Origin of the sequence: Arthrobacter sp. 2MCAF14 (genome assembly GCF_052115645.1) — a bacterium.
GTDB lineage: Bacteria > Actinomycetota > Actinomycetes > Actinomycetales > Micrococcaceae > Arthrobacter.
Window position 1 is genome coordinate 1 of sequence record NZ_JBFRHB010000025.1, and the last position, 57,671, is coordinate 57,671.

The window sequence follows — 57,671 nt, forward strand, 5'->3', positions numbered from 1 at the left end:
GGAGCGGCAATGCCGTGGCCGGAAGGTCCCACGGGAATCGCGACCATGGTCCTGTGGTCCGTTTTCACCATCCTGATGGTGTGGCTGATCCTGCATCCAACGTGGGCGGGCTCGACCGTACTGTCGTTGCACCGCCGGCTGGTGCTCCTTATAGCCGCCGGGGAATTGACTGTCCGTCGCCGCTGGACCGATGGCCATTCCGCCGGCTCGCCTCCGCCAGGTATGCGGGTCGCGGGGTTGAGGAACACCGCCCGGGACGCTGCACGTGGGAGACTGGGACCAAAGCAAAACCCTTCTGGAAGGAAGCAACATTGGCTGCTGGCCAGGTCTCCAAGGCCAAAACCTCCGCGGCGAACACCGCCAGCTGGCGGGACGTTACCCCGTCCGCGGTAGTGCTCATCACCGGCCCTGAGGAGTACCTCGGAATCCGGGCCATGGATCGGATCCGCTCGCAGGTGCGGGCAGCGGCACCGGAAGTGGAAATCAGCAGACTCAATGCCGGCAGCTACGAGTCCGGTTCGCTCGCAATGGCGGTCACGCCGTCACTATTCGATGAGGCAAAACTCATCGAGATCGAGGGGCTCGAATCGATGACCGATGCTTTCCTCGCCGATGCCTTGAAATACGTAGCCCAACCGGAGAGCGACGTCGTGTTGGTCCTTCGCCACGGTGGCGGGGTGCGCGGAAAGAAGCTCCTGGACGCCATCAAGTCCTCGGGATGGCCGGTGGTTGACTGCCAGCCCTTGAAAAAGGACGCCGAGAAAACAGCTTTCGTCATCTCGGAATTCAAGGCAGGCGGGCGCCGCATCGAAGCGGAAGCTGTCCAGGCCCTCGTCAATGCCGTCGGCGCCAGCCTCTCCGAGCTCGCTGCGGCATGCAACCAGCTCATCGCGGACGCCACCACGGCCGTAGACGCAGCGACAGTGGAGCGCTACTATGGCGGCCGCGTGGAAGCCACGGCATTCAAGGTTGCGGACGCCGCCATGGCCGGCAACGGGCCCCAAGCCCTGTCCAGCCTCCGTCATGCCCTCGCCACCGGGGTTGACCCTGTGCCCCTGGTGGCCGCCCTCGCCGCGAAGCTCCGCACCCTGGCCAAGGTAGCTGGAGCCCAGGGATCTTCAGCCCAGATCGCCAAACAGCTTGGCATGCAGCCATGGCTCGTGGAACAGGCCCAACGTGACGTACGGCGTTGGACTCCCGAAGGCCTGGTCCGTTCCATCCAGGTCACGGCTGAAGCGGATGCCCAGGTAAAGGGCCTCTCGCGGGATCCCGTGTACGCGGTAGAGCACGCCGTCACGGTCATCGCCAACGCGGCCCGCGGCCGTTAGAGGGCTGGTGCCCGGCCGCTAGCCAACTCAGCCCGGCGCCGCGAGTTTCGTCCCCACGTACATCCCGCCAGTCCACAAGAAAGTCAACGGCGTGCCGCGACGCGCTCTGCGTGTCACCAGTGCACAAAGAGGCGGCAGGCTGGTACTCAATTTCGGGGCAATCACCACTCAATTTCGGGCAATGACCACTCAAATTCAAGCCAACGGCCGCCCAGACGGCCCTTTTGACCGTAGATTTCGCGGTGAGGGAATCCTTCCTCCGGATGCCGCGCCCGGCGTGTCTGCCCTCTGAGATGCCGGACGTGTGACTTTGCTTTGGGGACAAGGCCGAGTCTGTGGCCGACCAAGCCATCTTCGTCGGCCATGCCATCAGTCACTTTCCATGTGTGACTACGAAAGTCACCTAATGAAAGGAACATTCATGTCAACTCCCGTTGAGAGTCGAAACCGAAGCAACGCCTCATTCCCAGGGAAGATGGCGAAAATTGGAGGCGTCGGCTTTGCACTCTTCGTCACAGTGTCGGTAGCTTTTCAGGCCGCCGCTACCCTCGGCATCTCTTCCGCCCTTGCGACGAACATTTACTTTGCACTCAATGCTCTTTCTTGGGCAGCGGCAGCTGCAGCAGTCGTGGCGTCTTTCGGTATTGGAGCGGCAGTAGCGGGGCTGGTTTTTGGTCTGGCCAAGAAGTGGGCGCTGAAGCAGTTCGTTGCGTGGTAAGCCGCTGACACTTACGTGCTAACCCCTGAGAGGGCCACAATGAACTCACCTAACGTCAACCATGGGCGTCCTCGTGTATACGCTGTGGTCCTCTCCGGGTGCAAGGCCACCTTCACTAACGATTTTCGGCGAAGATCCCATCGACTCCAGGACCTTCTGACGAGTTTAGGCTTTTCATCGCACATCAGCGCAATTAACAATGCACTAATATTTGGGCATTTGTTGACACTACTAATCGTCGGTGTCGGAATAGTGTGGACGCCTCAACCGACTGGGTTAACCACATTGGGAATTCCGCTCCGCACTCCTGACGCAGTGAGCATCGTGACGGTGCTGTTGGCAATGGCACTTTTACAAACCAGGCGCCGCTACAGGAAAACCCATCGTTGTTGGAACACCGTGTCAGCACCCTTAGCTGTAGGGATGCGCGCAGGTTTGGTCCTTACGGATCTTGGTCTCGCCGGCATGCTCATCCTTCAGAACCTGCGGTGGCACAATGTCAATAACCTATTAGCTGCCGGGGCCCTCGTAATCTCATCATTTCTTGTCGTGGCACCCCTGAAGAGAGCGGCGATCCGGGTGCTCGTAGTTTTGATTGTTTCCTTGTCGGCGTGCAGCCTAATTCTTCTATTTACGAATGCACCGTCATTTGATCGCGTTGAAGGCTTCGGCTCCGGATCAGCTTACAAGTTGTTGTTGATCCTGGCTGGTACAGTTCTCACGGCCGCGTCCACCCCGGCTCTCTATAGGGCCACCGCTCATCCTCGTGCCCGACGTAGCCGAGGGTTGATGGCTGATTTATCAAATATGTCAGCATGCATTTTTCTCTTGTCAAGCTTGGCCTTGTCGGTCATGGAAATGACACCGTGGCCGTGGACGGCGCCGTTTATTGCTCTTGCTGTCTTTTTCTCGGGTTTAGTACTGTATCGATCATCTTTCGTACGGATCTCTTCACCTGAAACCTTGGGCTTTGCCCTATTCCTAGTAAGGCTAAGACCATCCTGGGTAAGGCCGCTCATTATCCGCAGCCTGGTAACTGCGATCGTAGTGACTGCGCCATTGACCTTTGTGCTATCTGTATTCTTCCTTTTAGGAAAGCACACCCAGGCGGCGGTCTTGCTTGTTGCTCTTGTCGCTCTCGAGATAAGCATCGACGCCTTGATCGTCCAGCGTCGGACAGCCGTCATGCCAGGCTCGCAAATCTCGAAATTGGCGCAGAAATCCCAGGCAGGCTTAGGCGCAGCGCTTTGCGCTGGCCTCGCAGTTGTGTTCTCAGGCATTCTCGGCACCGCTGCACCGCAAGCAACACAAGGTCCCGGGCTTGGCGTCACGTCTGGCGCACTGACTCTCGTGGCTGTTCTCTTGACCTCCTTGGTTCTCAACGACGCACCTGCGTGGGTCCGTGAACTATCAGTCACCGAAATGGAGGACACATGAAATCTCTAGCGCGCGTCGATCATGCCTTTGGATCCCACGTCATCTTTGACCGTGCCTCTGTAGACCTTCCGGACCGAGGCGTTGTTGCGCTTCGAGGGCCGAATGGATCTGGCAAAACGACCCTACTCAAGCTCCTTGGTGGCATGATCTCAACGTCGTGCACTGAAATCGGGCGGTGGAGAAAGGACTTCACGGCGGTCTATCTGGACACGGACTTTCTTACCCTCGACTACCTCACGGTAGAAGAACACTTGGACATGGTCAGGCCCCTGATCGGCCCGTCGGAGATGCCGGAAGATGACGGGCATCATCTTCTGACTGAACATATGATGCCAACCAAGGTTGTGGACCTATCCCTCGGACAGCGCCAGCGACTTGTTCTGACAGTAGCTTTGGCACTCAAGAACGTCGATGTCCTACTTCTCGACGAGCCTCTTAACGGAATGGACCAGCAAGGCTCTTTAGTTGCACGCCAGTCAATGCTCGCCGTAGGAAAAAGCCGACTGGTCCTCGTGGCTACCCACGAGGATGACCACTGGACCGACTACGATCTCGCGGTCCGCCAGAAGGATACGATCGAACTGCGCCCAACAGGAACGCGAAAATGAGCAGTCGTCTCACCAATAGCGTTCGCACTCCTTTCAAAGCCTTGCGTTCCCACTTCCCTTATCTGGGCACCGACTTCTTGAAAATTCAGATCGCCATAGCCTGCAGGATTGGTCTTGCTTCTCTCTTCACGTGGGGCAGTAGCAGTGACGTGACCTCGATCAGCGCCCCGGGAATACTTCTGCACAACGCTTCCTTGGCCGTTCTCGCACTTTTTCTGACCCACTACGGTGCGATCGTCATGATGATCCTCAACGGCATTTGGCTAGGGATGGGGCTGGTTGCAAGTACCGCGGCTATTGGCCTCCACCAGACCTTTGCGCTCACCGTAGTCCACATTCCATTCGAGATCGTAGCGTGGGCACTCACAATCCAAGGGGCACGCCTATTTTGGCCAACACTTCTCGGAATGATCAGAGGAGGACACACTTGGCGTCATGTGGCTCAAAAGACGCGCGAAGTCCTCATCACCGCAGCTACCTTCTACTTCCTGGCGGCCCTCGCCGAGTGGGCCGAACACGCACTACTCGAAAGGTAAGTCATGACCTCCGCGAGCCCAAAAACCTCCGACCCTCCCGCACCGCAGAGCCCGAAGAAAATCAACCCAGTCTGGATCATCTGCCTACTGCTCGCATACACTGCTGCTGCCCAATTCGCGGTGGGATCGAGCATTGAACGGCTGGCCACAGAAAATGCCGAACACAACCAATTTTCGAGCCAAGAGGTGCTCGTGACTTTCCTTCGCGTTGGCGTCATTATCTGGAGTACTCTGGCATCCTTTCTGCAGGGCCTCGTACTGAGGCTTATATACAAGGTCATCGTTAAAGGACATGGCCCCACCCTCGGAGCCAGCTGGTTTTGCGTTCTTCTAGGTCAAATCCCGTTCATGGCCACTGTGCTCGTCATGGGACTATTTTTGGAGCCCGAAGCGCAAGATCTCCTCGGTCAGGCCTGGGTGCGTATTCTGTTCGGCACCATCGCAGGGGCCATCTACATTGCGGCTGCGAAGACGGTGTTTGTTGCCCCGAAAGGGCGCCTTGCGATTCTCTTCGTCATCGTCGCCACCGTAAACTCGGTCCTGCTCGTCTCAGGTAGCTCCGCCTTAAATACCTGAGGCCGGCACCCAGGGGTGCCGGCCTCACGTTCAGCTCAGTCGAACTGGATAAACCTTAGAGTGCGCTGACCTTTTTGGAGATCGCCGACTTGCGGTTTGCAGCGTTGTTCTTGTGAATAACGCCCTTGCTGACAGCCTTATCCAGCTTACGGCTAGCAGCAACAAGAGCCTTTGCAGCGGCATCCTTGTCCGTGGACTCAACGGCGGTGGCGACGGCGCGGATGGCCGTCTTCAGCTCAGACTTGACGGCGTTGTTACGCAGGCGAGCCTTCTCGTTGGTGAGGATGCGCTTCTTCTGGGACTTGATATTAGCCACGTGTGTGAACTCTCTTTTTAATGCGGAAAATGGTCTAGAGGGTTTTCAGGTTGGCCATCGACTGAGCGGCGTGGGGATGCCTATGGCAGCCAACCATGAGTGGCCGTCGACCTGCACGGACACACAGCCATAAATATTATCAGACTCGGCGCTTTTCCGGGGATTTCGCGTCTATGCCGAGTCGTGTTGCCCGTTGAGCCGGCGCGCCACAAGTTGGAAAGTGCGTTTGTCGAGGACGGCACCCTCCCGCCGGACGTCCGCCGGATTGACGCGGACCACCCGGTCTACCTTGACCTCGCTCGGCCGGCCTTGGGGGTCCCAGGAACCGGTGCCGATGTCGACGTAGTCATCTGAACGGCGGCCGTTGTCGTGGTCTTTGCTGGTCAGCATCAGCCCCAGCAGCCACGCGCCGTCGTGCCCTATCAAAAGGACCGGCCGGTCCTTGCCCTGGGAATAATCCTCTTCGTACGGAACCCAGGACCACACGATCTCTCCCGGGTCCGGTTTGCCGTCGGGATTGGGGGAGTACCGCGGCGACACCGCGCCCCTGAAGTCGCCCGGATACGGGCGGGAAAGCTGCCCGACGTCGGTGCTTGCGTTCTGTGTCCGGTTCGCGTTCGCCGCGGCCCCGCCCTTCGGGGATCGGCGAGGGGGTGTGCCGGCCGGGGGTCCGATGATCCGTCGAAGGTAGCCCAGGGAGCCTTTGAGGAGTCTGCCAAGCAAGTGTGTGTCCGATGCCATGGAACCACCGTACTTTCCCTTGCCGTGCCAGTGCACAAGCGGCGCCGGGTTCATGGGAGACTATTAGTTCAGATATGCGGCATCGGCCGGAATGGTCCAGACCAGTCCGGAGTCCGGCCGTGTGAGTATCGACAGTAAGGACCCTGCGTGTCTCCCATGGCCCGCACCGCACCGGTGCCCGCCGCGACAGATCCGGCCATCATCCGGAACTTCTGCATCATTGCCCACATCGACCACGGTAAATCCACCTTGGCCGACCGCATGTTGCAGTACACCGGCGTCGTTAAGTCCCGCGACATGAAGGCCCAGTATCTGGACCGCATGGATATCGAACGCGAACGTGGCATCACCATCAAGTCCCAGGCTGTCCGCATGCCCTGGGAACTTGACGGCACCAGCTACGCCCTGAACATGATCGATACACCCGGCCACGTTGACTTCACCTATGAGGTTTCCCGTTCCCTCGCGGCCTGTGAAGGCGCAGTCCTCTTGGTGGATGCCGCGCAAGGCATCGAGGCCCAAACCTTGGCCAACCTCTACCTGGCGATGGAAAACAACCTCACCATCATTCCGGTGCTCAACAAGATCGACCTCCCGGCCGCCCAGCCCGAAAAGTACGCCGCGGAACTCGCCAACCTGATTGGCGGCGACCCCGAGGACGTGCTGCGCGTATCCGGCAAGACCGGTGTTGGCGTGGAGGCCCTGCTGGACAAAATCGTCCGCGATCTTCCGGCTCCTGTAGGCGACCCCAACGCACCGGCCCGCGCCATGATCTTCGACTCCGTGTACGACACCTACCGCGGCGTGGTCACCTACGTCCGCGTCGTGGACGGCATGCTGCACCCGCGCGAGCGGATCCAGATGATGTCCACCCGCGCCACCCACGAGCTCCTGGAAATCGGTGTCAGCTCTCCGGAGCCCACGCCCTCCAAGGGCCTGGGCGTCGGCGAAGTAGGCTACTTGATCACCGGCGTGAAGGACGTCCGCCAGTCAAAGGTCGGCGACACCGTGACCAACCTGGCCAAGCCCGCTTCGCAATCCCTCGCCGGTTACGCCGATGCCAAGCCTATGGTCTTCTCCGGCTTGTATCCCTTGGACGGTACGGACTATCCCGTGCTCCGGGATGCCCTCGAGAAGCTCATGCTCAACGACGCAGCACTCGTCTACGAACCTGAGACGTCTGCCGCCCTGGGCTTCGGTTTCCGCGTGGGCTTCCTTGGCCTGCTGCACTTGGAAATCACCCGTGAACGCCTCGAGCGCGAGTACAACCTCGACCTCATCTCCACCGCTCCCAACGTTGAGTACGAGGTCACGCTGGAGGACAAGCGGGTCCTGCACGTCACCAACCCGAGCGAATACCCCACCGGCAAGATCTCGGAGGTGCGCGAACCCATGGTGTCCGCCACCATCCTGGCGCCGAATGAGTTCGTGGGCGCCATCATGGAGCTGTGCCAGAGCCGCCGCGGCGTCATGGGCGGCATGGACTACCTCTCCGAAGACCGGGTGGAAATCCGGTACCGCCTTCCGCTGGCCGAAATCGTCTTCGATTTCTTCGACATCCTCAAGTCCAAGACCCGCGGCTACGGTTCGCTGGACTGGAAGGCCGACGGCGAGCAGGTCGCCGACCTGGTCAAGGTGGACATCATGCTCCAGGGCGAGCAGGTTGACGCTTTCAGTGCCATCACCCACCGCGACAAGGCCTACGCCTACGGCGTCATGATGACAGGCAAGCTGCGCGAGCTCATTCCCCGCCAGCAGTTCGAGGTGCCTATCCAGGCCGCCATCGGCTCGCGGATCATTGCCCGTGAGAGCATCCGCGCCATCCGCAAGGACGTCCTTGCCAAGTGCTATGGCGGTGACATCACCCGTAAGCGCAAACTTCTGGAAAAGCAGAAGGAAGGCAAGAAGCGCATGAAGATGGTGGGCCGCGTGGAAGTTCCACAGGAAGCGTTCATCGCAGCCCTGACCACCGACGAATCCAAGGACAAGGCCAAGAAGTAATGCGGCTTTTCGCCCGGGACACCACGGGACAGGCGCGCACTGTAATGGCGCGCGCAGGACGGGCACGAGGGGAAATCCGTGCCTAGCGTTCTTCCCCTCGGGGATCCGGCACCTGCGGACGGACTCTTGCCGCCGCAGGTGCTCGACGGCGTCGATTCACGCAAGTTTGGACTGTACGTCCACATACCTTTCTGTGCCGTCCGTTGCGGATACTGCGATTTCAACACCTACACCGCCACCGAGCTTGGCGGCGGTGCCTCCCAGGACGCCTACGCGTCTACTGCCATTTCGGAAGTGGAGTTCGCCGTCCGGGCCATGGAAGCCTCCGGGCTGCCGCAACGGCACCTGAGCACGGTGTTCTTCGGCGGCGGGACGCCGACCCTGCTGCCTGCCGAAGATCTCGCACGCATCCTGACGGCCGCCGTCGGGCACTGGGGCCTGGAAGCGGGAGCGGAAGTCACCACTGAGGCGAACCCGGACTCTGTGACGCCGGAGTCCCTCCAGCTGCTCGCAGACGCCGGCTTTACGCGGATTTCCTTCGGCATGCAGTCGGCGGTCCCTCACGTGCTCAAGGTCCTGGACCGTACACACACTCCCAGCCGGGTCCCCTTGGTGGTCCAATGGGCGCGCGACGCCGGCCTTGCTGTAAGCCTCGACCTCATCTATGGGACTCCCGGCGAGTCCATGGCTGATTGGCGGACCTCCCTCGAGACAGCGCTGTCCTACGGTCCGGACCACATCAGTGCCTATGCGCTGATCGTGGAAGAAGGCACCAAGCTGGCGGCGCAGATCCGGCGCGGAGAAGTTCCCGGCATCGACGACGACGACCACGCCGCCAAATACGAACTCGCCGATCAGCTGATCAGCGCCGCCGGTCTGGACTGGTACGAGGTCAGCAATTGGTCCCGCACTCCCGAACAGGCGTGCAAACACAACCTAGCCTATTGGCGGGGAGACGATTGGTGGGGCATCGGACCCGGTGCGCATTCCCACATGGGCGGCGTCCGCTGGTGGAACGTCAAACACCCCACAGCCTATGCCAACAGGCTCGGCAGCGGGGTGTCTCCGGCCGCTGGACGTGAAACGCTCGACGCCGGAACCCGGGAAGTGGAACGCATCATGCTGGAGGCCCGGCTCGGCACCGGGCTTCAAGTCGACGCGCTCGGCAAGGTGGGCCGCCACGCCGTCGCAGGCCTCATTGCAGACGGCCTGGTTGAGCCTGGAGCGGCCTTCCAAGGACGGCTGGTCCTGAAACTCAAGGGCCGGCTACTCGCGGACGCCGTGGTCCGCCGGATCCTTCCGGACTAGCGGCAGGCGCTAGCGCCCGGCGCGGGAGCCGGCATCGGAACCCGCGAAGACCGGCTACTTGATCCAGCGCAGGTTGAAGCGGTAGCGGTGCGGTTGTCCGTGGTTGACGCGGATTCCGGCTGACACCGAGAAGCAGGTCACGGCGACCCAGATCGCCGTGGCAAGGACAGCGAACAGGTTTCCCACCACCGGGAGCAAGACAAGGACGTTGGCGAGCACTGCGGCAATCGTCGGAGGCAAAGTGAAGTTGAGCGCTTCCTTGGATTCCTGTGCCGTAAAGGGGCCACGTTCGCGGAAGATCAGGTAGATCAGAAGCGAAGGAACGCAGCCAAGGATCCCGCCGAAGTGCGCCAGTGTTGCCCACTGCCGGTCTTCCGAGGCGGTCAAGGGCAGCGCGTTGGCAGGAACGCCGTGGTACTGGGACTGGCCCGAGGTGCCATCCCGATCGTCAGGAGCGTTGTCTGCCACAGTATCTTCCTTCGAGTATCAATCGGTGCAGTGTTGCTGTCCCAGAATACTTGCTCGGCACGCGATCAGCCGACCAACTCCTCTGCCCGGGGCACGCAATCGTCACGGAACAGTCAGGAAATCGATCACTTCTTCCACGCGGCCCAGCAAAGAGGGCTCCAAGTCGGCGTAGCTGTGGACGGCGCCAAGAAGCCTTTGCCAACCCAGCCCGACGTCCTCGGCCGTCTCATGCGGCCAGCCGAACGACCTCAGGATGCCGGTCTTCCAATCCGTGCCACGCGCGATGGTTGGCCATTGCTCGATCCCCAACACGTTGGGCCGGATTGCCTGCCAGACGTCCACGTAGGGATGTCCTACGATCAGGACGTTTCCCGCGGCGCCCGGCAGTGTCATGGCGTCGGCAGCAATCCGCGACTCCTTCGAATCCGGTACCAAGTGGTCCACGAGGATTCCGAGCCGGCGGCCCGGGCCGGGGGAGAACCCGGCAATGGCCGCCTTGAGATCGTCCACGCCGTGCAAGGGCTCGACGACGATGCCCTCCACCCGGAGATCATCTCCCCACACTTTTTCCACCAGTTCAGCGTCGTGCTTGCCTTCCACCCAAATCCGGCTCGCCTTGGCGACTTGGGCCCGCTGGCCGGCGACGCGGACGGATCCCGATGCCGTCCTGCCTGCTTGCGCCGCGGCCTTGGCGGCCGCGGCGCGTGGAGCCGGCGGCACGAGCTTCACTGCTTGTCCCTCCAGGAGGAATCCGAAGCCGAGCCGGAACGATTTGGCCTTTCCCCGCCGATCCTCAAGCACCACAATGTGCATGCCTCCGGACTTTTCCACCCTGGTCACGGCCCCGACCCAACCGGACTGCACGTCCTCGAGAACCATCCCGCGTTCAACGGGCACCTCAGGCAGTTGCCGTTTGGCAGGCGAGGAGAGGTCTTGCGGGCCCCAATTGTCGTAAGACACGGTCTTCACACCACTTTGCGCTAGGGGGATCGTTGATGGTCCGTGGCATTACCCACGGCCGCGCGGGAATCATGTTCGCCGCGAGCGGTACCAATGCTAACAACGAGGTGGCTCATACTAGACTTGTTAGCACTTGGGCATGTTGAGTGCTAATTGTTGAAATGTTGATTGGAGGTGGGCAGTGAGCGAACCACGCAAGCTTGAAGTGCTACGCGCCATCGTGGAGGACTACGTTCACTCCCGCGAGCCCGTCGGCTCCAAAGCCTTGGTTGAACGGCACCATTTGGGAGTGTCGAGCGCCACCATCCGCAATGACATGGCACTTCTGGAAGAAGAAGGCCTCATAGCCGCACCGCACACGAGTGCCGGCCGCATTCCCACGGACAAGGGCTACCGCCTGTTCGTCGACCGCATCTCCGAGGTCAAGCCGCTTTCGGCTGCCGAGCGCCGGGCTATCCATTCCTTGCTTGAGGGACCCGACGACGTTGAGGACATCCTTGAGCGCACCGTCCGGCTCCTCTCCCAACTGACCAACCAGGTCGCCGTCGTCCAGTACCCGCACCTGAGCCGCGCGCGCGTCCGGCACATTGAGTTTGTCCTTTTGGCACCGCGCCAGGTCTTGGTGGTATTGATCGCCGATTCTGGCAAGGTGGAACAGGGCGTTGTGCACGCAGCGACGGACGCCACCGACGAAGAGCTCATGGCCTTGCGCGCGCGGTTCCTTGGAAGCATTGCCGGCTCCCAGCTCGACCTCATGCCGCAAGTCCTGCCCTCGGTGGTTGCCTTGTGCCCGCCGACCCTTCGCAACCTTGCAGGCGCCCTTGCCCACGGCCTGGAAAGGCTTGCCGAGCGGAGCCGCGACGAGCGCATGGTCATGGCAGGCACGGCAAACCTGGCCCGCTCCAACGTGGACTTCCCGCTGAGCATCGGTCCGGTCCTCGAAGCGCTCGAGGAGCAGGTCGTCATGTTGCGGCTGCTGTCGGATATGGCGGAAGACCCTCGCGGCGTCACGGTGAGCATCGGCCGCGAAAACCCTTATGACAGCCTCTCGGAGGCTTCGGTGGTTGCCACGGGCTACGGTCCGGGCAGCAGCGCCAAGATCGGCATTCTTGGACCCACCCGCATGGACTACCCCAACACCATGGCGGCCGTCCGTGCCGTCGCACGCTACCTTTCCCGCATTCTGGGCGGCTGACAGCCTCGGCTGGAAGGCGCCTCGCAAGAAACGCAGTGGAACCGTAAACAAGGAAGAGATACCGACTTTGAGCAGTCACTATGACGTTCTGGGCGTCTCGCCGGAAGCAACCGGCGAGGAGATCAAAAAGGCCTACCGCAAACTCGCACGTAAGCTGCACCCCGATGTGAACCCCGGGGCCGGTGCAGCCGAGGAATTCAAGGCGGTGACCCACGCTTACGAGGTCCTCTCCGACCCCCAGAAGCGCCGCGTCTACGACGCCACCGGCAACGAGAACGGGACCGACAACGGTTTCGGCGGAGGATACGCGGGCCAGGGATTCGCCTTCCAGGACATCTTCGATACCTTCTTCGGCGGAGGAGGCGGCGGCATGCAGGGCCCCGCATCACGTATGCGCCGCGGGCAGGACGCCCTGATCAGCGTTCGCATCGACTTGCGTGAGGCCGTGTTTGGTGTCAATAAGAAGCTTGAGGTGGACACCGCTGTCATCTGTCCCACGTGCGAAGGCTCATGCTGCCGTCCGGGCACCCACCCGGAGCGCTGCGACATCTGTGGCGGCTCGGGCCAGGTCCAGCGGGCTGTGCGCTCGATCCTCGGCCAGGTCATGACAGCCGCACCGTGTGGATCGTGCGAAGGTTTCGGCTCGATCATCAAGGATCCTTGCAATGAGTGCAACGGTCAGGGCCGCATCCGCAGCCGCCGTTCACTGACCGTCAAGGTGCCTGGCGGCGTCGCTACGGGGACCCGCATCCAGCTGTCGTCGCAAGGCGAAGCAGGTCCCGCGGGCGGTCCTCCCGGTGACCTCTACGTGGAGATCCGGGTCAACAGTGACTCCACCTACATCCGCGAAGGCGACGACCTTCACGCCACGCTGAGCGTTCCCATGACTGCCGCGGCACTGGGTACTGAGCTGCAGCTTGAGACTTTCGACGGTCCCCAGGAGATTGACGTCAAGTCCGGCACGCAGTCCGGCGAAGTCATCACCCTGCGTGGACTTGGCGTCACCCATCTCCGCGGCTACGGCAGGGGAGACCTCAAGGTGCACCTGCACGTTGAGACGCCCGGCAAGCTCGACGCCGCACAGGAAGACCTGCTTCGCCAACTGGCAAAATTGCGCGGAGAGCAGTTCACCGAAGGCAAGCTTGTGGCCAGCGGCGGTATGTTCGCGAAGCTGCGGGACAAGCTCGGTAACCTATAGCGGTGAGCAACCCCGTATTTTTCACAGCAGCCGGAACGCTTGACGGGCTCGGCCCTGGAGACACTTTCGTGCTCGACGGCGCCGAAGCCAGGCATGCTGTCACCGTCAAGCGCCTGGAAATCGGCGAAGCCGTCGATATTGCCGACGGTGCCGGAAAACGGCTCACGGGCACCGTGACCGAATCCGGGCAGGGAACCCTGACAGTCCTTGCCACCGCTGTCCAGGAGGAGCACCAACCAACCGTGCGGCTCGTGTTGGTCCAGGCCCTCGCGAAGGGCGACCGTGACGAACTTGCCGTCGAGACGGCAACGGAACTCGGGATCGACGCCGTCGTGCCCTGGCAGGCGGAGCGTTCCATCGTCCGTTGGAAGGGTGACAGGGCGGCCAAAGCCCACGCGAAGTGGCAGTCCGTCGCCACGGCAGCCGCCAAGCAGGCGCGGCGCGCGTGGATTCCCGAGGTGCGTGCCGCCGTCGACGGCTCTGGCCTGGCTGCAGCGGTTGCCGCGGCTGACTTGGCGATCATCCTGCATGAGGACGCGAAACGTCCGCTGCGGGATGTCTTGGAGAAGTGGCAGGCCGAGGTTTTCGACGCGGATACCGGAGCGGGTCGGGAAGTCCTGCTCATCGTCGGCCCGGAGGGTGGCATTTCACCGCGCGAAGTGACGAAGCTCAGCGACGTCGGCGCCGTCACCGCGCTCTTGGGCCACCACGTGCTTCGGTCGTCGACGGCGGGACCCGCCGCCGTCGTGCTGGCCAGTGACATTCTGGGGCGTTGGTAGCCCGCGGCGCACGTCCTGGATCAGCGCACGGCCTCAGCGAACGCTGAAAGTACGGGTATCCGTCGCGACGTCGGCGTCGTTGGGTCCTACCAAGGAAACCCGCAATTCATAGCGGCCCGCTCCGAGCCCCACTGTGAGGCTGAAGGCTCCACCTTGTCCGGGAACGGTAGAAGCAGTGGTCTGCCCGGCGAGGTAGGAGGACTTGTCGCCGTTTGAGTTCTCGCGAAGGATTTGCCAATGCAGTTTCTTCGAGGGGTCCGTGCTCCGGCCGTTGAACTTGACCGGACCGGCAGGCAAGGTCAGATCCTCTTGCGGGTCGATGATCCACACCGGTGCCACCATGGACGCGTCGCGGACCATCGGATCGCCTAGTTTGACCTGCCCGAATGCCATGTAGTCCGTGTGCCCGTCCACCAGGATGGTCACCTTGATCTGCTGTCCTGAATCGATCAGTCCTGAACTTGCGGCCGCTGCGGTGGCGGTATAGACGAGTTCCTGGACCGCCCGCTGTGCCATCCCGGCGTCGAGATTGGAATTGAACGCGTCGCGGGAAACATCGACAGTGACGACGTTCTTACCGGAAATCGAGGTCGCCAGGCTGCCTGGGCTCTGCCACGGCGTGAAGAAATCGTGATCCAACGGCTTCTGGGACATCATGATCCGCAGGGCCGTGGTGATGGGGTTCTCGTTGCCAGGGTTGTCACGGAATTCGCGGTACAGGAAGGTGTCCGTGTCGCTACGCCCGATCCAATACACGGGGATCTTGTTTGAGGCCTGGGTTGTTTCGAGCGGAGCATTGCTGTCCGGCACCGTCTGCAGTGCAACTGTCGGTGTGGGGATCGGAGTCGTGGATCCCTGTCCCGTGCGATCGGCAATGCAGCCCGACAGGAACAAGGCAGCCGTCAAAGCGGTCACAAGCATCGCGGAGCGTTTCCGGATGCGTGTGCCGTGTGGAGTGACGGCTGGCCTGGTGATGGTGGATTCCTGCTCGTGTTCGGCCGCGGTGTTGCGGGGGAGTCATGCGCCCGGTGGCCGGGCACAGGGGCATTTTGCCCATGAATCAGCTTGTCACAGTCTCCAGGGCCCCGGCTGGCGTTTCGATACCCCGGCGGCCAACTGCAATCCGATTGATACGAGGTCGATGCCGAGTTGATACCAAAGCGGCATGGATCGGCCGTCCGCGGCCCCGCCGGGCACGGTCTGGAACCACCCCGGAGACTGGCTGGCGTAGGATTGAAAGCAATCCGAGGCCCGCGATCGTGCGCCCATCCAGCAGACGGACATCGGAGAAAATCGATGGACATCACCAAGCCGGAGGAGCAGAGGCCGCAAGGCCAGCACTATGACAGAATCATTGAACGGGCGGCCCAAGGCCGGCAGCGTTGACACAGGTCCGGCCGAGTTCCCACACTCTGTCCCGGGCGCCCGGACGGAAGTTGTCATCTTTGACAACTCGGATCAGATGGTTCAGACCCTTGGCAGCCATGACGAGGCGTTGCGCTACATCGAAGCCCAGTTCCCCGGCGTCGACTTTCATGTGCGCGGCAACGAGCTCTCCTTCAGCGGACCGTCGAGCGATGTTCCCCGGATCATGCGGCTTCTGGAGGAAGTCCGCGGCCTGGTCGGCAAGGGGACGGTCATCACCCCGGACGTGCTCCAGCAACTCGTGTCCTTGTTGCGCAGCCAGTCCCTCCAAAACCCCGTCGAAGTCCTGACCCACAACATCCTTTCGAGCCGCGGGCGCACCATCCGCCCCAAGACGCTGAACCAGAAAAACTATGTCGACGCGATTGACGACAACACCGTCATCTTCGGGATCGGCCCTGCGGGCACGGGCAAAACTTATCTGGCCGTCGCCAAGGCTGTTCAGGCACTGCAGCTCAAGGAAGTCAGCCGCATCATCCTCACGAGGCCGGCCGTCGAAGCCGGAGAGCGCCTCGGCTTCCTGCCGGGGACGCTGAGCGACAAGATCGATCCGTATCTGCGCCCTTTGTACGACGCATTGCACGACATGATGGACCCGGAATCGATCCCGCGGCTCATGGCCGCCGGGACCATTGAGGTAGCACCGCTCGCTTACATGCGCGGCCGCACGCTCAACGACGCGTTCATCATTCTTGACGAGGCGCAGAACACCACCGCGGAACAGATGAAGATGTTCCTGACACGGCTCGGCTTCGGTTCCAAGATGGTTGTCACGGGGGATATCACCCAAGTGGACCTGCCCTTCGGTGCCACCTCCGGGCTGCGCATCGTCCAGGAAATCCTCAGCGGGATCGACGACGTGAACTTTACGATGCTGGACGCGTCCGACGTCGTCAGGCACCGATTGGTCGCCGACATCGTGATCGCGTACAGCAAATGGGATGAAAAGCACCGGGCGCGTGCACAGCACACGCCGATCCACGACAAACGGGGAGAACACCGATGAGCATCGAGGTCAACAACGAGTCCGGCGTCCAGGTGGACGAGGCACAATTGGTGACGCTCTCACGCTTCATCTTCGAGCGGCTCTACATTCACCCCCAGGCCGAACTTTCCATCCTCCTGGTGGATGAAGCTGCGATGGAAAAGCTCCACATTGAACTCATGGACGAACCCGGCGCCACCGATGTCCTGTCTGTTCCTATGGATGAGTTGACGCCGGGGACGCCGGGGAAGCCGACTCCGCAGGGCATGCTGGGCGACATCGCCATCTGCCCGCAGGTAGCCGAAGTACAAGCGCGCAACGCAGGTCATTCAACGCAGGATGAAATGCTCCTGCTCTGCACCCACGGAATCCTCCACCTGCTCGGTTTCGACCACGCCGAACCGGAGGAAAAGGAAGAAATGTTCGGCCTGCAGCGTGAGCTGCTGTCCGCGTTCCTTGGCAAGGACGCCCCCATGGAGACCATGCTGTGACCTCGCTCATCCTGGTCGGGATGGCGTTGGTGTTCCTCAGTTTCGTCGCCCTGCTGACCGCGGCTGAGGCTGCCTTCACCTTCCTGCCGCGGCACGACGCGGAGCAAGCCATCGTCAAGAGCCGGGGGAATGCGCTTCGCAGCATCCTCGCGCAGCCTATTGCGCACATCCGGGCGCTGCGTTTCTGGCGGGTCTGGTTCGAGATGGCGGCAGCGGTGGCCGTCGCCGTCGTCATGCATAGCCTCCTCGAGAACGTCTGGCTTGCCGGTTTGGCAGCGACGGGCATCATGGCCGTCATTGGTTTCGTTCTGGTGGGCGTTTCGCCCCGTCAACTCGGACGCGCCCACTCTGGCGGCGTGGTTCGCTACTCTGCCCCGCTCATCAGGTTCCTGTGCTGGATCCTGGGTCCCATTCCCGGCTGGCTCGTGAGGATCGGCAGCGTGGTGGCACCCGGTGCGCCCAGCGGCGATGAAGCTTTCTTCAGCGAGGAAGAATTCCGTGAACTTGTCGACAGGGCCACGGAATCCGACATGATCGAGGACAGCGAGGCCGAACTCATCCAGTCGGTCTTCGACTTCGGCGACACGCTAGTGCGCTCGGTGATGGTCCCTCGAACGGACATTGTGAGCATCGAGTCCGGATCCAGCCTGGAGCAGGCCATGGCCCTGTTCCTGCGCTCCGGATACTCAAGGATCCCCGTTATCGGCGAGAATGCGGACCAGATCCGCGGCATTCTCTATTTGAAGGACGTCGCTGCCGCGTTGCACCGCCCGGAACAGCCATCAGTGCGCCAGGACGTTGATGCCATAGCCCGCGAGGCCCGTTTCGTTCCCGAATCAAAGCCTGTCAGCGACCTCCTCAGCGAGCTCCAGCAAGAGTCCACGCATGTGGCCGTAGTGATTGACGAATACGGCGGCACGGCCGGGCTGGTGACCCTCGAGGACCTCATCGAGGAAATCGTGGGGGAGATCGTGGATGAGTACGACTCCAACGATGCGGAAGTCGCTGACTTGGGTGATGGCACGTACCGCGTCAGTTCACGGATGAGCATCGACGACCTCGGCGAGCTTTTCCACATTGACCTCGACGACGACGAAGTGGACACAGTGGGCGGCCTCCTGGCCAAAACCCTGGGCAAGGTGCCGATCGTAGGCAGCGCAGTGAGGGTGGATGGGATCTCCTTGAAAGCCGATAGGCTGGAAGGCCGGCGAAACCGGGTCAGCCATATCATTGCGGCAGCCATTCCAAAAGAAGACACTGACCTTGAAGACCTTCTCGACGAGGCCGACACAACGCAACAGGGAGTTCCACGTGAGCAAGCACAATAAGAAGTTCGACGCCGATCAGGACTTCGGCGGCTTCCACGCGGGTTTCTCGGTTCTTGTGGGCCGTCCGAATGCCGGCAAGTCCACCCTCACCAATGCTTTGGTTGGCCAGAAGGTGGCCATCACCTCGGCAAAGCCGCAGACCACGAGGCACACGATCCGCGGCATTGTCCATCGGGAGAACGCACAACTTATCCTCGTGGACACTCCTGGCCTGCACCGCCCGCGCACCCTCCTTGGCAAGCGGCTCAACGATCTCGTCGCGGACACCCTCTCCGAAGTGGACGCCATTGGTTTCTGCCTGCCCGCCAACGAGAAGATCGGACCGGGCGACAAATACATTGCAGCCCAGCTCGCCGCCGTCGGGCGCAAGCCGATCATCGCACTTGTCACCAAGACCGACCTGGTGGACCGCCAGGCCTTGACCGAACAACTCCTGGCTGTAGCCGCGTTGGGCCGCGAAGTCCTCGGCGAACAAGGCTGGGCTGATATCGTTCCGGTTTCCGCGACCGACGGCTTCCAGGTCAGTACGGTCGCCGACGTCTTCATCGGCCACATGCCTCCTTCTCCGCCCCTCTACCCGGACGGCGAACTCACCGATGAACCGGAGGCCGTCATGGTCGCCGAACTTATCCGGGAAGCAGCCCTGGAAGGCGTCCGGGACGAGCTTCCCCACTCGTTGGCTGTGGTGGTGGAGGAAATCCTGCCCCGCGAAGGCCGCTCCGAAGACAACCCGCTCCTCGACGTGCGGGTCAATTTGTACGTTGAACGCCCGTCCCAGAAGGCCATCATCATCGGCAAGGCCGGAAGCCGGCTGCGCGAGGTCGGAACGAACGCCCGCAAGGGCATTGAGGCCCTTTTGGGAACCAAGATCTACCTCGACTTGCACGTCAAAGTGGCCAAGGACTGGCAGCGCGACCCGAAGCAACTCGTGAAGTTGGGATTCTAGCCGCTGGGGAACTTCCCAGTTTGGGCCCGTAAAATGGTCCGAATCCCATTTTCCGAGGAAAGGTCGAGCGAGTCGTGCGACGTCGCGATGCACGCGTTCAGGAGCCCGGCACCATAGGTGCCCGCGGCGCTGCACGCCACGGGGAAGCTCCCGGCACCCCCCGCCACATGAATGCTCCGAAGGGCCTCCCGCTCTGGCTTAAGGTCACCGCCGTGACGGTGTCGGTGCTGTTGGTCGCAGGTATCGCTTTCGCCGCCTACTGGGTCATCCGCTTGCAGTCCAACATCAGCAAAGCACCTTTGTCGGCAGGCGCTCCGAGGACCGAGGCCGCTGCAAACGACGCCACGGACCGCCAGCAGATCCTCATCCTCGGGTCCGACACGAGGGACGGAAAGAACTCGCAATACGGTTCAACGCAGGACTCCACGGGCTATGGCCAGTCGGATGTCATGATGCTGCTGGACATTTCGGCGGACAACAAGAGGGTGAGCCTCACCAGCATTCCCCGTGATCTCCTGGTGGATGTTCCGAAGTGCACCGATCCCAAAACCAATACCGTCTATAAAGCCCATTCCAACGTCATGATCAACTCGGCGATGGCAGAAGCCGGGATCGGTTGCGCCGTGGACACTGTGAACAAGCTCATGGGAATGCAAATCGATCACTTCATGATGGCCGACTTCAACGCCGTCAAGGAGCTGTCCAACGCCGTCGGCGGGGTCAACGTGTGCGTGAGCGACGCCGTCTACGACCCTGATTCCGGACTCCGACTCCCCAAGGGAACATCGAGTGTCCAAGGGGAGCAGGCCCTGGCCTTCCTCCGGACCCGCCACGGTTTTGGCGACGGAAGTGACCTCGGCCGCATCCAGGCGCAGCAGGGTTTCCTCTCTTCGCTGACCCGGAAGATCAAGTCCGACGGAACGCTAAGCAATCCGCAGAGCCTACTGTCCATCGCGGATGCCGTGACAAAGAACCTGACCGTGGATGAAGGCCTGGCATCGGTCCAGTCGCTCCTGACCATCGGGAGCCGCCTCAAAGACGTTGACTTGTCCAAGGTCGCGTTCGTCTCGGTTCCCACCCAGCCCGCCGCCGTCGATCCCAACAGGCTGGAATTGGTTGAACCGCAGGCCACGCAGCTGTTCGCCGCCATGCGCGCGAACCTGGACCTGACCACGCCGGGGGCCACGGCCAGTCCCTCGCCGGCGGCGTCCGGCACCCCGTCCAGCAGCGCGGTACCGGCGCCAAGCACTCCCGCCGTTCCGGCCTATGACAAGGCCCTTCAGCCAGTGACCGTGGCAGACGGAACGGGCGTCGCGTCCCGCGGACAGGAGATCGCCGCTGCCCTGGTTGGCGGCGGATTCACGAAAGCCGCTCACTTCCTTGCAGCCGCCGTTCCCAAGACGGTTGTCTATTACGGGACCGGCTATGCCGACGTCGCGCCGGATGTCGCGAATCTCCTAGGGATCCCGGCCTCGCAGGTCGAACTATCCAAGGGTGTCGTCGGAGTCCAGGTCTATATCGGCAGTGACTTCAATTCCGGGACCAAGTACGGAGTTGCCTCCGTACCGTCCGACGTCGTCAAGCAGACCGCAGGCGACGTGAAATGCCAGGCGGTCAACCCGGCACTCATCGCGAAGTAGTTGTTGCTGCCTACCAGATGCTGACGCGGTCCTCAGGCGACAACCACATTCCATCCCCGGCTTCCACCGCGAACGCCTCATGGAACGAGTCCAGGTTCTTGGCGATGGCATTGGTCCGGAACTCGTTGGGGGAGTGCGGGTCCGTAGCTACGCGCCGGATGGCTTCCTCGGGACGAATGACCTGGCGCCAGCCGACAGCCCAGGACATGAAGAAGCGCTGCTGGCCGGTCAGGCCTTCGAGGACGGGAGGTTCCGCACCCTCAAGGCTCAGGAGATAAGCCTTGTAGGCGATGGTCAGGCCGCCCAGATCGCCGATGTTTTCGCCGAGCGTGAGCTTCCCGTTGACCTTGTGCTCGGGAGCGGCATAGGGGGCAAGGGCATCGAACTGGGCAACAAGTTTCGCCGCCAATGCTTCGAAGGCCTTGCGGTCTTCCTCGCTCCACCAATTCCGCAGCGCTCCACTCCCATCGAACTGGGAGCCTTGGTCGTCGAAGCCATGGCCGATTTCATGGCCGATGATGGCGCCGATGCCTCCGTAGTTGACCGCGTCGTCGGCTTCCGCCGTGAAGAATGGCGGTTGCAGGATGGCAGCGGGGAAGACAATCTCGTTCAGCATCGGGTGGTAATACGCGTTGACCGTCTGCGGGGTCATAAGCCACTTGTCGAGATCGACCGGCTTGCCGACCTCATCGAGGTGACGGTCGACGTCGGCGTTGTGTGCCCGCTCGACGTTCCCCAGAAGATCACTCGGATCAATGTCGACGGCGGAATAGTCAATCCACTTGTCAGGGAAACCAATCTTGGGCCGGAAGGCCTCAAGCTTTTTCAGCGCTTCAGCCTTGGTGTCGTCTCCCATCCAGTCGAGCGCCGTGATGCTCTCGCGGTAAGCCTCGATCAGTTTGGCAACCAGCGTCTGCATCCTGGCCTTGTAGCCTTCGGGGAAGTGGCGCTCAACGTAGATCTGGCCGACCGCCTCACCAAGGGCGGCTTCGACGACGGCGACTCCGCGCTTCCAGCGGTCCTTGTTCTGCGGAGTGCCACTCAGGGTGGTGCCGTAGAAATCGAAGTTTGCGTCCACGAACGCCGACGAGAGATAGGGGGCGGCGGCATTGAGCACACGCAGGGCCAGCCACTCCTGCCACGTGGCAAGGGACTCGGTCTCGACGAGGGAGGACGCACCGGCGAAGAAATCAGGAGTGCTTACCACCAGCTCGGTGAATTTGTCTCCTTCAATCCGGGCAGAATCGAACCACGAGTCAAGGTAGGGGAATAGTTCACGGCCCTCCTCCGCGGTCTTGAGGTTGTAGGTCTTCTGCGGATCGCGAAGGGTGACGTTGTCCCAGTGGTGCGAGGCAAGGGCTTTTTCAAGGGCGACAACGCGCGCGGCGGCATCCTCGGCGTCGGGAATGCCTGCCAGGCCGAAGAGTTTGGCGACATATTTCGCATAGGCGCTGACAATGCCTTCGAACTTCTCGTCCCGATAGTAGGACTCGTCGGGAAGGCCCAGGCCGCCCTGGCCGATGTACAACAGGACCCGGTCCGGGTTCCCGGCGTCGGGAGCAGGATAGATGGAAAACAGGCCGGACACATCCGAGCGGAACAGCCGCCCGGTCAGGGCAACCACTTCGGCCGGCGAAGCCGTGGCAAAGACCTCCGCAAGCCTGGCGCGGATAGGCTCCATACCCTTGGCTTCGGTGGCCTCTTCGTCCATGAAGCTGTTGTAGAGCCCGCCTACTTTGCGTTCGATGCCGCTGGCGTCCTCGCCCTTTGCGGCAGCTTCCTCGATGATCGCTTTGACTGCCAGTTCAGCGCCATCCCGCAGCGCGGTGAACGTTCCCTCAAGCGGGCGGTCGTCGGGGATGACCGTCGACTTCAGCCACGCCCCGTTGACGTGCTGGTAAAGGTCGTCCTGCGGCCTGACGCTTTCATCGATGTTGGACAGTGTGATCCCCGACTGTGGCACAAGAACTCCTTCGGACGACGAGCGGAACCGGCTCACCGCCGTTACCGCGTCTGCATAGTGGACGTTGCTTCTGGTATTGCATTGTCATCATACGCACCCGTGTTACTGTGAAATGGTGCGTGCAGGAATGCTTCTCCTTAGCTGCCGCGGCGGGGCCTCGTAGGCGATCATTCGCTAGGCCAACCCTCGCTGCGGAGTTAGCTATGCCCGGCCAATCTTCCATCAAAGATTAAGAGAAAAGGCCCCTAAGTCATGCGCAACGCACAAAAGCCCTCCGGAATGCCCGTTCATCGGTACCTGCCTTTCCAGGACCAGATCAGTGTCGAGCTGCCGGACCGCACTTGGCCGGACAAGGTCATCACCAAGGCTCCGCGCTGGTGCGCTGTGGACCTCCGTGACGGCAACCAAGCCCTGATCGACCCCATGAGCCCCGCCCGCAAGCTGAAAATGTTCCAGCTGCTGGTCAAGATGGGCTACAAGGAAATCGAGGTCGGCTTCCCCTCCGCTTCGCAGACAGACTTCGACTTCGTACGGCAGCTCATCGAAGGCGGCCACATTCCGGATGACGTCTCCATCCAGGTCCTGACCCAGGCGCGGGAACACCTGATCGAGCGCACCTACGAATCACTCGTCGGCGCCAAGCAGGCCATCGTCCACCTGTACAACTCGACGTCGGTCCTGCAGCGCCGCGTCGTGTTCAACCAGGACGAGGACGGGATCCTGGACATCGCCCTCCAGGGTGCCCGTTTGTGCAAGAAGTACGAGGAAACCCTCACGGACACCCACATCACGTACGAGTACTCGCCGGAGTCCTTCACCGGGACCGAACTTGAGTATGCAGCACGCGTTTGCAACGCGATCGCCGACGTCTTCGAAGCATCCGCGGACAAGCAGGTCATCATCAACCTGCCCGCCACCGTGGAAATGGCTACCCCCAATGTCTACGCCGACTCCATCGAATGGATGCACCGGAACCTGCACCCCCGTGACGGCATCATCATCTCCCTCCACCCGCACAACGATCGCGGCACAGGCGTTGCCGCCGCTGAGTTGGGTTACCTGGCCGGCGCCGACCGCATCGAAGGCTGCTTGTTCGGAAACGGCGAGCGTACCGGCAACGTGGACCTGGTCACCCTGGGCCTGAACATGTTCGTCCAAGGCGTCGATCCGATGATCGACTTCTCGGACATCGACGAGGTACGCAGGACCGTAGAGTACTGCAACCAGTTGCCCGTTCCCGAGCGTTCCCCGTATGGCGGCGACCTCGTGTTCACGGCATTCTCCGGTTCGCACCAGGACGCCATCAAGAAGGGTTTCGAAGCCCTCGAGAAGGACGCTGCCGAGGCCGGCAAGGCCGTCGACGACTTCACGTGGCAGGTTCCCTACCTGCCGATCGATCCGAAGGACCTGGGCCGCAGCTACGAGGCCGTCATCCGCGTCAACTCCCAGTCCGGCAAGGGCGGTGTGGCGTACTTGCTCAAGAACGAGCACAGCCTGGATCTGCCGCGCCGGGCACAAATCGAGTTCTCCGGCGTCATCCAGCACCGCACCGACACCGTGGGCGGCGAAGTCAGCGGAGCCCAGCTGTGGGCGATGTTCCAGGATGAGTACCTGCCGGCCAGCACCGCCGATGGCCAGTGGGGACGTTATTCGCTGGGTTCCATCCGTACCGAGACCGATGAGTCCGGCGAGCTTTCCCTGCATGCAGCCCTGCGCATTGACGGCACGGTGGTCCAGCGAACCGGCACGGGCAACGGCCCGATCGCGGCCATGCTGGACATCCTGCGTCAAGACGGCGTGGACGTCCGCGTCCTGGACTACTCGGAACATGCCCTGTCCGAAGGTGGCAGCGCCACTGCCGCAGCATATGTTGAATGCGCCGTTGGCGAGCGGGTCCTCTGGGGAGTCGGTATCGATCCCAACACGAGCACCGCTGCGCTCAAGGCAGTCATCTCCGCCGTCAACCGAGCCATCCGGGCCGTCCGGGCATAGCCATTTGCCGTGCGGTGCCGCCAACACGGCGCCGCACGGCTTCGCCGGACCCGATAAGGCCCGGTGTGGTGCGAAGATTAACTGTGGCCAATCCTTCGTCGTTTGCAGCGCGGTCCTATCGGGACGATGCCGTAGTGCTGCGCACCCACAAACTGGGCGAAGCGGACCGCATCATCACTTTGCTGACAAAGCACCACGGACAAGTAAGGGCGGTTGCCAAGGGCGTACGGCGTACCAGTAGCCGGTTCGGTGCCCGCTTGGAGCCGTTCATGGTGGCTGACCTGCAACTCGTTTCCGGCCGCACCTTGGACATCGTCACCCAGGCTGTCGCCAAAGGAGCCTATGGGAGCTCGATCGCCGCCGATTACTCCCGGTACACCGCCGCTGCCGCCATGACGGAAACGGCGGAGAAACTGACGGACGCCGACGCCGATTCGGGAACGGCCCAATACAACCTCCTTGTCGGGGCCCTTGCCGCCTTGAGCCGTTCCGACCACCCGCCGGAACTCATTCTTGACTCCTACCTGCTCCGCGCTTTGGCAACCGGCGGTTGGGCGCCCAGTTTCACGGATTGCGCCCGCTGCGGGGCGCGAGGTCCGCACACAGCCTTCTCCGCTCCCTTGGGCGGAATGATCTGCAACGACTGCCGCCCGCCCGGCTCGCCGGCACCCGCTCCCGAGACCGTCGTCTTGCTGGGTGCGCTGCTGACGGGAGACTGGGCTACTGCGGATGTGTCCGAATCCTTGCATCGCCGGGAGGCCGCCGGATTGGTGGCGAGTTACCTGCAATGGCATCTTGAACGAGCATTGAAGTCCCTCAAACATGTGGAGCGAAGCTGAAAGTGGCACTGGGAAAAAAGAAGACGGCAACTGCGCGGACCACCCCGGTGAGGGCCCCCTACCACCATCCCTCGGGCGCCCAGCCGCCGGCAATCCCTGCCGAACTGGTACCGCGGCACGTGGCGATCGTCATGGACGGCAACGGCCGCTGGGCGAACCAGCGCGGCCTTCCGCGCATCGAGGGCCACAAGGCCGGGGAGCCGGCCCTGCTGGATGTGATGGCGGGTGCGATCGAACTGGGCATCAAGTACGTCAGTGTCTACGCTTTCTCCACCGAAAACTGGCGCCGTTCCCCCGAAGAAGTGCGCTTTCTCATGGGATTTAACAAGGACGTGCTACGTCGGCAGCGCAACCAGCTTGATGAGTGGGGCGTGCGGATCCGTTGGGCTGGGCGACGGCCCAAGCTCTGGGGTTCCGTCATCAAGGAGCTGGAGGAAGCCGAGGAGTACACGCGCGGCAACGACACGTGCACCTTGACCATGTGTGTTAACTACGGCGGCCGAGCCGAAATCGCCGATGCCGTGGCCGCAATTGCCCAGGATGTCGCTGATGGCCGTCTGAAGCCCGGCTCGGTGACCGAGAAGACCATCCAGAAGTACCTCGATGAACCGGACCTTCCGGATGTGGACCTGTTCCTGCGTAGCTCCGGTGAGCAGCGCCTCTCGAACTTCCTCTTGTGGCAATCGGCGTATGCGGAGTTCGTCTTCATGGACACGCTATGGCCCGACGTCGATCGCAGGACTTTGTGGGAGGCCGTCGAGATCTACGCGAAAAGGGACCGCCGGTATGGAGGCGCGGTAGACGCTGCGGCACCCCGCTGACCGCGGCCCAGAATTAGCACAAGCGTGCTTTGAAACCGCTCAGTCCGGATAGGAAGCCAACCAGATGGCCACGTCCCGGTAGGCTTGCTGCCGGATGGTACGCCGTGACAGGAACACATCGTGGAGTGCACCCGGATAGCGGAATACCGCTGTCCGGCGCCCGAGGCCCAGTGCCCGGCGGGCAGTCTGCTCGACGTCGATCACGGCGTCGACGCGCATAAGCTCCGCGGTCCACTCAGCCTGGATCCGGGTCCGGCCGGAAAGCAACACGAGCACCGGCGCGTCGATATTGAGTTTGCGTTCGACGGCGGCGTGGCCCGCCAGTACTGCCTTGGTCCACCCTGCGCGGATCGGGAAGGACGCCCGAGGCCTCCATTCCAGATCAAGGGTCCATTCGCCGTGGGCCAGGTTGCTCACGCTTTCCCAGTAGGCCGGCATCTCCGGGAAACGGAAAGGACGCTTGGGGTCCGTGCGCGCAAACGGTTCCACAAGACGCATCGCCATGCTGCGGATCAGGCTGCTGCCTTGGAGCTCCAGCCACGGCGAATTCAACGTCAGCGTGGCAATGCGGCCGGGATTCCGGTCAGCCCAGAGCGCCGCGATCAGGCCGCCCAGCGAATGGGCCAGGAGGTGGATGGTAGGTGCCTCCGCGCTGCCCGACAGCTCGGCGATATCCTGCCGGATGGCCTGCAGGGCGGCGTCGAGGTCTTCGTCATAGACCGTCAGGTCTGTGGTGTAGCCGGGAGTTTGGCCCGGCCGCAGGCTCCGCCCGAATTTGCGCAGGTCGAGCGCATAGAAATGGAACCCCGAGGCGCCCAGGAACTCGGCCAGTTCCGTCTGCATGAAGTAGTCGGCCCAGCCGTGGACATACAGCACCACCCTCGGCGGCCCCTTGGTAACGGGAACGTCGCTCCGGCGCCGGCGTCGAGTGAATGCCGTGAGCGCATCCAGGAGTCCGTGCGGCACCGATGGTGCGGCCGCCGGGCGGACGTGCCGGACGAGGGTGGCGCAGACCGGTCCCTCTTCGTCCGGTGGAAGTTCGAGCTCCAAGGCCTCGAAACCGCCGCCCAGAAAGTCCCGTTGCCAGACCGGCAATCCCAGTTCCGTGGTCATGGCTCTTCCCCCGCTTGTCCAAGTTCCTGGCCTCCCGCACGATCCGTCCTTGGCCCGTTGGTGATGTACCCGTGAATCCAGCGCGCAAGCCTGTCGTAGGCATCGGCGCGTACCGGACCGGCCGACAGGAAGACATCGTGGAGGCCGCCATCCACCCGTTCCAGGGTGACGGTCCGGCCAAGGGTCATGGCGCGGACGGCTATGGTGTTGACGTCCAGGACGGCGTCCGAATGCCGCATGGACTCCTGCCAGACCATGCCGTTGGCGCTCGCCCCGGAAATCAGGACCAGGATCGGGATGTCTATCCTCAGCCCCCGGGCTACCCTCGTGTGGCCGCTGAGGACCGCGCTGAGCCAACCGGCCCGCATGGGGAAAGCCAAAGGCGGGCGGTATTTTTCGTCGAGGAGCCATTCTCCCTCGGCCGAGCTGCTGATGCTGCGGAAGTAGAAGCCGCGTTCGGGCAAGCGCAGGATTGTCTTGGGCCAGAACCGTGCGAGCGGCTTCACCATCGTCTGAGCGGCACGGCGGACCACGGAACTTCCGTGCATTTCAAGCCACGGGCTATTGAGTACGAGGTACTGGACGGAGCCGGGGTGGCTGCTGGCCCACAAAGCGGCTACGAGGCCCCCGGTGGAATGTCCCATGAGGGTCAATGAACCGGCTTCCCGTCCACGCTGGTCTGCGGAACGGATCATGTCGATGGCTTTGCTGATTTCGGCGTCGTAGTCGTTCAGGTGCTCAACGTAACCGCCAGGTGTGTCTGCCTGCAGGCTGCGGCCATGGTTGTGCATGTCCAACGCGTAGAAATGGAAGCCTTGTCCAGTCCAGAACTCCGCCAGGGCAACGTTGAAAAAGTAGTCGCTCCAGCCGTGCAGGAACAGGACCGAACGGTTGGCCGGCGGGAGAGAATCACCCGGGCTGCCGGTGCCCTGGCGCGGGACATGGCGGACGAGCGTTGCGCGCCGGACAACTCCATCAGGTCCGGCCGCCTCGAATGCGCAACTTTCGAAGTCCGCACCGAGGATATCGGTCTGCCACTCCATGGGAACAGCTTAGACACTCGCCGCGGCATCGCGCCCGGCTGCGCGTCCGGAGAACAGGCAGCCGCCGAGGAACGTTCCTTCCAATGCCCGGTAGCCATGGATTCCTCCACCGCCGAAGCCGGCAGCCTCGCCCGCCGCATACAAGCCCGGGACGGGAACTCCGGAATCGTCGAGCACGCGTGAACGCAGATCCGTCTGAAGTCCGCCGAGGCTCTTACGCGTCAGGACACAGAGCCGGACAGCCAGGAGCGGGCCGTGTTTCGGGTCGGTCAGCCGGTGCGGAGGGGCCACCCGCATGATCTTGTCGGTGGCGAATCGCCGGGCTGCCCGGATCGCGGCGAGCTGCGGATCCTTGCCCAGCCCGCTCGCCACTTGCAGGTCCCGATCCTGGATGAGTGAATCGAGCCGGGCGGGATCTATCAGCGCTGAACCTGTCAGCGCGTTCATTTTCGCGGCGAGCTCGGCGGCCGTTGCGGCTTGCAGGAAGTCCACGCCACGGTCGAGGAAGAGGCGCAACGGCGAGTCGCTGCCGGGCCTGAGCCGGGAGGCAAGGAGCCTGATGTCCTTGCCAGTGAGGTCCGGGTTCTGTTCCGAGCCTGAGAGGGCGAACTCCTTCAGCGCGATGGTGCGGTTGCACACAAACCACGAATGCCCGTGCCCGCTCGCCAGGATATGCCGGAGGGCGCCCAGCGAGTCGAAGCCCGGAAACAGCGGGGCTGGCAGCTGCCTTCCCGTCGCGTCAATCCACAGCGACGACGGACCGGGCAGTATCCGGATGCCATGCGAAGGCCACACAGAGGAGTGGTTGTGGATGCCTTCGGGGTAGTGCCACATACGGTCGCCATTGATGAGCAGCCCTCCGGCGGCTGCGGCGGCAGCGAGGAACTCGCCGTCGACCGATGCGGGAACACCGCTGAGCATGCGTTCCGGCGGACTCCCGCCGGGCCATTGCCTCCGCACCAAAGCGTGGTTCCCGCCGATCCCGCCGGTGGTCACGATGACCGCTCCCGCGGTCGCCGCAAAATGCCCGACGACGGTCCTTGGCGACGCTTCGCCGCGTCCGGCTCCGGACGCTTCCAGGATCTCGCCGCCGACCCCGGTGACGCGGCCCGCCGTCGTCGTGATCTGCGTGGCGCGGTGCCGGAAGTGGAGGGATATCCTCCCGCGGGCCGCGCCTTCGAGCACTTTCGCCAGGAACGGTTGCACGACGCCGGGTCCCGTGCCCCACGTGACGTGGAACCGCGGGACGGTGTTGCCGTGGCCTTGGGGACCATAGCCGCCGCGTTCGGCCCACTGCACGAGCGGAAAGAGCCGCACGCCAAGGGAGTTCAGCCACCGGCGCTTCTCGCCGGCGGCGAAATCCACGTAAGCTTCTGCCCACCGCCGGGCCCAGGAGTCTTCCGGCCGGTCAAAGGCCGCGGACGCCAGCCAGTCGCTCAAGGCGAGCTCGGCACTGTCCTTGACGCCCAGCCTCCGCTGCTCGGAGGAGTTGACCAGGAACAAGCCACCGAAAGACCAATGTGCCTGGCCGCCCACGGACGCCGAAGGCTCCTGGTCCAGGACAGCAACCCGTTTGCCGTCGGCGTAGGCTTGGGCGGCGGCGACCAGTCCCGACAATCCCGCGCCAATAATGACGACATCGGCTTCGATGATTGCCTGGGAGTGAACTCCATCACGTGGATTGCTCGGCATTCGTACATGCTACCGCCCGGTAACCGCCCTGGTTTGGTGCGCGACCCGTAAACCGGAAAACTAGGACCATGCGCGTTTACCCCACATTCTTCAAGCTGGCCTTCTCCTGGATGGATGCCGAAAAAGCCCACAAGATCGGCTTCCAGGCGATCCGCTACGCACACCGCTCAGGCGCAGGACGCGTCCTGGCCAAAATGACGGCTCCGCACCCCTCCCTGCGCACGGAGGCTTTCGGGCTGACGTTCCCTTCGCCCTTCGGCCTTGCGGCCGGCTTCGACAAAGAGGGCCACGGAATCGAGGCCCTCGCTGAACTGGGCTTCGGCCACGTGGAAGTGGGAACGATCACCGGCCAGGCGCAGCCCGGCAACGAGAAGCCACGGCTTTTCCGCCTGGTCGAGGACAAGGCCGTGATCAACCGCATGGGCTTCAACAACGACGGCGCGGCGGCCGTGGCCCCGCGGCTCAAGGCTGCGAGGGCGGCTTTGCAGCGGACGCATTCGGGCGTTCGTCCCGTGATCGGAGTCAATATCGGCAAGACCAAGGTTGTGGAGCTCGACGACGCCGTTGAGGACTATTTGGTCAGCGCCCGCAGCTTGGCACCCGCCGCCGACTACCTGGTAGTGAACGTGAGCTCGCCCAACACGCCCGGACTGCGACTGCTCCAGAACGTCGAGACGCTTCGCCCCCTCCTGCGAGCGGTCGGAGAAGCCGCGGACGAATCCGCCGGCCGCCACGTGCCGCTGCTCGTCAAGATCGCGCCGGATCTGAGCGACGAAGACATCGACGACGTCGCCCGGCTCGCCTTGGACCTCAAGCTCGACGGGATCATCGCCACAAACACCACCATCGGCCGGGAAGGCCTGGTTTCGGATCCGGGCAAAGTGGAAGCGTGCGGCGCCGGTGGACTCTCCGGTGCGCCGCTCAAGGGGCGTTCGCTCGAGGTATTGCGCCGGCTGAAGGCTGCGGTGGGGGAGGGCCTCGTGCTCATCGCGGTCGGCGGCGTTCAGTCCGCGGCCGACGTGCAGGAGCGGCTCGATGCCGGGGCAACCCTCGTTCAGGGATACACGGCATTCCTCTACGAAGGTCCGTTCTGGGCCGCCGGCATCAACAAGGCCTTGGCCAAACGTCGCAGTTAAGCGTCGCCGCTAAGCAGGGAGATGAGCATGTGAACTGCACCTGAACCGCCAAGTGCGGACAAAAAGACCCTGGAACGGCTGTTCCAGGGTCTTTTTGATCCGTCGGACTGTTGTCCTTGGCGATCGGGGGTATTAAGCGGGGTACTGGCCTCGCTGCACCTGCGGCTTCGGCAGGCGCAGGCGACGGAATTGCAGGGAACGCATGCTGCCGTACCAGACCGTGCCACGCTCGACGTCGCCGAACTTCTGCGTCAAGCCCTTGCGCAACTTGCGGGAAAGGATGAACACATCCGCGAAGACCGCGAGGAACATGACCCAGAAGCCGATCAGGATATAGCTCAGGGCGTCGCTGCCTGAAGGAATGACGAAGGAGATGACTACGAACAGCAAGGCTCCGAACATCAAGTACTCACCCAGGCTGAAACGGGCATCGACGTAGTCGCGCGCAAAACGCTTCTGGGGCCCCTTGTCCCGCAGCGGCAGGTACTTTTCGTCCCCGGTGTCCAAGGCCTGGCGCATTTTCTGGCGCTGATCCTGCACGGCAATGCGCTCGGCTTCCTTCGAGGCCTTGCGGTCCGTCGGCACGAGGGGGCGCTTGCGGGCCGCTTCTTGTTCCTTGCGCTTGGGCGTGGGAGCGCCCTTGCCAGCGCCTTTCACGGCGGCATCGGCGGCAAGCTGGTCTACTGGGTCTTGAGCGCTCGGCTCATCCTTTTTACGTCCAAACACCACTACAGAATACCCCGCAGGAACCGCCCCAAAGTCGACGTGACGTGCCGCCCCAGGAATGAGCCCGCCACGCCGCCAGGTCCGGTTCCCCAGCGCCACTCCCGGCGGTAGTGTTTTCGCCATGACTTCAATGAATGCGGAGATCCCGCAGACCTTTTCCGGCGGCTCCGGCACAATCAATGTTGATGCGCTCAAGTCCTCGATCGATGCTTCTTTCGACGAGACGATGACCCGTTTGAAAGACCTGGTCGCCATCCCTGGGATCGCCTGGCCCAGCTTTGACCCGGCGGAACTGGAGCGGAGCGCCAAGGCTGTTGCCTCGCTGGTCCGCGAGTCGGGCTTCCGCGACGTACAGATCCTGCGCTGCGACAAGGCCGACGGGACTCCCGGAGGCCCCGCCATCGTTGCTCGCCGCGTTGCCGCGCCGGGCAAAGCAACGATCCTGCTTTACGCGCACCACGATGTGCAGCCGCCGGGCGACGTGGCCTTGTGGGACACCGAGCCCTTTGTCGCCGAAGAGCGGGATGGCCGCCTTTATGGCCGTGGCGCAGCCGACGACAAGGCCGGAATCATGGCCCACCTGGCTTCTTATGCCGCTGTAACCCAGGTGCTGGGAGACGATTTCGGCCTTGGGGTCACCTTGTTCTTCGAGGGCGAAGAAGAGGCTGGCTCGCCGACGTTCCGCACTTTCCTCGAAACACACCGCCAGCTCCTCGAAGCGAACGTCATTGTTGTGGCGGATTCAAGCAATTGGAAAGTCGGCGTTCCCGCGCTGACAACAAGCCTCCGCGGACTGGTGGACGGCACCTTCGAAGTTCGGGTCCTGGATCACGCAGTGCACTCCGGCATGTTCGGCGGTCCCGTACTGGACGCGCCGACCCTTCTGTCCCGCCTCATCGCCACCCTGCACGACGACGACGGCAACGTGGCCATCGAGGGCCTGGTAGCCAAGGATGACGTAGTAGAGGACGTTGATGAGGAGCAGTACCGCGCCGACGCCTCCGTGCTCGACGGCGTACGGCTCGCCGGCAGCGGCAGCATCGCCTCAAGGCTCTGGACCAAGCCCGCGTTGTCCATCATCGGCATCGACGCACCCGCCGTCGACGTCGCATCCAACACGCTGCTTCCCTCCGCGCGGGCAAAGTTCAGCCTGCGCTTGGCCCCCGGGCAGGATCCCGATGCCGCCATGGACGCCGTGGGAAGGCACCTGCAGGCGAAGGCGCCCTTCGGAGCGAAGGTGACGTTCGTACCGGGGGAGCGCGGCAACGCCTTCTCCACAGATACAGAATCGGCGGCGGCCCGGATCGCGATGTGGGCACTCGGTGAAGCCTGGGGTGTGCCCGCTGTTGAAATGGGGATCGGTGGATCCATACCGTTCATCGCGGATCTCACGGAAACCTATCCCGATGTCCAGATCCTGGTGACTGGCGTCGAGGACCCTGACTCACGGGCCCACAGCGCCAACGAATCGCTTCACATCGGCGATTTCCGCAATGCGGTCCTGGCTGAGGCACTGATGCTCGCCAGGTTGAACGCGGAAGGCCTCTGAGCCCCCACCTGCATCGACCGGGGAACAAGGTAACGCTCCCTGCGGTTACGTTAGAAGTTATAGCTATGCGCCGGCTCGACGTAGCATGTAGCTATAGCCCGCACGTATTTGGGTAAGGGCAGGCAGCGCGAAGGCGCAGCCGCCAAGAGCTTCATAAGAAGGTAGGCCAATGAGCACTGCAACCAACGAAAACAGCACCGGAGCGCAGCTCGCAGGCAGCGAGCTTCCTGAGCACGAGGTCAAGTTGACCGATGTCGCCGCAGGTAAGGTCCGGAGCCTTCTCGAACAAGAAGGCCGCACGGACTTGCGGCTCCGCGTCGCTGTTCAGCCGGGCGGATGCTCGGGCCTGATCTACCAGCTCTACTTCGACGAGCGCCTGCTCGACGGCGATGCCGTCCGCGACTATGACGGCGTCGAAGTGGTTGTCGACAAGATGAGCGTGCCTTACCTGAGCGGTGCCAGCATCGACTTCGAGGACACGATCTCGAAGCAGGGCTTCACCATCGACAACCCCAACGCCGGCGGGTCTTGCGCCTGCGGCGATTCGTTCCACTGACCCGGGCATTCGCAGACTGTTGGCCCAGTTCAGGAACGGGTTGAACCCGGGCCGACGCACTGGGCCAGCATGTCGGCGAAAACCGCTCGGTAGCGGTAAGCTCTACATCGGGTAGTAAAACTTTAGTGTGCCCGGTGGGCCTTCCGCCTGCCGGGCTGCAGCAACAAGAGGAAGGGCCGTCTGTGAGTTCGCAGAACCGAACCGGCAGCCGACGCATAAAGATCACCTCGATCACTGGCTTGGCACTAGCCGGCGCGTTGGTTTTGACCGGATGTTCACCAGAGGTAGAAAAAGGCTGGTTGCCCACGGAACGTGGTACAACCAGCAACACCGATCGAATCATGGACCTCTGGGTCAACTCATGGATCGCCGCCCTCGTAGTCGGCATTATTACTTGGGGCCTGCTGGTCTGGTGCATCATCGCCTACAGGCGCCGCAAGGGCACCACGGGTTTCCCAAAGCAGCTTAGCTACAACCTCCCTCTGGAGGTCTTTTATTTGACCATTCCGCTGTTCATGGTGCTCGTGTTCTTCTACTTCACCAACCAGGACCAGCAGGCGATTGATGATCGCTCCAAGCCGGCCGACGTCACCATCGACGTTCGCGGCAAGCAATGGGCTTGGGACTTTAACTACGTCAAGGGCTCGGTCATCACCGACGACCTTCACGAAGCAGGAGTCCAGGCCCACCTCACGGGCAACGCGATCGACCTGAATCAGCTGCCGACGCTGTACCTTCCCGTGAACAAGTCGGTTGACCTCGAGCTCAACTCCCGCGACGTCATCCACTCTTTCTGGGTTCCGGCCTTCCTGCAGAAGCGCGACGTGATTCCCGGCAAGACCAACTACATCAGGTTGACCCCCACCAAGGAGGGCACCTATGACGGCAAGTGCGCCGAACTTTGCGGTGAATACCACTCTGAGATGCTGTTCCGCGTGAAGGTCGTTTCCGAAGCCGAGTTCCAGGCACACATGGATCAGCTTCGCCAGAGCGGCAACACCGGACTTCTCGATTCGAAGTACGACCGCAACCCGAACCTGAACGCAAAGAATTAAGGGACGCGACGTGGCTACTTACACTCAATCAGCCGGAGTCCTAGAGGCTCCCGTAGTACCGAAATCCAAGGGACGCATCGTCGTCAACTGGATCACCTCCACGGACCACAAGACCATCGGGTACATGTACCTGATCGCGTCCTTTGTGTTCTTCTGCCTCGGCGGCGTCATGGCGCTGCTGATGCGTGCGGAGCTGTTCGAGCCCGGCATGCAGATCCTGCAGACCAAGGAACAGTACAACCAGCTCTTCACGATGCACGGCACCGTGATGCTGCTGATGTTTGCGACGCCGCTCTTCGCCGGCTTCGCAAACGTTGTCATGCCGCTGCAGATCGGCGCCCCCGATGTTGCCTTCCCGCGACTGAACGCGCTGGCCTTCTGGTTCTTCCTTTTCGGCTCCACCATCGCCGTCTCCGGCTTCATCACCCCGCAGGGTGCCGCCTCGTTCGGCTGGTTCGCCTATGCGCCGTTGTCAGACACCACGTTCACCCCGGGCGTCGGTGGTGACCTTTGGGTCTTCGGCCTGGCGTTGTCCGGTTTCGGAACAATCCTGGGTGCGGTCAACTTCATCACCACGATCATCTGCATGCGGGCTCCGGGCATGACGATGTGGCGCATGCCGATCTTTACCTGGAACACCCTGGTGACGGCAATCCTGGTTCTCATGGCCTTCCCGCCGCTCGCCGCCGCGCTCTTCGCCCTCGGCGCTGACCGCCGCTTCGGCGCCCACATCTTCGACCCGGAGAACGGCGGAGCTGTCCTGTGGCAGCACCTGTTCTGGTTCTTCGGCCACCCCGAGGTCTACATCATCGCCTTGCCGTTCTTCGGCATCGTTTCGGAGATCTTCCCGGTGTTCAGCCGGAAACCGATCTTCGGATACAAAGGGCTGGTCTACGCGACCATCGCCATCGCCGCTCTGTCAGTGACCGTCTGGGCGCACCACATGTACGTCACCGGATCAGTGCTGCTGCCGTTCTTCTCCTTCATGACGATGCTGATTGCGGTACCCACCGGCGTGAAGTTCTTCAACTGGATCGGTACGCTCTGGCAGGGTTCCATCACTTTCGAGACGCCCATGCTCTGGAGCATCGGCTTCCTGGTTACCTTCCTCTTCGGCGGCCTGACCGGCATCATCCTGGCCTCCCCACCGCTTGACTTCCATGTCTCGGACTCCTACTTCGTCGTGGCGCACTTCCACTACGTGGTCTTCGGCACCGTGGTATTCGCGATGTTCGCAGGCTTCTACTTCTGGTGGCCCAAGTGGACCGGCAAGATGCTCAACGAACGGCTCGGCAAGATCCACTTCTGGCTCCTGTTCCTGGGTTTCCACGGTACCTTCCTGATCCAGCACTGGCTTGGCGTAGAGGGCATGCCCCGCCGCTACGCTGACTACCTTCCGCAGGACGGCTTCACCTGGATGAACCAGTTCTCCACGATTTCATCCTTCGTGCTCGGCGCGTCACTCCTGCCGTTCTTCTGGAACGTCTACATCACGTGGCGGAGCAACAAAAAGGTCGAAGTAGACGATCCCTGGGGCTTTGGTGCCTCGCTCGAGTGGGCCACATCCTGCCCGCCGCCGCGACACAACTTCACCTCCCTGCCCCGCATCCGTTCGGAACGTCCTGCCTTGGACCTCCACCATCCGGAACTTGCCCAGCATCACACTGCAGAGAGCCCTGCGCCGGCAGCAAAGGTGCTCGGCAACGCTGATCAGAAGGACGCGAAATGAAAATCGAATCTTGGATTTTTGGAGCCGGGAGTTTTTTCTTCGTACCGGTGGCGCTGGTCTATGGGTTTCTGAACAACTGGGATGAGTGGGTCGGCACCCTCGGTATCCTCCTGGTCGGTGGCCTGGCAGGCATGATTGGCGCTTACCTCGGTTTCACTGGCAAGCGAGTCGGCATGCGCCCGGAAGACCGTCCGGACGCTGAGATCCACGAAGGCGCCGGCGAGCAGGGACACTTCAGCCCCTGGAGCTGGTGGCCGCTGGTGCTCGGTTTGGCGTGTGCCGGTGGCTTCCTTGGCTTGGCTGTGGGTTTCTGGATCACGTTCGTCGCTGGCGGTCTGGCTGTCGTAGCCTTGGTCGGTTGGGTGTTCGAATACAGCCGCGGAGACCACGCGCACTAGAAATACTTGAACAACGACGGCGGGCCCCACCAATTGGTGGGGCCCGCCGTCGTTGTATCCAGATTTCACCCGAGGCGCGCGCTCGGCACGATTGCCGGCTCACTGCCCTTCTACGGCCTCCAGGACGGCCGAAAGCGCAGCCAAGGCATCGTTGACCTCATCAAGCGTGCGGCCGGCTTGCAGCGCTTCTCCGGAGACCGACAGCACCACCTCGCACCCATGGCCGAAATCTTCGGTCATGACCTCGAGCAAAGACCGGGCATCCACCGCTTGCTGGCCGGGCTTACGAATCGTCACCGGAAGGCCCGTGGCCGTCACAGCCCGCACGAACATGGCAGCAGCCCGTGCATGGAGGCCGATCTCTGCGGCGACGATGGCTTTGTGCTCGGGCAAACCGGCTCCTTTGATTCGGACGGCCAGATGCCGACTGCGATTTTGATCCATACAAGCGTAGCGCCGCAACACGACGGCGCCGTTCGCGGAAATCAGCTGGTCTAGACCTGCCCGTGGATTGGCCTACGCTTATTTCATGAGAGATTTCGTGGCCGGAGACCGTCGTGCCGACTGACGCAGCACGTATTGCGGGGGAGATCGACCGCAAGAGCGGCACTCCTATCTACGTTCAACTGCGCGAGATCCTGCGCAGCTATATTTCTGAGTCCTGCAAGCCCGGCGCGGCGTTGCCTTCGGAGCGGGACCTCTCCGAACGATTCGGACTTGCCAGGATGACGGTGCGGCAGGCCATTGATGCCCTCGTCGGCGAGGAAGTCATCGAACGTGTGGTTGGTTTGGGAACTTTTGTCCGCAAACCGAAGCTGGACCTTCAAGTGAAGCTCACGTCGTACAGCGAGGAAATGCAACGCCGCGGCATGGTTCCGGCAGCCAAGGTCCTGAGCTTTGAACAGATCTCGGCCAGCGCCTTCCTTGCGAGGGAACTCCAGCTGGAGGAGGGGACGCCATTGGTCCGCTTCAGACGGCTCCTCCTCGCTGACAACGAGCCCATGAGCGTGGACGAGAACTTCATCCCTGCCCATCGCGTGCCAGGTCTCTTGGACGATGCGCCCCCCACGTCGCTGTATAACGTGCTGAGCGAGAAGTACGGACTGGTGATGGAATGGGGAGAGGACATGATCGAAGCAACGGCAGCTTCGCCATCAACTGCGCGGCTATTGAACGTAGATGTCGGTACTCCGTTGCTCAAGATTCAGCGCCACGCATTCGTTGCCCGCGCCATGGTGGACTACTCAGTCTCGTACTATCGTGCCGACCGGTACAAGTTGTGGGTCCCGTTGCAGCGTCCCGGCGTTCGGTCCACCCGAAGCCAATCCACGGGGTACCGCACCCACTAGCTCCAGAGCCAGCGAACCGCCCGCTTGAAAGCCTGAACAACGAGAGAAGGCCCCGTCCTCATGGACGGGGCCTTCTCTGTGCTATCTGCGGGAGCTAGTGGCTCAGGCTCTTGTGTTCTTCGCCGGACTCGATGGCCTCATGGTGGCCATGTCCGTGCGCAGCTTCAAGCTCGGCCGGCGTTGCCGGAGCAACACGGTCTTCGAAGAACCACTTGGACAATGCCGCGCGGCGCTTCTCCTTCGGGGTGACCACGCCGTGCTCGTTCGGCTCGGCCGCCAACGGAGACGGCGACTCGAAGCCCACAAGCTTGTAGTGCTTGTAGTCGTCCAGTGGTGCGTGAACCTCGATGAACTCACCATGCGGCAAGCGCACGATGCGGCCCGTTTCGCGACCGTGCAGGGCAATCTCGCGGTCCTTGCGCTGCAGCGCAAGAGCTACGCGCTTCGTCACCATGAACGCAATGATCGGGCCGATGAAGAACAGCGTACGCAGCCAGTACGTGACGTCGTTCAGGGCAACGTGGAAGTGCGTTGCGATAAGGTCCGAGCCGGCTGCGGCCCACATGACGCAGTACCAGGTAAAGCCTGCAACGCCAATGGCAGTACGGGTAGGAGCGTTACGCGGACGGTCCAGAACGTGGTGCTCACGGTTGTCCTTGGTGATCCAGCGTTCGATCCACGGGTACATGAACAGCACCGTGAAAATGATGCCTGCGGGAACCAATGCGGGCAGCAACACATTCAGCGTCAGCACATGGCCGAAGATGATGTATTCGAAGTGGAAGTCGTTGACAACGCCAGGCATGAGTCGCAGGGCACCATCGACGAAGCCGATGTACCAGTCAGGCTGGGTGCCGGCCGACACGGGGGAGGGGTCGTACGGCCCGTAGTTCCAGATCGGGTTGATAGTGAACATCGCAGCCATGAGCGCGACGACACCGAACACGATGAAGAAGAAGCCACCGGCCTTGGCGGCGTAAACCGGTCCCAGAGGGTAACCGACGACGTTCCCGTCGTTGCGACCAGGGCCAGGGTACTGCGTGTGCTTGTGCACAACCACCATGAAGAGGTGGATGACGATCATCAGCAGAATCATGGCCGGCACGAGCAGGATGTGCAACACGTACAGGCGGCCGATGATGGCTGTGCCCGGGAACTCGCCCCCGAAGAGGAAGAACGAGATATACGTTCCGATCACCGGGATGGACTTGATGACGCCGTCGATGATTCGCAGGCCGTTACCGGAAAGCAGGTCATCGGGAAGCGAGTAGCCCGTGAAGCCTTCAGCCATGGCCAGGATGAGCAGGACGCCGCCCACCACCCAGTTCATTTCACGCGGCTTGCGGAAAGCGCCCGTGAAGAAGACGCGCAGCATGTGCACACCAAGCGATGCCACGAACAGCAATGCCGCCCAGTGGTGGACCTGGCGGAAGAACAAGCCACCGCGGATGTCGAAGGAAATGTTCAGCGACGAGTTGTACGCCGCGGACATTTCGACATTGGTCAACGGGGTGTAGGAACCCGAGTAATGGGTCTCAGCCATGGACGGGTCAAAGAAGAACGTCAGGAAGGTACCCGACATCAGGAGGATGACGAAGGAATACAGCGCCACCTCACCGAACATGAAGGACCAGTGGTCGGGGAAGACCTTCCGGCCGAATTCACGCAGGATTCCGGATCCGCCGACGCGCTCGTCAACGAAGTCCGTGATCCTGCCGACTTTGGTTTTAGGTACGAAGGGGACTTCAGCTGTTGATGAGGCGCTCATGCTCGTCACGCTCCCAGTAACTCGGTCCTACGGGTTCTTTGAAATCGCTCGTGGCTACGAGGTAGCCCTCAGCGTCTACCGCGATGGGCAGCTGGGGGAGCGGACGGCTGGCGGGGCCGAAGATCACCTTGCATTCCTTGGTGAGGTCGAAGGTTGACTGGTGGCACGGGCACAGCAAGTGGTGCGTTTGTTGCTCATAAAGAGCAACGGGGCAACCGACGTGGGTGCAGATCTTGGAGTAGGCAACGATTCCGTTGTAGCTCCAGGTTTCGCGGCCCTTGGAAATCGTCAAGTCATCCGGGTTGAGGCGCATGAGCAAAACGACGGCTTTGGCCTTCGCGCTGAGCTTTCCCTCCTGGAGTTCGTTGAGGCCTTCCGGGATCACGTGGAATGCAGAACCGATGGTCACGTCCGATGCCTTGATCGGAGTTCCGTCGGGGTCGCGGGTGAGGCGCTTGAGTTTCCCGTCCTGGGGTGCCCACATGGTGTGTGCGAGCTTGTCGTCCGGACGGGGTCCAAGGTCACCAAATACGGCCAAGGCCGGGAGGGGCGCCAGAGCCACAGCACCCAAAAGGGTGTTGCGGATCAGCGGGCGACGCTTGATGCCGGTTTCCTCGACGATGTCCTCGACGATTCGCACGGCTGCCTGCCGGTCTTCTTCAGTCCGGATGGCGTGGCGCTCTTCCGATACCTCGTGGTCCGGCATGAGGGCCTTGGCCCAGTGGACGATGCCGGTGCCAATGCCGAGCATCGCGAATGCGGTGCCAAGGCCTAGCAGCAGGTTCTGGTTGCGGATCGTTGCGATCGATCCATCGGTGTGCAGATCGATGGCAAAGTACGACACCAGGAAGATCACCGTGCCGATCACGGAGATGCCAAACAGTATGGCTACCTGTCGCTCGGCTCGCTTAGCGGCTCTCGGGTCCGTGTCAGCCAGGCGCAAACGGTGCGGAGGAAGCCCAGGATCCTGGAACTTCTCCACAACATTCTGACCAGCCGTAGCTACGGTGCCCGAGTGGTTCGGACTGCCGTCACTATGGTTGCCCATAATTCGCCTCATCCTTCTCTCGTTGTCCCGGCCGTAACCGGGTTGATGTTCAATTCAAACTGCTGTGGGGACAGCAGAAGCTTTTTGGTGCGTCTGGCCTACGACGTGCGGGACGTCAGCCAGATGGTGAAGGCGATGATGACGCCGAGGCCTGCAACCCAGACGAAGAGACCTTCGGATACGGGACCGAGGCCTCCGAGGTCGTTTCCACCCGGCGAGCCGTTGGTTTCGATCGTCTTCAGGAAGGTGATGATGTCGCGCTTGCCCTCAGGAGAGATGTTGGCGTCGTTGAAGACGGGCATGTTCTGCGGACCTGTGGCCATGGCTTCATAGATGTGCTGGCCGGAGACGCCAGCCAGGGCCGGTGCGAACTTTCCACGGGTCAAGGCACCGCCTGCGGCTGCAGCGTTGTGGCACATCGCGCAGTTCACGCGGAAGAGCTCGCCACCCTTGGCGGCATCTCCCTTTGCGTCGAGCAGCGATGCGTCGGGAATGGCCGGACCAGCGCCGAGCGAAGCGACGTAGGCCGCCAGCTGCTGGGTCTGCTGGTCGTTGAACTGCCTTGGCTTTTCCTGGGCCTGGGGTCCATTCATCTGCATGGGCATACGGCCGGTGCCAACCTGGAAGTCAACTGCAGCAGCGCCCACGCCGACGAGCGACGGAGCGTCCTTTGTTCCGCTCGCGCCCATGCCGTGGCAGGTGGCGCAGTTGGCGGCAAAGAGCTTGCCGCCTTCCTGGGCGTCGCTGGCGCTGAAGGTAGTGGTGTCTGCCTTCGCCTGGTTGACCGTTGTGGCAACGGCGTAAAGCCCACCAGTGACGAGGAGTCCCAACAACAGCAGCGCAATCGCTGCCAGTGGATGACGTCGCTTCTGCGAGAGTGCCTTCACGTGGTGGTTCCTTTATTCGATCCTGCGTCGGCTCCGTGAGCCGCTTCTTTAAAATTCATCCTCTTGCCGAACAAGAGCGGGTGCCGGGCTACTTCAGGACGTAGATGACCAGGAAGAGGCCGATCCACACAACATCCACGAAGTGCCAATAGTACGAGGTGACGATTGCCGAGGTCGCTTCAAAGTGTCCGAACTTCTTGGCGGCGTACGCACGGCCAATGATGAACAGGAAGGCGATGAGGCCGCCGATGACGTGGAGACCGTGGAAGCCGGTTGTCATGTAGAACGCGGAACCGTAGGCGTTGGCCGAGAGCGTCACGTGCTCGGACACAAGCATTGCGTATTCCGTGCTCTGGCCGGCAACGAAGATGGCGCCCATGACGAACGTCACGAGGAACCATTCGTTCATGCCCCAGCGGGTGAACTGCAGCACACCACCTCGACGTCGCGGCTCAAGTCGCTCGGCAGCGAAGACGCCCATCTGGCAAGTGAAGGAACTTGACACGAGGACGATCGTGTTTACAAGCGCAAACGGGAAGTTGAGCTTGCCGGTTTCTTCCGCCCACAACGCGCCTGACGTGGAGCGCAGCGTGAAGTACATGGCGAAGAGACCGGCGAAGAACATCAACTCACTGGAAAGCCACACAACGGTTCCAACGGAAACCAAATTGGGGCGATTCAGCGTCGGGTGCGCCGGGGTACTGGGGGCATGGGTCGCAGATGTCACAAGGACATTATGTCTGTAAAAGTCCGGACTTCCCAATGCGAACCGCCATTTGGGGAGACTTTTTCTACAAACACGCGAATTCGCGCGGAAAAGTTCCCGGCGTCCTTAGCATTGGTCACGGAGCAGGGTGGATCGCTAGCATCAAGTGGTGACTTCACAGGCATCTGCAGAGCAGGCAAGCAACTCGTGGCCCGGACTCATCTCCGCATTGATCAACGGGCATGACCTCTCGGTCGGGAACACGGCATGGGCCATGAACACGATCATGTCCGGAGAAGCCGCCCCTTCCCAGATTGCCGGTTTCCTCGTTGCCCTGCGCGCCAAAGGGGAGACGGTGGAGGAAGTCACCGGATTGGTCGAGGCAATGCTGTCCAACGCCAAACCCGTGAGCATTCCTGGCGAAAAGCTTGACATCGTAGGCACCGGCGGCGATCGACTGAACACTGTCAACATCTCGACGATGGCTGCCCTCGTGGCGGCCGGCGCGGGAGCACGCGTCGTAAAGCACGGGAACCGGGCGGCATCGTCGTCGTCGGGCTCCGCCGATGTCCTGGAAGCGTTGGGCGTGAGGCTCGACTTGCCGATCGAACGCGTAGCCCGCAACGCCGAAGAGGCGGGAATCACCTTCTGTTTCGCCCAGGTATTCCACCCGTCGTTCCGGCATACCGGTGTTGTGCGGGCGGAACTTGGTATTCCCACGGCCTTCAACTTCCTGGGACCAATGACCAACCCTGCCCACGTCCAGGCTTCAGCCGTGGGTGTTGCCAACGCCACCATGGCTCCCTTGATCGCCGGCGTCCTGGCGCGCCGGGGAAGCCGCGGATTGGTGTTCCGCGGGGAAGACGGACTCGATGAACTCACCACCACCGGATCATCCACGGTGTGGGAAATCAGAAGCGGGCAAGTAACCGAGCAGCGGTTCTCGCCAGCGGATCTTGGTATAGCTGCGGCGACCGTCGCCGATCTTCGAGGCGGCGACGCCAAGGCGAATGCCGCCGTCGTGCGCGAAGTACTTGAGGGGAAGCCGGGCCCGGTCCGCGATGCCGTAGTGCTCAACGCCGCCGCAGGCCTGGTGGCCTTCGATACTTCTGCCGACGGAACGTTCCTGGAACGAATGAAGTCGGCCTGGCTGCGGGCTGCGGAATCCATTGATTCCGGAGCGGCTTCCAGGGTCCTCGACACGTGGGTCGGACTTAGCCGAAGCTAGGCCTGGCCAGGATTCCGGCTGTTACTGCTCGAAGCCCAGCGAAAACGCTGCGTCCAGATCATGCTGTGAGTATGCGCGGAAGGCGATGTGCGTGGTGGTGTGAACCACTGCGGGAACCTTGGAGAGTTTGTCGGCGATGACGTCCGCCAACTCCTCGTGCTTCGCTACACGCGCCACAGCAATAAGATCCCATTCCCCTGTGACGGAGTAGACCTCGCTGATCCCTTGGATGGCGGAGATCTCCTCGGCCGTCTCCGGGATGCGTGAAGCGTCGGTCTTGATCAGGACAAAAGCGGTGATCACTGGGGGCGGCCTTTCCGAAGTGCAGCAGTGGACGTAGCAAGCCTAGTCCATCGCCGGATGCTTATGACTGGCGGCTCTGTCGGCGGACCCGCACCACAAGGGCGATCACGGCGCGGTAGCCAAGCAGCAGGATCGCCAAGCTGACCAAGGCGACAATGATGAACGCGAGCACCACGGTCTGTCCGGTGGCCGCACGCAAAAGCATGCCCCCGGCCACGGTTCCGATCCATATGCCGACGCCGGCCGGCCAGGTCTTGAAGGGTGCCCTCCAGGCCCGCACAACGAGCCAGCCGATCATGGCACCGGCAAGAAACGGCCAAGCCGTGGCAAAGACCCCGGTCAGCACGTCAGCGCGCTGGTGGGCGTCGCGGCCGATGGCGGCGAAAACAAGAATGAGGATGGCGTCGGCCAGTCCGGCGAAGAGGGCAGTGCGGACCAGGGCGGATTTTGCAGCAGGCATGGAATCGACACTATCCCGCACTGATGCCGAACTCGAACCGGACGGCCTGCGTGTGCCACCGGGCTCTTGAACCAGCACCTCTTGAACCAGCACTGAGTACCGCGGAAGATGTGGCTACGACCCTTGAAGCGACGCCGATCCCCGGAGGTACAACATGAGGTTGATCCAGGTTGCCCAGCGGACGGTGGACCTCGACCGGGCATCCGCGTTTTACTCCCGGCTGCTGGGCAGTGAGCCGACTGGAAGATTCGATCCGCCCGGCCTGCTCTTCTTCGATCTCGACGGCGTCCGGCTTCTCCTGGATCGCGGCGCTCCGTCGTCGCTGATCTACCTTGAAGTAGCCGATCTCCGGCTCTCTCTTGGAGAACTCCGCGCCTCCGGGGCAAAGATCGTCCAGGAACCACAATTGGTCTACAGCCACGTCGACGGGAGCCTTGGGCCGGCCGGGACCGATGAGTGGATGGCCTTCATCAAGGACAGCGAGGGCAACACAGTGGGCCTCGTCGGCCGCGAGCCAAGTGGCAGTTAGGAAGCGGGCCCCAGGAAGCGGACAACCGCCGTCGGGCAAGAAAAAATTCGGCTGTAGATGGTCCCGGCCCGCGCTGTTAGCATGACGAAAAGGTAGCTGATCGTGCTGCCCCCAAACACTGAGGAGCCATGTAATGACCACGAACCTCAACCCCTACATCAGTTTTCGGGACAACGCCAAGGAGGCGATGGCCTTCTACCAGTCGGTCTTCGGAGGCGAGCTGACCCAAAGCACGTTCGCGGAGTTCCACGCGAGCGAAGACCCCGCCGAAAGCGACAAGATCATGCACTCGGCACTCAAGACAGACAACGGATTGCTGCTCATGGCCGCGGACACCCCCAACAGCATGGATTACAGCCCGGGAAACAACATCTCGGTGTCGCTTAGCGGCGACGACGAAGCGGAACTTCGCGGCTATTGGGACGGACTTGTCGACGGCGGAACGGTCACCGTGCCGATGGAGAAGGCACCGTGGGGGGACATCTTCGGGATGCTCACTGATAAGTTCGGCATCGCTTGGCTGGTCAACGTTTCGGGAGATCAGCCTCAATAACGCGAAAACAGAAAGCGCCCTCCGCCCCGCAATGCGGGACGGAGGGCGCTCTGTCTTCCGGGGCTATCCGACCGGGTTGGTCGTCTGGCAGGTCTGGTCCTGGGCGGTCTGGGCAACCACATCGTTGGGCTTAGGGGCCGGAAGTGTGGGCTTGTCCCCGGAAGCGAAGTCTTGCCCGGCGTAGAGCTGGACTCCCTGGACGCTGGCGACCTGCTGCACGCTCGTCGCCGGCAACCCGAACATTGCGGCGACGTCCGCAGCAACGTCGGCGAATCCGGCACCGTAGTAGACCATGGTCTGTGGCCTGGCATCGGCTTGGATCTTGGCCAGCTTCGTGAATCCACCGGCCGAAAGCAGCGATCCGATCTCCTGGCTTCTGCCGGTCACGCCCGTTCCATTGGCGACGGTGACCGGTTGAAGCGCCTTGTTGTATCCGGCCTTCGGAGCTTCGGTCGATGGAGCAGGGGACGCCGCGGCGCTTGGTGCGGGCTGGCTGAGGTCGGGGCTCTTCGTCAAGGCAGCAAAGAAGTTGCTCGCCGCCGGTTGGTCGAGGTCGAGCCGGTTGGGGTCGGACGCCGCCGGGACGTTGGGCACGGTGATGAAGTTGACCTTCGCCGGGTCAATGTTCTTGAGCCTGCCCGCGATGGTCAACAGGGCCGGAACCGAGGCGAGACCATTGTCGACGGTGAGGTTCTTGGTGACGGTATCGGCGATGCCGAGCATCTTCTGGGGGTTTCCGAGTGTTCCGTCAGCTTTGAGCTTCCGCACGAGGGAACCAAGGAACGATTGCTGCGCCTTGATCCGTCCGAGGTCTCCGCCATCGGAAAATGCATGGCGGGTGCGCAGGAAGGCCAGGGCCTGGTCGCCTTCCACCTGTGAGGTGCCCTTGGGCAAATGCAATCCGGAATCGGGGTCGTTGACGGCAGTGCTCACGCAGACGTCGACGCCGCCGACGGCCTTCGATAGTTCGGTCACTGCGTTGAAGTCGGCCATCATGAAGTGGTCAACCTCCAAACCCGTGAGCTTGTTGACGGTGTCAACAGCGCAGCCGATGCCAGCCTCGGCCATGGCGCTGTTGATCATCGCATTTTGCCGTTCGGGGTATTGCTTGCCGGTTTTGTTGTCAGTGCAGGCCGGAACATCGACCAGCAAGTCCCGAGGGAAACTGATGACGTTGACATGGTTGTTGTCCGCGGAAATATCCAGCAACATCATGACGTCCGATTGCCCGTAGCCGGAGGATTGGTCGGTGGTGCCGAACTGCCCGTTCTTCCCGCTCCTGGTATCAGTGCCCAAGACGAGGATTTGAAGCCGGTCCTTGCTGTCGTCCACCGGTCCTTCCGTCCTGACGCCGCCGGCGCCGAGTGCGGATGATGAGATGTTGGACTGAAGGCGCCATACCCAATACCCTCCGAACGCGATGACTGCGATCAGCAAGACAGCCACTGCGGCGCTGGTGATTTTGAACCAGCGGGGCGAGCGGCGAAAGCTGAACCTCCGGCTGCGGGCAGCCAGCTTTCCCTGGCCCGGGTAGGCAACAGGGGGTGACTGACCCGACTCCGGGCTGGGTGCATCGTGGCGAGTGACCAAAAGGGGAACTACCTCTCCAGGGGAAATACGGACGGCCCTATTGTAGCCGGGGGGTCTGGGAAGCTTCCGTGAGGCCCGCGGTACCCAGTGCAGATACCGCGCAATGATTCAATGGAAACATGACTCTGAGTTCACTTGCGGCGTTCGTCGGATTGTGCTTGATTTTGGCGCTCACGCCGGGCCCGGACTCGTTCCTCGTCCTGAGGTACAGCCTGTCAAACGTCAAGGCCGGCCTCTCGGCCGGCCTCGGTTCTTCGCTTGGCAGCATCTTTTGGGCAGGGCTTGTAGGCATTGGATTGGCAGCCCTTCTGGAGCAGTCGGCCGAGGCCTACAGGGTAGTGAAAATCATTGGTGGCCTGTATCTGATTTACCTCGGGATCAGCGCCTTTATCCACAGCCGGCGCGGACAGCCTACCCGCCACGAACAGGATGCCCCGGAGAACGGCCCCAAACTGCGCTCGAGTTTCTTCGCAGGACTTGTTTCGTGCATGCTCAACCCCAAAGTCGGCCTGTTCTTCCTCGCTGTGGTGCCCCAGTTTCTTCCTCCCGGGGAAGCATCCTTTGGGCAGACGATGATTCTCGGAGTCATCGACTTCGCAATTTCGATGCTCTACCTCGGAGTCCTGTCTTTGGTGGCAACCAAAGCCGTTCTCTGGCTGAAGAAGCCATCTGTGACGAAAGCACTCGAACGGACCTCTGCCGCGATCCTTACGGCGCTTGGCCTGGGGACCGCGGTTTCAGCAAACAGCTGAGCTGGGGTGACCTATTCGTTGTGAATAGTATTTGATCCCGCGGACGGGACTTCCAGCTTCCCGTACCTAGTGTTCCCGGCATGAGGCCTCTTTCAGTACGCAAGCCATTGGCTGTGCAAATGTCCATGTTCCTGCTCGCGGGTGCCGTTGGAGCTCTCGGGCTCAGCGCTCCTCCTGCAAATGCTGCGTCACCAGCTGTGTCCGTCGCTCCGGATCCAACTCCCACCAAACGAGACTTCGCCAACGTCAATGGAGACACGTGGATCGTACCGGCCGGTGTCCGCTCCATCGATGTCCGGGCCTGGGGCTCCGCCGGCGGCGGTGGCGGACCAATCAATATTCCTGGCACCGCCTTTGTTGTGAGCAAGGATGGTCCTGGCGGAGCAGGGGCCGACATTCGTGCCACGCTGCAAGTGACCCCCGGCGAGACACTCAAGATTTACGCTTCAACACCTGGCGGGGGGACAGGGTCGCGGCATATCCCAGGCGGCGGCGGATCGGGATTCATTCGCGGAGGTTCAGGGGGCACCGGTTCCCTCGCTGGATCTGCCGGTGGCGGGGGCGGCGGCGCGAGTGCCGTAGTCAACGGGCAAGGGACTCCGCTCGTTGTCGCCGCGGGTGGCGGCGGGGGCGCAGGCCACGGAGCTGCTTTCGTCAATTGCAATGGCGGTGCTGGCGGCGCCGCCAACCAAAATGGCCAGTCAGCTGACGGGTGGTGTGCGGGCGGGGCACCTGGGGCCCACTCTGGCGCTATCGGGCCTGTCGGCGCGGCGGGAACCGGCGGCGGCGGAGCCGGAAATTCGTCCAGCGGCGGCGGAGGAGGCGGTGGCGGCGGCGGTTGGCTGAGTGGTTCAGGCGCTTCTGGCAGCCGCGTAGGTGGCGCCGGAGGCGGTGGCGGCGGTGGCGGCAGCAGCTACGTTGACCCCGCTGCAAGCAACGTGGCCAGGGGATACAACGCGGGTAGCGGCTGGGTCAGCGTCTGGTACACCCCCGACTACGCAACGAGGACCAGCGTCGTCGCGACGACGAATCCTTCCATCTTCGGCACTCCCGGCGGCTACGTCGCAACAGTCGTCAACTCCGATCTTGGCGGGGTGGTTCCAAGCGGCGAGGTTGCAGTTACCGACAAAGGCGGCACCGAGCTTGCAATAGCTACTGTCGACGCCGCTGGAACTGCCAACATCAGAGCAATCGACCTACCCGCGGGTTCCCACGATCTCACTTTCACATACCGGCCACGCAACACCGATTCCTACAAATTCCAGTCCTCCGGGGCATCCTTGACCCAACTCGTACAGCCTCTCGCAACGCGGATCGTCAATGCGACGGTTTCCGCCGGCCTCCTGAGCAAGCCTGCTACGATAACGGGCACGGTTTCGGCTGACATGGCCGCGGCGGTCGCGAAGGTCGGGACTGCTTTGAGAGCTCTTTCTCCTGGTGTGCCCGCGGGGCAAGTGACATTAAGTTCGAACGGCGATGTTCTTGGAACGGCCCCGTTGGATTCGCGAGGTGACTTCACCACCGCGATCCCCTGGGCTGAGGGTAATCGCACAGTTCAACTCAGCTACGACGGTGACACCAACTTCAGGCCCGCTGAACCGGTAACGATTCAAGTGAACGCCGCGCGGGCCCAAGCGACGGTCCTTCTTGTTCCATCGTCGACTTCCGTCTCGGAAGGCCGGACCGTGGACCTACGGGTAAATGTCACGGCGAGCAGCGCGCTTCCGGTGCAGCCTGGCGGAACCGTCATTCTGACAGTTGACAACCAGGTCCGCCTGACCGCGGTGACCTTGGTCTCCGGCTCGGCCGCTGTCACCCTTCCGGCATTGTCCACGGGGAACCACGAAATAACGGTGGAGTACTCAGGGGACGCCTATTTCCTGCCCGCCTCGGGAACGCCGGCTTCGGTCACAGTGACGGCTCCGGTCGTGCCAACGGTCCCGGCATCACCCGGAGCGCCGGGCATGGCGTCGTCCACCGTGGTCCTGCCCACGGCATCGACAGCGTCGTATGGCAACCTGGCGTACACCGGGTCCAACGGTCCGGTCTTCACAGGATTGGGTCTCGGGGCCGTTGCCGCGCTCGTTCTGGGTCTGTTCCTCCGACTCTGGAGCCGACCTCGACACATTGGCAGAACCCGCGGCCCACAGGGATGAAAGGCTGATCTGCAAATAATATGGCGGCATGACGTCACGTACGGTCGTACATCCCGCTCTATCAAGCGATGACACTCCCGCCGCTGTACTGAAACGCACACGCCAGTACCGTGGCGGGATTGTCGTGCTCACTGGGATTCAGGGGATAGGAAAAACGACGTGGTGCTTGCAGTTCATGGATGCCCTAAGGCGGGCAAACGTGGTGGCGTGCAGTGCGGACGCTTTTGAAAGTAGCCTTCCACTCTCCTTTGTTGACAAGCTTCTTGTGGCCTTGGGCCATCGCGAGGCCGAACCCCTCTCGGATCCAGTCATTGCTGCCCGCCAACTACTGTCTGCGCTAGCTTCCCGGCCGAAGAACATTAGTTGCATTGTCGTAGACAATGCCCAATGGATAGATGAACGCTCCGCCAAGGCCCTGCGGTTCGTGCTGCAGAGACTCGCCGACGACAGGATCACAGTTGTCTTGGCAGGTGTTTCAGGGCCCGGTACCGCAGCCATCGATCGGATGGTGGCTGATGACCTGTCCTGGGGCTTTATCAAACGGGTCACCATGGAACCGCTGAGTCCGGAACAGGTCCAGGATTACGTGGCGCGGGTCTGGGATCGAACGATGTCGGCGCGTACGGCTGAACGGCTTCGATGGAGCGCCGGAGGTACTCCCTTGTTGATCAACGCCGCAATGGAGCACGCCGCCGGGCCCGAATATTCCGCCCAGAACCCCTGGCCCGATGCCCTGCCGTACATCGCCCCTGGAAACAATCCCTTTGCCGCCATGCTCGACGCATTGCAGCTTGGACCTGCCCGATCCGTCGTCGAGTTCGTGTGTGTCAGTCGAGACCCAATTGAACAAGAGCGCTTGCAGCGGATTGGCTTCGCTTTGAATGAACCAACGGATGTCGCGGCAGCATTGGCGAGCGGGCTCGTCCGGGGCACACGGGTCGGGCAGACCGTGCAATTGCGCCCGTTTCATGATCTGCTCGCTGTCGGGGTGCGGGACAACCTCAAGAGCCACCGCTTGTCTTCCATCCACCGCGCGATTGCAGGCGAACTCGATGATCCGAGACTTGCTCTGCAACATCGATTGCTGGTGCAGGAACCCGGGACGGTCGCACTCTATACGGATGTGACCTCCGGCGTCGATCACGCTTTGGCCGATGGCCAGCCGGAACTCGCGTTGCAATACCTACGCTCGGCGATGGACAGGTTCCACGGAAGCCGCCGGGACGACTGCATCATCGAAGCCTGCGTCGTTGCGTCCGTCCACCATTGCATTGCCGAAGTGATGGACCTTCTGCCTCAGGTGCAATCCATGCGTCCCGGCGTAGTGCGGGACTTCGCGCTGTTGCAGTTGCTTCAGATGAGGCCGGATCTGGACCGTGTCGGCCAATTTGCCGAAGAGCTGATCGCGAAAGAACTGAACCACCCTGACGAGGCCCTGCTGCGGGCCCACATTTCGTTGGCGATAGTCGTCTCACGCATGGTCTCCGACGATAAGTCCTCCACCGCCGTCGCTGTCGCCCAAGCGCACCGGTACCTGGAGCAGCTGAGCCAGTCCAAGGGGGCGGTCCACGACCCTAGGCTTCGGCACCTGCCCTCAGGAACGGACCTGGGCCTGCAATTCGATGGATTCAACCTCATCGGTGCAAGCGGCACCCAGGATCCAAACCGGATCTCGAAGGCTTTCGCGTCGCTCAGTGCACGGATCGCTGGTGCGAACGACAGTCCTGCCTTGGCCGACGCATTGACCTGCAGAGCCGGCTTCCTCAGCGTGACTGGCGGCATCGAACAGGCCACGGTCGATCTGGAGAGGGCCATGGAAGTCTCGGCTTCGACCGGGGCGGGCCTGGCAATCGGGCACACCAGGGTTGTGCTCGCATACTGCTATTTCCTGCTGGGAAGGGTGCAGGAAATGCTGACGGTGGTCCGCACGGCGCAATTGCATTCTCTGGATGTCAGCGATGTTTCCTCCCGCCCCCTCGTTTTCTCGATGTCCGCGGTCCTCGAGGCAGTACAGGGCCGTTCGGAATCATACGAAGCTGCGTTGCGCCGCGCGGAAGAAGTCCGAATCAGCGAATATGACACTTTCGGAGTCGAACTCAGCGGCCTTGCAAAGCTCGAACGAGCCCGTTCCTTGGCCGAATGGCAACAACAGCTGGACGCATCAGAGGCGATCACATTAGCCACGCCATCGACACACAGTTACAGGATTGACGCCTTGGCTGGACTGGGTCGTGCGGAGGAAGCGGACAGGTTGTTGCAGGCCTGCAAGGATATGAATGGTCGCGGATGGTGGCCGGTGTATGGCTCGCTGGACTGGTTGGAAGGCAGGGTCAGCGAAGCGTATGGACTATCCAGCCGGGCGGCCAAGTTCTACCGGCTCGCGGCGAAGGAATCGCGCTTCCCTTTGTCGCAGGGCATTGCCCACCTCGACCTTGGCCGGCTGCTCATCTCGATGGGAAACACGAAAGCCGGTGCGACCGCCCTGAGGGGTGCCGTAAGGATCTTCCTTGTACTCGGCGCCGCGCCGTACCTCAGCCGTGCGATGAAGTTGCTCGACGGGCTGAGCGACAGGCCCGCCAATCCGTACCTACAGGCATTCGAGTCCCTTACTGGACGGGAACGGGAAATCGCCTTCTATGCCGAACGAGGCATGACCAACAAGCAAATCGCCGCCCAGCTATTTGTTTCGCCCGCCACGGTGAACTTCCATATCCGGAATGTCCTGGCCAAGCTCGGCCTCCGCTCTCGGCGGGAACTCGGCCAGCTATTCAGTGCCGGCTTTGAAGGCTCCCCTCCGAGCCAAGCCCGCACGCCCTTGCGTCATCCCTTCTGATCATCGCGGCGTTTCTCCCATTCGGTCACGAGTTCGGGGAGCCGGGCATCCAGGAATCTGTAGAAGCTCGCCATTTCCTCCAGCCGGCCGGCGGCCGTGGAGGTGCGCTCACCAATTGCTTTGCTTGCGGCGTCGGCGAGGTCTGCGAGCGCGCGGTAGACCGGACGTTCATGGGCGAAGGCTGCCAACCAGGAATTGGGCGGAACCTCGTAACGGTCCCGGCGACTGCCGGGCTGGGCCACCCTCCTCACGATTGCTATGGATTGCAGATAGCGCACCGCTCCGGAGATTGCTGCCGCGTGCTTTCCTTTCTCGGCGTGCTGGTTCCTCGCCGGTCCTCCGCGCTAAGTCGTGTTCAGTTCCCGCCGCTTCATGCCCGTTGTCGCCCCAATCGCGACCATCACCGCGATGCACAACATCCATAAGCCTCCGCTCCAGTCCGTAGAGGTGCCGATCGGCACGGGGGAGTGGGTGAACGGTGAAATGTCGCGAATCCATTCAGGCATGCCCACGAGCCCGCCGAACAGCCCAAATACAGTGCCGAGGCCCAACCAGGTCCACCCCAGGCCAACCGTCCACCCCAGGCCAACCGTCCACCCCAGGCCAACCGTCCACCCCAGGCCAACCGTCCACCCGGGCAGCGCGACGAAGACGAGCCCCAGCACACTGAGGTACAGCAATGCTGCCGGCAGCTGGGCGGCTGCCGCGGCGAAGGAGTCGCCGACGCGCGCTGAGTCATCGCCCACTGCCACGGCGCTGAGCCCGGACGCCGCAGCGCCGCTGAGAAGCACCAGCACGATTGAAGCGGTGCCCACAGTAAGGTAGCCAATCAGCCACCGGGCTCGTGATACCCGCGTGGCGAGCACTTCCTCGGCTGTTCCGGCGACCTCTTCCTGACGCATCCTGATGATGACCTGTGTTGCGCAGGCGGCGGCAAGCACGCCGACCATGACGAAGATCGCCGAGATAAAGAGCTGGACGAGCGAACCTTTGCCTCCGGGAATGAGGCCTTCCATGATCTTCTGCACATTTGGGTCGGCTGTTGCCGCGCCGGCGACCGCGTGGGCAAGGCTCCCCGTAAGCAGGCCTCCGAATGCGCTGCCAACGCACCAGCCCACCACTGTGGGCCGCTGCAGTCGCCAAGCGAGACCCAGTGACGTGGAGAGGGAGCTAGTGGCGTCAACGCGGCCGAGGCGGCCGGCGAGCAAGCTGGCGCCGCTGTCGCGTTGTGCCTGAAGGAGGAACACGAGCGAGAGAAATGCGACAGTGAGCGCCAGGTTGAGCAGCAGGGGAGTGAGAGTGTTCGCGTCATAGGCAAGGGTTTGCTGGCCCCAGCCGATGGGCGAGGCCCAACTCCACCATGACACCGTCATGTGGAGGTGGTCAGCCGAAGGGGTGCCGAGGGCGTCACCGATCCCACGGATGACGTATGCGGCTGTGACTGCAGCCGCCGCCACGCCGTTCGCGCCGCGGGAGGTGCGGCCCGCGAGTGCCGTACCGACAGGAAGGTGTTCATGAGGCCGGCGAGCACGACGATGAACGTGAAGATTTCGAAGAAGACGAATTGATCAAGTCCGCCTCCTTCGGGTGTTCCCCGAAGCATCAGAATGCTCGGGTTGGCGACGGCGAGCTGCAGGATGTTCTCGCGTCCCGCGGGGTCGCCGTACGTCTTTTCAACCGCGGAGACGGAGAAGAGAGCCAGGAGTGCGATGCCGACAATCCAGATCAGCAGCTGCAGGCGGTCGCGCCGTAGTCGTTGAAGGAGCAAAGTGACCAAAGTTCTCATCGCACGCTCGCCTCCTTGGCGGCTTCCCGACGTCGGGCCTTGCGCGAGCGGCGCACCGCCAGCGACGCTTCAGCCGGATTGAGCTCATCGCCATAGTGCCGCAGGAACAGTTCCTCGAGCGACGGCGGAGCGACCCTCAGGCCTTTGACGTCGAGTTCCGTCAGTACAGGCAGCAAGGACGAAACCTTGTCACTGTCCACGGTGAAGCGGGCACGACCGTTGACAAGGGCTACGTCGTGGACGGATGGGATGCGGGCAATTTCGGCATCCGTCAGCCCATTGCGTGCAAATGACACCTCGGTGCGAGTCAGGTGGCGCAGCTCCGCAAGGGTTCCGGATTCCACCGTCTTGCCGGCGCGGACGATGGTCACCCTATCGCAGAGCTTCTCGACCTCGGACAGGATATGGCTCGAGAGCAGCACAGTGCTGCCAAGCGAAGCCACTCGTCTGATCTCCTGGTTGAAGACGCCTTCCATGAGCGGATCGAGCCCCGCTGGTGGGTTCGTCGAGAATGTACACGTCGGCCGGCGACGCAAACGCGGCTACCAGGGCTACTTTCTGGCGATTGCCTTTCGAATAGGATCGGCCCTTCTTGAACGGGTCCAACTGGAAGACTTCGATGAGCCTGGCCTTGCGCTCAGCGTATGCTGCCTTGTCGTCCGTGCCGCCGCGCAAGCGGCTGAGCAGGTCGATCGCCTCGCCACCGGAGAGGTTGGGCCACAGGCTGACATCGCCGGGGACGTAAGCAATGCGCTTGTGCAGCTCCACCGCGTCCGTCCACGGATCCTGACCGAAGACCGTCGCGCTTCCGCCGCTGGCCCGGGCAAGGCCAAGCAACACCCGGGTGTGGTGGACTTGCCCGCGCCGTTTGGGCCAAGGAATCCATGCACCTCCCCGGCGTCGACAGAGACGTCGAGTCCGTCGAGTGCGCGAACCCGTCCGTAGCGTTTCTCAAGGCCCCGGGCCTCAATCACTGCGTTCATGTTTCGAACGCTACGATCGATTCACAAATTTGTGAATGTTCTTAACGGAACCTTAACGCGGTGGCGGATCGCTTCGGCGGGGTTTGCATCTGACGCGACGCGAGGTTATGGCGTTCGCCGTATGTCAATGCTCGGCGGCGACGGCCGGAACGCTGCGATCAAACGCCGTCAGGAGCACCATCGATGCTCCAATGGCGACCAGAATCCAGGCCAAAGTGTGGAAACCGGCGTCGGTGGCGGACGGCCCGAAGGCGATGCCGATGAGGCTGGAGGAGCCGATCGCGCCCAAGTACATTGACGTCCGCAGCAAGCCCGAGGCCACTGCGATCTCCGCGGCCGTCGTTTGCAGGTACAGCGCCGCCTGATTGGCGAAGCTGCTGAACCCGTTGGTCAGGCCAAGCAGCAAGGTCATGCTTATGAGCAGCGCGACGCCGGAGCCATGGTTCACGAGCAGCATCACCCCCGCGGAGAGCGTCAAAGCGACGCCCGCAAGGATCAACGGCCAGCGGACCCACGCCCGACCGGAGACGACCCGAGCCACGACGATGCTCAGCAGGCTCAGCGGAATCAGAATCAACCCCACCGCCGCAGGGTTCAGCCCCATGCTTTGTTCCATCCACTGGCTGGCCCCGTACATCGATGCGTAAGTTGCCAGTGCGGCCAGGATCGTACGCAGGTAGGTACGCTGCAGCGGTCCATTCCTGCCCAGCATCCGGACGTCGATCAGCGGACTGCGCGCATGCCGTTCCCGCAACAGCAGCACCCCCGCCAGCACCACAGCGAGGACCGCAAGCCACCAGTCCGGCGTCGTGAGCGCCGAAAGGAACACGAGCAGCGAGATGATCGCACCAGCAAAGAGGGCGATCCCCGGCAGGTCCAGCATGGTGAGCAGGCTACCCAGGCCCTGTTTGCGGACCGGCGCGTCTTTCGCCACTCCAAGCAAAGTGAAGGTGAAGGCCAGCAGGGCCAGCGGAATGTTGACTGCGAACAGGGCCCGCCAGCCGAACGCGCCGGCCAGCACTCCACCAAGGGGCAAGCCGACGACGGCGGTCACTTGGGCTGCGATCGAAAAGTTGCCCAGGACTCGGCCCGGGACGCCGATGCCGGACTCATCGGCCCGCCGGCGGACAAGCGCCATCGCCGT

54 protein-coding genes and 1 pseudogene (1 of these 55 running past the window's edge) are annotated in these 57,671 nt (G+C 62.3%); 32 read left to right on the forward strand and 23 right to left on the reverse strand.

The window, feature by feature from the left end:
* Positions 1-311: 311 nt before the first annotated feature.
* The 6 genes from holA (at position 312) to AB4074_RS16335 (ending at position 5,203) form a co-directional block, all read left to right on the forward strand.
* Positions 312-1,328 carry a DNA polymerase III subunit delta gene (holA, locus tag AB4074_RS16310; protein ID WP_441414321.1) on the forward strand — a complete coding sequence of 339 codons (1,017 nt, stop codon included), beginning with the start codon at positions 312-314 and terminating at the stop codon, positions 1,326-1,328.
* Between the two features lie 421 nt (positions 1,329-1,749).
* Positions 1,750-2,046 (forward strand): hypothetical protein, encoded by a 297-nt coding sequence (locus AB4074_RS16315; protein ID WP_441414322.1) that lies wholly within the window; start codon positions 1,750-1,752, stop codon positions 2,044-2,046.
* Between the two features lie 315 nt (positions 2,047-2,361).
* Positions 2,362-3,483 (forward strand): hypothetical protein, encoded by a 1,122-nt coding sequence (locus tag AB4074_RS16320; RefSeq protein WP_441414323.1) that lies wholly within the window; start codon positions 2,362-2,364, stop codon positions 3,481-3,483.
* Complete coding sequence (locus tag AB4074_RS16325) at positions 3,480-4,091, forward strand: ABC transporter ATP-binding protein (RefSeq protein ID WP_441414324.1); 612 nt, start codon at positions 3,480-3,482, stop codon at positions 4,089-4,091. The genes AB4074_RS16320 and AB4074_RS16325 overlap by 4 nt, the downstream gene beginning before the upstream one ends.
* Entirely contained in the window at positions 4,088-4,627 is a 540-nt protein-coding gene (locus tag AB4074_RS16330) for a hypothetical protein (protein ID WP_441414325.1), read from the forward strand. The genes AB4074_RS16325 and AB4074_RS16330 overlap by 4 nt, the downstream gene beginning before the upstream one ends.
* Before the next feature lie 3 nt (positions 4,628-4,630).
* Positions 4,631-5,203, forward strand: a complete 573-nt coding sequence (locus AB4074_RS16335; protein WP_441414326.1) for a hypothetical protein — start codon at positions 4,631-4,633, stop codon at positions 5,201-5,203.
* A gap of 55 nt (positions 5,204-5,258) precedes the next feature.
* Here AB4074_RS16335 and rpsT read toward each other — a convergent pair whose 3' ends face one another.
* Complete coding sequence (gene rpsT, locus AB4074_RS16340) at positions 5,259-5,519, reverse strand: 30S ribosomal protein S20 (RefSeq protein ID WP_236810834.1); 261 nt, start codon at positions 5,517-5,519, stop codon at positions 5,259-5,261.
* 171 nt (positions 5,520-5,690) lie between these two features.
* A complete protein-coding gene (locus AB4074_RS16345) occupies positions 5,691-6,260 on the reverse strand; it encodes a type II toxin-antitoxin system PemK/MazF family toxin (RefSeq protein ID WP_441414327.1) in 570 nt (189 codons plus the stop codon).
* Positions 6,261-6,407: 147 nt separating this feature from the next.
* On the opposite strand from AB4074_RS16345, the gene lepA reads away from it, so the two are divergent.
* On the forward strand, positions 6,408-8,261 hold the full coding sequence (gene lepA / locus AB4074_RS16350; RefSeq protein WP_441414328.1) for a translation elongation factor 4: 1,854 nt from the start codon (positions 6,408-6,410) through the stop codon (positions 8,259-8,261).
* Positions 8,262-8,339: 78 nt separating this feature from the next.
* A complete protein-coding gene (gene hemW, locus AB4074_RS16355; protein ID WP_441414329.1) occupies positions 8,340-9,569 on the forward strand; it encodes a radical SAM family heme chaperone HemW in 1,230 nt (409 codons plus the stop codon).
* A 54-nt stretch (positions 9,570-9,623) separates the two neighbouring features.
* Here hemW and AB4074_RS16360 read toward each other — a convergent pair whose 3' ends face one another.
* Both AB4074_RS16360 and AB4074_RS16365 read right to left on the reverse strand, forming a co-directional pair.
* Positions 9,624-10,037: a DUF4870 domain-containing protein gene (locus AB4074_RS16360; RefSeq protein ID WP_345447489.1), complete on the reverse strand. Its 414-nt coding sequence runs from the start codon at positions 10,035-10,037 to the stop codon at positions 9,624-9,626.
* A gap of 102 nt (positions 10,038-10,139) precedes the next feature.
* Entirely contained in the window at positions 10,140-10,997 is an 858-nt protein-coding gene (locus AB4074_RS16365; protein WP_441414330.1) for a DUF3097 domain-containing protein, read from the reverse strand.
* 181 nt (positions 10,998-11,178) lie between these two features.
* On the opposite strand from AB4074_RS16365, the gene hrcA reads away from it, so the two are divergent.
* The 3 genes from hrcA to AB4074_RS16380 all read left to right on the forward strand — a co-directional run bounded on the left by hrcA (position 11,179) and on the right by AB4074_RS16380 (position 14,169).
* Positions 11,179-12,192 (forward strand): heat-inducible transcriptional repressor HrcA, encoded by a 1,014-nt coding sequence (gene hrcA / locus AB4074_RS16370; RefSeq protein WP_441414331.1) that lies wholly within the window; start codon positions 11,179-11,181, stop codon positions 12,190-12,192.
* Positions 12,193-12,259: 67 nt separating this feature from the next.
* The gene (gene dnaJ, locus AB4074_RS16375) at positions 12,260-13,390 is read left to right on the forward strand and encodes a molecular chaperone DnaJ (RefSeq protein ID WP_059390014.1); all 1,131 of its coding nucleotides are present in this window, start codon (positions 12,260-12,262) and stop codon (positions 13,388-13,390) included.
* Between the two features lie 2 nt (positions 13,391-13,392).
* Positions 13,393-14,169, forward strand: a complete 777-nt coding sequence (locus tag AB4074_RS16380; RefSeq protein ID WP_441414332.1) for a 16S rRNA (uracil(1498)-N(3))-methyltransferase — start codon at positions 13,393-13,395, stop codon at positions 14,167-14,169.
* 33 nt (positions 14,170-14,202) lie between these two features.
* On the opposite strand, the gene AB4074_RS16385 is transcribed toward AB4074_RS16380, so the two are convergent.
* A complete protein-coding gene (locus tag AB4074_RS16385; protein WP_441414333.1) occupies positions 14,203-15,090 on the reverse strand; it encodes a GerMN domain-containing protein in 888 nt (295 codons plus the stop codon).
* 421 nt (positions 15,091-15,511) lie between these two features.
* On the opposite strand from AB4074_RS16385, the gene AB4074_RS16390 reads away from it, so the two are divergent.
* From AB4074_RS16390 to AB4074_RS16410, 5 genes are all read left to right on the forward strand, one after another.
* Positions 15,512-16,600, forward strand: coding sequence for a PhoH family protein (locus AB4074_RS16390; protein ID WP_441414334.1), 1,089 nt, complete (start codon positions 15,512-15,514; stop codon positions 16,598-16,600).
* Entirely contained in the window at positions 16,597-17,070 is a 474-nt protein-coding gene (gene ybeY, locus AB4074_RS16395) for an rRNA maturation RNase YbeY (protein WP_390277328.1), read from the forward strand. The genes AB4074_RS16390 and ybeY overlap by 4 nt, the downstream gene beginning before the upstream one ends.
* Positions 17,067-18,398 carry a hemolysin family protein gene (locus AB4074_RS16400; RefSeq protein WP_441414335.1) on the forward strand — a complete coding sequence of 444 codons (1,332 nt, stop codon included), beginning with the start codon at positions 17,067-17,069 and terminating at the stop codon, positions 18,396-18,398. The genes ybeY and AB4074_RS16400 overlap by 4 nt, the downstream gene beginning before the upstream one ends.
* Complete coding sequence (gene era / locus AB4074_RS16405) at positions 18,382-19,344, forward strand: GTPase Era (protein ID WP_441414336.1); 963 nt, start codon at positions 18,382-18,384, stop codon at positions 19,342-19,344. Before AB4074_RS16400 ends, era begins: the two co-directional genes overlap by 17 nt.
* Positions 19,345-19,511: 167 nt before the next feature.
* Positions 19,512-20,984: an LCP family protein gene (locus AB4074_RS16410; RefSeq protein ID WP_441414337.1), complete on the forward strand. Its 1,473-nt coding sequence runs from the start codon at positions 19,512-19,514 to the stop codon at positions 20,982-20,984.
* 10 nt (positions 20,985-20,994) lie between these two features.
* Here the strand turns inward: AB4074_RS16410 and AB4074_RS16415 are convergent, their stop codons facing one another.
* Positions 20,995-22,947, reverse strand: a complete 1,953-nt coding sequence (locus AB4074_RS16415; protein WP_441414338.1) for a M13 family metallopeptidase — start codon at positions 22,945-22,947, stop codon at positions 20,995-20,997.
* 252 nt (positions 22,948-23,199) lie between these two features.
* Here AB4074_RS16415 and leuA point away from each other — a divergent pair, with 252 nt between their 5' ends.
* The 3 genes from leuA to AB4074_RS16430 all read left to right on the forward strand — a co-directional run bounded on the left by leuA (position 23,200) and on the right by AB4074_RS16430 (position 26,599).
* The gene (gene leuA / locus AB4074_RS16420; RefSeq protein WP_441414339.1) at positions 23,200-24,939 is read left to right on the forward strand and encodes a 2-isopropylmalate synthase; all 1,740 of its coding nucleotides are present in this window, start codon (positions 23,200-23,202) and stop codon (positions 24,937-24,939) included.
* 83 nt (positions 24,940-25,022) lie between these two features.
* On the forward strand, positions 25,023-25,778 hold the full coding sequence (gene recO / locus AB4074_RS16425) for a DNA repair protein RecO (RefSeq protein WP_345447763.1): 756 nt from the start codon (positions 25,023-25,025) through the stop codon (positions 25,776-25,778).
* A gap of 2 nt (positions 25,779-25,780) precedes the next feature.
* Positions 25,781-26,599 (forward strand): isoprenyl transferase, encoded by an 819-nt coding sequence (locus AB4074_RS16430; protein WP_441414340.1) that lies wholly within the window; start codon positions 25,781-25,783, stop codon positions 26,597-26,599.
* 39 nt (positions 26,600-26,638) lie between these two features.
* On the opposite strand, the gene AB4074_RS16435 is transcribed toward AB4074_RS16430, so the two are convergent.
* Genes AB4074_RS16435 through AB4074_RS16445 form a run of 3 tightly spaced genes read right to left on the reverse strand, consistent with a single transcriptional unit; the run spans position 26,639 to position 30,447 of the window.
* Positions 26,639-27,712, reverse strand: a complete 1,074-nt coding sequence (locus tag AB4074_RS16435) for an alpha/beta hydrolase (protein WP_441414341.1) — start codon at positions 27,710-27,712, stop codon at positions 26,639-26,641.
* Positions 27,709-28,755, reverse strand: coding sequence for an alpha/beta hydrolase (locus AB4074_RS16440; protein ID WP_441414342.1), 1,047 nt, complete (start codon positions 28,753-28,755; stop codon positions 27,709-27,711). The genes AB4074_RS16435 and AB4074_RS16440 overlap by 4 nt, the downstream gene beginning before the upstream one ends.
* Before the next feature lie 9 nt (positions 28,756-28,764).
* Entirely contained in the window at positions 28,765-30,447 is a 1,683-nt protein-coding gene (locus AB4074_RS16445; RefSeq protein ID WP_441414343.1) for an FAD-binding dehydrogenase, read from the reverse strand.
* Between the two features lie 68 nt (positions 30,448-30,515).
* Here AB4074_RS16445 and AB4074_RS16450 point away from each other — a divergent pair, with 68 nt between their 5' ends.
* The gene (locus tag AB4074_RS16450) at positions 30,516-31,583 is read left to right on the forward strand and encodes a quinone-dependent dihydroorotate dehydrogenase (protein ID WP_441414344.1); all 1,068 of its coding nucleotides are present in this window, start codon (positions 30,516-30,518) and stop codon (positions 31,581-31,583) included.
* Between the two features lie 132 nt (positions 31,584-31,715).
* On the opposite strand, the gene AB4074_RS16455 is transcribed toward AB4074_RS16450, so the two are convergent.
* Positions 31,716-32,309: a DUF3043 domain-containing protein gene (locus tag AB4074_RS16455; protein WP_441414345.1), complete on the reverse strand. Its 594-nt coding sequence runs from the start codon at positions 32,307-32,309 to the stop codon at positions 31,716-31,718.
* Positions 32,310-32,430: 121 nt separating this feature from the next.
* Here AB4074_RS16455 and AB4074_RS16460 point away from each other — a divergent pair, with 121 nt between their 5' ends.
* The 5 genes from AB4074_RS16460 to AB4074_RS16480 all read left to right on the forward strand — a co-directional run bounded on the left by AB4074_RS16460 (position 32,431) and on the right by AB4074_RS16480 (position 37,596).
* Positions 32,431-33,858 (forward strand): dipeptidase, encoded by a 1,428-nt coding sequence (locus AB4074_RS16460; RefSeq protein ID WP_441414346.1) that lies wholly within the window; start codon positions 32,431-32,433, stop codon positions 33,856-33,858.
* Positions 33,859-34,027: 169 nt separating this feature from the next.
* The gene (locus AB4074_RS16465; protein ID WP_364534712.1) at positions 34,028-34,414 is read left to right on the forward strand and encodes a HesB/IscA family protein; all 387 of its coding nucleotides are present in this window, start codon (positions 34,028-34,030) and stop codon (positions 34,412-34,414) included.
* 182 nt (positions 34,415-34,596) lie between these two features.
* Complete coding sequence (gene ctaC / locus AB4074_RS16470) at positions 34,597-35,469, forward strand: aa3-type cytochrome oxidase subunit II (protein WP_441414347.1); 873 nt, start codon at positions 34,597-34,599, stop codon at positions 35,467-35,469.
* A gap of 10 nt (positions 35,470-35,479) precedes the next feature.
* Positions 35,480-37,198 (forward strand): aa3-type cytochrome oxidase subunit I, encoded by a 1,719-nt coding sequence (ctaD, locus tag AB4074_RS16475; RefSeq protein WP_345447437.1) that lies wholly within the window; start codon positions 35,480-35,482, stop codon positions 37,196-37,198.
* Complete coding sequence (locus AB4074_RS16480; RefSeq protein WP_441414348.1) at positions 37,195-37,596, forward strand: cytochrome c oxidase subunit 4; 402 nt, start codon at positions 37,195-37,197, stop codon at positions 37,594-37,596. Before ctaD ends, AB4074_RS16480 begins: the two co-directional genes overlap by 4 nt.
* A 99-nt stretch (positions 37,597-37,695) precedes the next feature.
* Here AB4074_RS16480 and AB4074_RS16485 read toward each other — a convergent pair whose 3' ends face one another.
* Positions 37,696-37,989 (reverse strand): HPr family phosphocarrier protein, encoded by a 294-nt coding sequence (locus AB4074_RS16485; protein ID WP_236810890.1) that lies wholly within the window; start codon positions 37,987-37,989, stop codon positions 37,696-37,698.
* A 164-nt stretch (positions 37,990-38,153) separates the two neighbouring features.
* Between AB4074_RS16485 and AB4074_RS16490 the strand changes: the two genes are divergently transcribed.
* The gene (locus AB4074_RS16490; protein WP_441414349.1) at positions 38,154-38,945 is read left to right on the forward strand and encodes a GntR family transcriptional regulator; all 792 of its coding nucleotides are present in this window, start codon (positions 38,154-38,156) and stop codon (positions 38,943-38,945) included.
* Positions 38,946-39,039: 94 nt separating this feature from the next.
* Here AB4074_RS16490 and qcrB read toward each other — a convergent pair whose 3' ends face one another.
* From qcrB to ctaE, 4 genes are all read right to left on the reverse strand, one after another.
* Entirely contained in the window at positions 39,040-40,713 is a 1,674-nt protein-coding gene (qcrB, locus tag AB4074_RS16495) for a cytochrome bc1 complex cytochrome b subunit (RefSeq protein ID WP_441414350.1), read from the reverse strand.
* Positions 40,691-41,761 carry a cytochrome bc1 complex Rieske iron-sulfur subunit gene (qcrA, locus tag AB4074_RS16500; protein ID WP_441414351.1) on the reverse strand — a complete coding sequence of 357 codons (1,071 nt, stop codon included), beginning with the start codon at positions 41,759-41,761 and terminating at the stop codon, positions 40,691-40,693. Before qcrA ends, qcrB begins: the two co-directional genes overlap by 23 nt.
* 98 nt (positions 41,762-41,859) lie before the next feature.
* Positions 41,860-42,648, reverse strand: coding sequence for a cytochrome bc1 complex diheme cytochrome c subunit (gene qcrC / locus AB4074_RS16505; protein ID WP_441414352.1), 789 nt, complete (start codon positions 42,646-42,648; stop codon positions 41,860-41,862).
* A gap of 88 nt (positions 42,649-42,736) precedes the next feature.
* Positions 42,737-43,375 (reverse strand): aa3-type cytochrome oxidase subunit III, encoded by a 639-nt coding sequence (ctaE, locus tag AB4074_RS16510; protein WP_441414353.1) that lies wholly within the window; start codon positions 43,373-43,375, stop codon positions 42,737-42,739.
* Between the two features lie 148 nt (positions 43,376-43,523).
* On the opposite strand from ctaE, the gene trpD reads away from it, so the two are divergent.
* Complete coding sequence (gene trpD / locus AB4074_RS16515) at positions 43,524-44,582, forward strand: anthranilate phosphoribosyltransferase (protein WP_441414354.1); 1,059 nt, start codon at positions 43,524-43,526, stop codon at positions 44,580-44,582.
* A 21-nt stretch (positions 44,583-44,603) separates the two neighbouring features.
* Here the strand turns inward: trpD and AB4074_RS16520 are convergent, their stop codons facing one another.
* Positions 44,604-44,885, reverse strand: coding sequence for an Lrp/AsnC family transcriptional regulator (locus tag AB4074_RS16520; protein ID WP_078108932.1), 282 nt, complete (start codon positions 44,883-44,885; stop codon positions 44,604-44,606).
* Between the two features lie 61 nt (positions 44,886-44,946).
* Positions 44,947-45,345, reverse strand: a complete 399-nt coding sequence (locus tag AB4074_RS16525) for a DUF3054 domain-containing protein (protein WP_441414355.1) — start codon at positions 45,343-45,345, stop codon at positions 44,947-44,949.
* Positions 45,346-45,499: 154 nt separating this feature from the next.
* Here AB4074_RS16525 and AB4074_RS16530 point away from each other — a divergent pair, with 154 nt between their 5' ends.
* A complete protein-coding gene (locus AB4074_RS16530) occupies positions 45,500-45,874 on the forward strand; it encodes a VOC family protein (protein ID WP_441414356.1) in 375 nt (124 codons plus the stop codon).
* Positions 45,875-46,007: 133 nt separating this feature from the next.
* Positions 46,008-46,427 carry a VOC family protein gene (locus tag AB4074_RS16535; RefSeq protein WP_441414357.1) on the forward strand — a complete coding sequence of 140 codons (420 nt, stop codon included), beginning with the start codon at positions 46,008-46,010 and terminating at the stop codon, positions 46,425-46,427.
* Positions 46,428-46,490: 63 nt separating this feature from the next.
* On the opposite strand, the gene AB4074_RS16540 is transcribed toward AB4074_RS16535, so the two are convergent.
* Positions 46,491-48,017 carry an LCP family protein gene (locus AB4074_RS16540; RefSeq protein ID WP_441414358.1) on the reverse strand — a complete coding sequence of 509 codons (1,527 nt, stop codon included), beginning with the start codon at positions 48,015-48,017 and terminating at the stop codon, positions 46,491-46,493.
* A gap of 119 nt (positions 48,018-48,136) precedes the next feature.
* Here AB4074_RS16540 and AB4074_RS16545 point away from each other — a divergent pair, with 119 nt between their 5' ends.
* From AB4074_RS16545 to AB4074_RS16555, 3 genes are all read left to right on the forward strand, one after another.
* Positions 48,137-48,769, forward strand: a complete 633-nt coding sequence (locus AB4074_RS16545; protein WP_441414359.1) for a LysE family translocator — start codon at positions 48,137-48,139, stop codon at positions 48,767-48,769.
* A gap of 80 nt (positions 48,770-48,849) precedes the next feature.
* Positions 48,850-50,925 (forward strand): Ig-like domain-containing protein, encoded by a 2,076-nt coding sequence (locus AB4074_RS16550; protein ID WP_441414360.1) that lies wholly within the window; start codon positions 48,850-48,852, stop codon positions 50,923-50,925.
* A gap of 28 nt (positions 50,926-50,953) precedes the next feature.
* On the forward strand, positions 50,954-53,758 hold the full coding sequence (locus AB4074_RS16555; protein WP_441414361.1) for a LuxR C-terminal-related transcriptional regulator: 2,805 nt from the start codon (positions 50,954-50,956) through the stop codon (positions 53,756-53,758).
* Here the strand turns inward: AB4074_RS16555 and AB4074_RS16560 are convergent.
* The 5 genes and pseudogenes from AB4074_RS16560 to AB4074_RS16580 all read right to left on the reverse strand — a co-directional run.
* Positions 53,746-54,000: a hypothetical protein gene (locus tag AB4074_RS16560; protein WP_441414362.1), complete on the reverse strand. Its 255-nt coding sequence runs from the start codon at positions 53,998-54,000 to the stop codon at positions 53,746-53,748. The genes AB4074_RS16555 and AB4074_RS16560 overlap by 13 nt on opposite strands.
* 102 nt (positions 54,001-54,102) lie before the next feature.
* Positions 54,103-55,131, reverse strand: a complete 1,029-nt coding sequence (locus AB4074_RS16565) for a hypothetical protein (protein WP_441414363.1) — start codon at positions 55,129-55,131, stop codon at positions 54,103-54,105.
* Entirely contained in the window at positions 55,128-55,544 is a 417-nt protein-coding gene (locus tag AB4074_RS16570) for a hypothetical protein (RefSeq protein WP_441414364.1), read from the reverse strand. The genes AB4074_RS16565 and AB4074_RS16570 overlap by 4 nt, the downstream gene beginning before the upstream one ends.
* Positions 55,541-56,527: pseudogene (locus AB4074_RS16575) on the reverse strand (ABC transporter ATP-binding protein). The gene AB4074_RS16570 and the pseudogene AB4074_RS16575 overlap by 4 nt, the downstream one beginning before the upstream one ends.
* Positions 56,528-56,651: 124 nt before the next feature.
* Positions 56,652-57,671, reverse strand: partial view of an MFS transporter gene (locus AB4074_RS16580; RefSeq protein ID WP_441414365.1) — the 3' portion only. It continues 456 nt past the right edge of the window; the window shows 1,020 of its 1,476 coding nt (coding positions 457-1,476); its start codon lies beyond the right edge, outside the window; the stop codon is at positions 56,652-56,654.

Coding starts and splice junctions, on each gene's coding strand:
- AB4074_RS16570 (WP_441414364.1), bottom strand. CDS start 55,544: ATGAGAACTTTGGTCACTTTGCTCCTTCAACGACTACGGCGCGACCGC.
- AB4074_RS16555 (WP_441414361.1), top strand. CDS start 50,954: ATGACGTCACGTACGGTCGTACATCCCGCTCTATCAAGCGATGACACT.
- AB4074_RS16440 (WP_441414342.1), bottom strand. CDS start 28,755: ATGGAGTGGCAGACCGATATCCTCGGTGCGGACTTCGAAAGTTGCGCA.
- AB4074_RS16435 (WP_441414341.1), bottom strand. CDS start 27,712: ATGACCACGGAACTGGGATTGCCGGTCTGGCAACGGGACTTTCTGGGC.
- AB4074_RS16525 (WP_441414355.1), bottom strand. CDS start 45,345: ATGCCTGCTGCAAAATCCGCCCTGGTCCGCACTGCCCTCTTCGCCGGA.
- AB4074_RS16345 (WP_441414327.1), bottom strand. CDS start 6,260: ATGGCATCGGACACACACTTGCTTGGCAGACTCCTCAAAGGCTCCCTG.
- AB4074_RS16315 (WP_441414322.1), top strand. CDS start 1,750: ATGTCAACTCCCGTTGAGAGTCGAAACCGAAGCAACGCCTCATTCCCA.
- AB4074_RS16450 (WP_441414344.1), top strand. CDS start 30,516: ATGCGCGTTTACCCCACATTCTTCAAGCTGGCCTTCTCCTGGATGGAT.
- AB4074_RS16550 (WP_441414360.1), top strand. CDS start 48,850: ATGAGGCCTCTTTCAGTACGCAAGCCATTGGCTGTGCAAATGTCCATG.
- AB4074_RS16565 (WP_441414363.1), bottom strand. CDS start 55,131: ATGACGGTGTCATGGTGGAGTTGGGCCTCGCCCATCGGCTGGGGCCAG.
- AB4074_RS16480 (WP_441414348.1), top strand. CDS start 37,195: ATGAAAATCGAATCTTGGATTTTTGGAGCCGGGAGTTTTTTCTTCGTA.
- qcrB (WP_441414350.1), bottom strand. CDS start 40,713: ATGAGCGCCTCATCAACAGCTGAAGTCCCCTTCGTACCTAAAACCAAA.
- AB4074_RS16330 (WP_441414325.1), top strand. CDS start 4,088: ATGAGCAGTCGTCTCACCAATAGCGTTCGCACTCCTTTCAAAGCCTTG.
- qcrA (WP_441414351.1), bottom strand. CDS start 41,761: ATGGGCAACCATAGTGACGGCAGTCCGAACCACTCGGGCACCGTAGCT.
- AB4074_RS16325 (WP_441414324.1), top strand. CDS start 3,480: ATGAAATCTCTAGCGCGCGTCGATCATGCCTTTGGATCCCACGTCATC.
- AB4074_RS16410 (WP_441414337.1), top strand. CDS start 19,512: ATGAATGCTCCGAAGGGCCTCCCGCTCTGGCTTAAGGTCACCGCCGTG.
- AB4074_RS16535 (WP_441414357.1), top strand. CDS start 46,008: ATGACCACGAACCTCAACCCCTACATCAGTTTTCGGGACAACGCCAAG.
- AB4074_RS16460 (WP_441414346.1), top strand. CDS start 32,431: ATGACTTCAATGAATGCGGAGATCCCGCAGACCTTTTCCGGCGGCTCC.
- AB4074_RS16445 (WP_441414343.1), bottom strand. CDS start 30,447: ATGCCGAGCAATCCACGTGATGGAGTTCACTCCCAGGCAATCATCGAA.
- AB4074_RS16385 (WP_441414333.1), bottom strand. CDS start 15,090: ATGCTTGTGACCGCTTTGACGGCTGCCTTGTTCCTGTCGGGCTGCATT.
- AB4074_RS16465 (WP_364534712.1), top strand. CDS start 34,028: ATGAGCACTGCAACCAACGAAAACAGCACCGGAGCGCAGCTCGCAGGC.
- AB4074_RS16545 (WP_441414359.1), top strand. CDS start 48,137: ATGACTCTGAGTTCACTTGCGGCGTTCGTCGGATTGTGCTTGATTTTG.
- AB4074_RS16335 (WP_441414326.1), top strand. CDS start 4,631: ATGACCTCCGCGAGCCCAAAAACCTCCGACCCTCCCGCACCGCAGAGC.
- leuA (WP_441414339.1), top strand. CDS start 23,200: ATGCGCAACGCACAAAAGCCCTCCGGAATGCCCGTTCATCGGTACCTG.
- AB4074_RS16530 (WP_441414356.1), top strand. CDS start 45,500: ATGAGGTTGATCCAGGTTGCCCAGCGGACGGTGGACCTCGACCGGGCA.
- AB4074_RS16390 (WP_441414334.1), top strand. CDS start 15,512: ATGACAGAATCATTGAACGGGCGGCCCAAGGCCGGCAGCGTTGACACA.
- ybeY (WP_390277328.1), top strand. CDS start 16,597: ATGAGCATCGAGGTCAACAACGAGTCCGGCGTCCAGGTGGACGAGGCA.